Annotated in this window: 45 protein-coding genes, 1 tRNA gene and 3 pseudogenes; 20 read left to right on the top strand and 29 right to left on the bottom strand. The window is 59.5% G+C overall.

Features of this window, described 5'->3' with window-relative positions:
• Positions 1-106: 106 nt before the first annotated feature.
• A complete protein-coding gene (gene ftsH / locus NW851_RS05060; RefSeq protein ID WP_414334951.1) occupies positions 107-2,023 on the bottom strand; it encodes an ATP-dependent zinc metalloprotease FtsH in 1,917 nt (638 codons plus the stop codon).
• Positions 2,024-2,286: 263 nt separating this feature from the next.
• On the opposite strand from ftsH, the gene NW851_RS05055 reads away from it, so the two are divergent.
• Positions 2,287-2,760, top strand: a complete 474-nt coding sequence (locus NW851_RS05055) for a phycobilisome protein (protein ID WP_414334952.1) — start codon at positions 2,287-2,289, stop codon at positions 2,758-2,760.
• Here the strand turns inward: NW851_RS05055 and NW851_RS05050 are convergent.
• Positions 2,757-3,017: a ferredoxin-thioredoxin reductase variable chain gene (locus NW851_RS05050; RefSeq protein ID WP_414334953.1), complete on the bottom strand. Its 261-nt coding sequence runs from the start codon at positions 3,015-3,017 to the stop codon at positions 2,757-2,759. The two genes, NW851_RS05055 and NW851_RS05050, sit on opposite strands and share 4 nt — an antisense overlap.
• A gap of 792 nt (positions 3,018-3,809) precedes the next feature.
• Here NW851_RS05050 and NW851_RS05045 point away from each other — a divergent pair.
• Positions 3,810-6,863 (top strand): PAS domain S-box protein, encoded by a 3,054-nt coding sequence (locus tag NW851_RS05045; RefSeq protein ID WP_414337202.1) that lies wholly within the window; start codon positions 3,810-3,812, stop codon positions 6,861-6,863.
• 159 nt (positions 6,864-7,022) lie between these two features.
• Here the strand turns inward: NW851_RS05045 and NW851_RS05040 are convergent, their stop codons facing one another.
• From NW851_RS05040 to NW851_RS05030, 3 genes are all read right to left on the bottom strand, one after another.
• The gene (locus NW851_RS05040; RefSeq protein ID WP_414337201.1) at positions 7,023-8,441 is read right to left on the bottom strand and encodes a cytochrome c biogenesis protein; all 1,419 of its coding nucleotides are present in this window, start codon (positions 8,439-8,441) and stop codon (positions 7,023-7,025) included.
• 80 nt (positions 8,442-8,521) lie between these two features.
• Positions 8,522-9,271 (bottom strand): cytochrome c biogenesis protein CcdA, encoded by a 750-nt coding sequence (locus NW851_RS05035; RefSeq protein WP_414337200.1) that lies wholly within the window; start codon positions 9,269-9,271, stop codon positions 8,522-8,524.
• Between the two features lie 68 nt (positions 9,272-9,339).
• On the bottom strand, positions 9,340-10,230 hold the full coding sequence (locus NW851_RS05030; RefSeq protein ID WP_414334234.1) for a prephenate/arogenate dehydrogenase: 891 nt from the start codon (positions 10,228-10,230) through the stop codon (positions 9,340-9,342).
• Positions 10,231-10,643: 413 nt separating this feature from the next.
• Here NW851_RS05030 and NW851_RS05025 point away from each other — a divergent pair.
• Positions 10,644-10,937, top strand: a pseudogene (locus tag NW851_RS05025) (DUF6679 family protein); the annotation flags it as partial.
• 186 nt (positions 10,938-11,123) lie between these two features.
• Here the strand turns inward: NW851_RS05025 and NW851_RS05020 are convergent.
• On the bottom strand, positions 11,124-11,885 hold the full coding sequence (locus NW851_RS05020) for a segregation/condensation protein A (RefSeq protein WP_414334232.1): 762 nt from the start codon (positions 11,883-11,885) through the stop codon (positions 11,124-11,126).
• Between the two features lie 294 nt (positions 11,886-12,179).
• On the opposite strand from NW851_RS05020, the gene NW851_RS05015 reads away from it, so the two are divergent.
• From NW851_RS05015 to NW851_RS05005, 3 genes are all read left to right on the top strand, one after another.
• Positions 12,180-12,251: transfer RNA gene (locus NW851_RS05015), tRNA-Val, on the top strand.
• A gap of 122 nt (positions 12,252-12,373) precedes the next feature.
• Complete coding sequence (locus tag NW851_RS05010; RefSeq protein ID WP_414337199.1) at positions 12,374-12,886, top strand: hypothetical protein; 513 nt, start codon at positions 12,374-12,376, stop codon at positions 12,884-12,886.
• On the top strand, positions 12,874-13,770 hold the full coding sequence (locus NW851_RS05005) for a sulfatase-like hydrolase/transferase (RefSeq protein ID WP_414337198.1): 897 nt from the start codon (positions 12,874-12,876) through the stop codon (positions 13,768-13,770). The genes NW851_RS05010 and NW851_RS05005 overlap by 13 nt, the downstream gene beginning before the upstream one ends.
• 150 nt (positions 13,771-13,920) lie before the next feature.
• Here the strand turns inward: NW851_RS05005 and NW851_RS05000 are convergent, their stop codons facing one another.
• From NW851_RS05000 to NW851_RS04985, 4 genes are all read right to left on the bottom strand, one after another.
• Positions 13,921-15,036, bottom strand: coding sequence for an AI-2E family transporter (locus NW851_RS05000; RefSeq protein ID WP_414334225.1), 1,116 nt, complete (start codon positions 15,034-15,036; stop codon positions 13,921-13,923).
• A 21-nt stretch (positions 15,037-15,057) separates the two neighbouring features.
• Positions 15,058-15,834: an enoyl-ACP reductase FabI gene (gene fabI, locus NW851_RS04995; RefSeq protein ID WP_414334223.1), complete on the bottom strand. Its 777-nt coding sequence runs from the start codon at positions 15,832-15,834 to the stop codon at positions 15,058-15,060.
• Between the two features lie 60 nt (positions 15,835-15,894).
• Positions 15,895-17,700, bottom strand: coding sequence for an aspartate--tRNA ligase (aspS, locus tag NW851_RS04990; RefSeq protein ID WP_414337197.1), 1,806 nt, complete (start codon positions 17,698-17,700; stop codon positions 15,895-15,897).
• A gap of 72 nt (positions 17,701-17,772) precedes the next feature.
• Positions 17,773-18,702, bottom strand: a complete 930-nt coding sequence (locus NW851_RS04985; protein ID WP_414337196.1) for a metal ABC transporter solute-binding protein, Zn/Mn family — start codon at positions 18,700-18,702, stop codon at positions 17,773-17,775.
• A 62-nt stretch (positions 18,703-18,764) separates the two neighbouring features.
• Between NW851_RS04985 and NW851_RS04980 the strand changes: the two genes are divergently transcribed.
• On the top strand, positions 18,765-19,520 hold the full coding sequence (locus tag NW851_RS04980; RefSeq protein WP_414337195.1) for a metal ABC transporter ATP-binding protein: 756 nt from the start codon (positions 18,765-18,767) through the stop codon (positions 19,518-19,520).
• Positions 19,521-19,535: 15 nt separating this feature from the next.
• Positions 19,536-20,369: a metal ABC transporter permease gene (locus tag NW851_RS04975; protein ID WP_414337194.1), complete on the top strand. Its 834-nt coding sequence runs from the start codon at positions 19,536-19,538 to the stop codon at positions 20,367-20,369.
• A gap of 46 nt (positions 20,370-20,415) precedes the next feature.
• Here NW851_RS04975 and NW851_RS04970 read toward each other — a convergent pair whose 3' ends face one another.
• The 3 genes from NW851_RS04970 to NW851_RS04960 all read right to left on the bottom strand — a co-directional run bounded on the left by NW851_RS04970 (position 20,416) and on the right by NW851_RS04960 (position 22,702).
• Positions 20,416-20,703, bottom strand: coding sequence for an RNA recognition motif domain-containing protein (locus NW851_RS04970; protein ID WP_414337193.1), 288 nt, complete (start codon positions 20,701-20,703; stop codon positions 20,416-20,418).
• A 194-nt stretch (positions 20,704-20,897) separates the two neighbouring features.
• A complete protein-coding gene (gene rsmG, locus NW851_RS04965; protein ID WP_414337192.1) occupies positions 20,898-21,680 on the bottom strand; it encodes a 16S rRNA (guanine(527)-N(7))-methyltransferase RsmG in 783 nt (260 codons plus the stop codon).
• Positions 21,677-22,702, bottom strand: a complete 1,026-nt coding sequence (locus NW851_RS04960; RefSeq protein WP_414334209.1) for a hypothetical protein — start codon at positions 22,700-22,702, stop codon at positions 21,677-21,679. Before NW851_RS04960 ends, rsmG begins: the two co-directional genes overlap by 4 nt.
• A 394-nt stretch (positions 22,703-23,096) precedes the next feature.
• Here NW851_RS04960 and guaA point away from each other — a divergent pair, with 394 nt between their 5' ends.
• Positions 23,097-24,647, top strand: a complete 1,551-nt coding sequence (guaA, locus tag NW851_RS04955; protein ID WP_414337226.1) for a glutamine-hydrolyzing GMP synthase — start codon at positions 23,097-23,099, stop codon at positions 24,645-24,647.
• Between the two features lie 52 nt (positions 24,648-24,699).
• Here the strand turns inward: guaA and NW851_RS04950 are convergent, their stop codons facing one another.
• The 5 genes from NW851_RS04950 to NW851_RS04930 all read right to left on the bottom strand — a co-directional run bounded on the left by NW851_RS04950 (position 24,700) and on the right by NW851_RS04930 (position 28,089).
• Positions 24,700-24,921, bottom strand: a complete 222-nt coding sequence (locus NW851_RS04950) for a hypothetical protein (protein ID WP_414334207.1) — start codon at positions 24,919-24,921, stop codon at positions 24,700-24,702.
• A 2-nt stretch (positions 24,922-24,923) separates the two neighbouring features.
• On the bottom strand, positions 24,924-25,250 hold the full coding sequence (locus NW851_RS04945; RefSeq protein WP_414334206.1) for a hypothetical protein: 327 nt from the start codon (positions 25,248-25,250) through the stop codon (positions 24,924-24,926).
• Between the two features lie 80 nt (positions 25,251-25,330).
• Positions 25,331-26,365, bottom strand: a complete 1,035-nt coding sequence (locus tag NW851_RS04940; RefSeq protein ID WP_414337191.1) for a CobW family GTP-binding protein — start codon at positions 26,363-26,365, stop codon at positions 25,331-25,333.
• 101 nt (positions 26,366-26,466) lie between these two features.
• Positions 26,467-27,396, bottom strand: coding sequence for a DUF4335 domain-containing protein (locus NW851_RS04935; protein ID WP_414337190.1), 930 nt, complete (start codon positions 27,394-27,396; stop codon positions 26,467-26,469).
• Positions 27,397-27,444: 48 nt separating this feature from the next.
• Positions 27,445-28,089 carry a DUF3038 domain-containing protein gene (locus NW851_RS04930; protein WP_414337189.1) on the bottom strand — a complete coding sequence of 215 codons (645 nt, stop codon included), beginning with the start codon at positions 28,087-28,089 and terminating at the stop codon, positions 27,445-27,447.
• A gap of 437 nt (positions 28,090-28,526) precedes the next feature.
• Here NW851_RS04930 and NW851_RS04925 point away from each other — a divergent pair, with 437 nt between their 5' ends.
• Both NW851_RS04925 and NW851_RS04920 read left to right on the top strand, forming a co-directional pair.
• Complete coding sequence (locus NW851_RS04925; protein WP_414334197.1) at positions 28,527-29,018, top strand: FHA domain-containing protein; 492 nt, start codon at positions 28,527-28,529, stop codon at positions 29,016-29,018.
• A gap of 48 nt (positions 29,019-29,066) precedes the next feature.
• Positions 29,067-29,810 carry a class I SAM-dependent methyltransferase gene (locus tag NW851_RS04920; RefSeq protein ID WP_414337188.1) on the top strand — a complete coding sequence of 248 codons (744 nt, stop codon included), beginning with the start codon at positions 29,067-29,069 and terminating at the stop codon, positions 29,808-29,810.
• 270 nt (positions 29,811-30,080) lie between these two features.
• On the opposite strand, the gene NW851_RS04915 is transcribed toward NW851_RS04920, so the two are convergent.
• The 5 genes from NW851_RS04915 to NW851_RS04895 all read right to left on the bottom strand — a co-directional run bounded on the left by NW851_RS04915 (position 30,081) and on the right by NW851_RS04895 (position 37,034).
• Positions 30,081-30,923, bottom strand: a complete 843-nt coding sequence (locus NW851_RS04915) for an ABC transporter ATP-binding protein (RefSeq protein WP_414335841.1) — start codon at positions 30,921-30,923, stop codon at positions 30,081-30,083.
• 36 nt (positions 30,924-30,959) lie between these two features.
• A complete protein-coding gene (locus tag NW851_RS04910; protein WP_414335839.1) occupies positions 30,960-32,951 on the bottom strand; it encodes a nitrate ABC transporter ATP-binding protein in 1,992 nt (663 codons plus the stop codon).
• An 81-nt stretch (positions 32,952-33,032) separates the two neighbouring features.
• A complete protein-coding gene (gene ntrB, locus NW851_RS04905) occupies positions 33,033-33,968 on the bottom strand; it encodes a nitrate ABC transporter permease (RefSeq protein WP_414337187.1) in 936 nt (311 codons plus the stop codon).
• A 147-nt stretch (positions 33,969-34,115) separates the two neighbouring features.
• Positions 34,116-35,420 carry a CmpA/NrtA family ABC transporter substrate-binding protein gene (locus tag NW851_RS04900; RefSeq protein WP_414335836.1) on the bottom strand — a complete coding sequence of 435 codons (1,305 nt, stop codon included), beginning with the start codon at positions 35,418-35,420 and terminating at the stop codon, positions 34,116-34,118.
• 60 nt (positions 35,421-35,480) lie between these two features.
• The gene (locus tag NW851_RS04895; RefSeq protein ID WP_414335834.1) at positions 35,481-37,034 is read right to left on the bottom strand and encodes a ferredoxin--nitrite reductase; all 1,554 of its coding nucleotides are present in this window, start codon (positions 37,032-37,034) and stop codon (positions 35,481-35,483) included.
• A gap of 407 nt (positions 37,035-37,441) precedes the next feature.
• Here NW851_RS04895 and NW851_RS04890 point away from each other — a divergent pair, with 407 nt between their 5' ends.
• Positions 37,442-38,845, top strand: a complete 1,404-nt coding sequence (locus tag NW851_RS04890) for a phosphoglucomutase/phosphomannomutase family protein (RefSeq protein WP_414337186.1) — start codon at positions 37,442-37,444, stop codon at positions 38,843-38,845.
• Between the two features lie 521 nt (positions 38,846-39,366).
• On the opposite strand, the pseudogene NW851_RS04885 reads toward NW851_RS04890, so the two are convergent.
• The 3 genes and pseudogenes from NW851_RS04885 to NW851_RS04875 form a co-directional block, all read right to left on the bottom strand.
• Positions 39,367-39,714: pseudogene (locus NW851_RS04885) on the bottom strand (hypothetical protein); the annotation flags it as partial.
• Positions 39,715-39,738: 24 nt separating this feature from the next.
• Positions 39,739-40,116 (bottom strand): hypothetical protein, encoded by a 378-nt coding sequence (locus tag NW851_RS04880; protein WP_414337185.1) that lies wholly within the window; start codon positions 40,114-40,116, stop codon positions 39,739-39,741.
• 364 nt (positions 40,117-40,480) lie between these two features.
• On the bottom strand, positions 40,481-41,119 hold the full coding sequence (locus NW851_RS04875; RefSeq protein ID WP_414337184.1) for a hypothetical protein: 639 nt from the start codon (positions 41,117-41,119) through the stop codon (positions 40,481-40,483).
• Between the two features lie 334 nt (positions 41,120-41,453).
• Between NW851_RS04875 and NW851_RS04870 the strand changes: the two genes are divergently transcribed.
• The 3 genes from NW851_RS04870 to NW851_RS04860 all read left to right on the top strand — a co-directional run bounded on the left by NW851_RS04870 (position 41,454) and on the right by NW851_RS04860 (position 46,829).
• Positions 41,454-42,938 (top strand): hypothetical protein, encoded by a 1,485-nt coding sequence (locus tag NW851_RS04870; protein WP_414337183.1) that lies wholly within the window; start codon positions 41,454-41,456, stop codon positions 42,936-42,938.
• A gap of 254 nt (positions 42,939-43,192) precedes the next feature.
• On the top strand, positions 43,193-45,070 hold the full coding sequence (uvrC, locus tag NW851_RS04865; RefSeq protein WP_414337182.1) for an excinuclease ABC subunit UvrC: 1,878 nt from the start codon (positions 43,193-43,195) through the stop codon (positions 45,068-45,070).
• Positions 45,071-45,158: 88 nt separating this feature from the next.
• Entirely contained in the window at positions 45,159-46,829 is a 1,671-nt protein-coding gene (locus NW851_RS04860) for an NAD+ synthase (protein ID WP_414337225.1), read from the top strand.
• Positions 46,830-47,189: 360 nt separating this feature from the next.
• Here the strand turns inward: NW851_RS04860 and NW851_RS04855 are convergent, their stop codons facing one another.
• Together NW851_RS04855 and NW851_RS04850 are read right to left on the bottom strand one after the other, a co-directional pair.
• The gene (locus tag NW851_RS04855) at positions 47,190-47,342 is read right to left on the bottom strand and encodes a chlorophyll a/b-binding protein (RefSeq protein ID WP_011429120.1); all 153 of its coding nucleotides are present in this window, start codon (positions 47,340-47,342) and stop codon (positions 47,190-47,192) included.
• 116 nt (positions 47,343-47,458) lie between these two features.
• Positions 47,459-48,331 (bottom strand): penicillin-binding transpeptidase domain-containing protein, encoded by an 873-nt coding sequence (locus NW851_RS04850; protein ID WP_414336139.1) that lies wholly within the window; start codon positions 48,329-48,331, stop codon positions 47,459-47,461.
• A 114-nt stretch (positions 48,332-48,445) separates the two neighbouring features.
• Here NW851_RS04850 and NW851_RS04845 point away from each other — a divergent pair, with 114 nt between their 5' ends.
• The 5 genes from NW851_RS04845 to NW851_RS04825 all read left to right on the top strand — a co-directional run bounded on the left by NW851_RS04845 (position 48,446) and on the right by NW851_RS04825 (position 51,817).
• Positions 48,446-48,673 (top strand): photosystem I reaction center subunit IV, encoded by a 228-nt coding sequence (locus NW851_RS04845; RefSeq protein ID WP_414336138.1) that lies wholly within the window; start codon positions 48,446-48,448, stop codon positions 48,671-48,673.
• A 52-nt stretch (positions 48,674-48,725) separates the two neighbouring features.
• Positions 48,726-49,577, top strand: coding sequence for a DNA-formamidopyrimidine glycosylase (locus NW851_RS04840; RefSeq protein WP_414336141.1), 852 nt, complete (start codon positions 48,726-48,728; stop codon positions 49,575-49,577).
• A 156-nt stretch (positions 49,578-49,733) separates the two neighbouring features.
• Positions 49,734-50,324, top strand: a complete 591-nt coding sequence (locus tag NW851_RS04835) for a pentapeptide repeat-containing protein (protein ID WP_414337181.1) — start codon at positions 49,734-49,736, stop codon at positions 50,322-50,324.
• 165 nt (positions 50,325-50,489) lie between these two features.
• Positions 50,490-51,086 carry a response regulator transcription factor gene (locus NW851_RS04830; RefSeq protein ID WP_414337180.1) on the top strand — a complete coding sequence of 199 codons (597 nt, stop codon included), beginning with the start codon at positions 50,490-50,492 and terminating at the stop codon, positions 51,084-51,086.
• A 500-nt stretch (positions 51,087-51,586) separates the two neighbouring features.
• Entirely contained in the window at positions 51,587-51,817 is a 231-nt protein-coding gene (locus NW851_RS04825) for a DUF2555 domain-containing protein (protein ID WP_414336153.1), read from the top strand.
• Positions 51,818-51,851: 34 nt separating this feature from the next.
• On the opposite strand, the pseudogene NW851_RS04820 reads toward NW851_RS04825, so the two are convergent.
• Positions 51,852-52,277, bottom strand: a pseudogene (locus NW851_RS04820) (hypothetical protein); the annotation flags it as partial.

The following is a 52,277-nucleotide window of genomic DNA, read 5'->3' as shown; positions in this document are numbered from 1 at the left end:
TCTCCCAGAGGGAGAGGGGAGATGGCTATCATCAGGCAAAAATCGAGATCCCTGCCCTCCTCAAGGGAAAAGGCAGGGATCCCAGGTCTAGGCACAGGAGAGGGGCCTAGGCGTTGGCGTTGAGGGTTACCGGGAAGGTCAGCGGCTCCGGCTCCTCCTCAGGCGGCAGCATCACCACCTCAGAGCTGTCGATGATCGCCTGCAGCTCTTCCCCATCGATGGTCTCGGCTTCCACCAAGCGGCGGGCGATGCGCTCCAAGAGGGCACGGTTTTCCCGAATCAGGTAGGTGGCCCGCTGGTAGGCCTCATTCACCAGCCGCCGCACCTCCTCGTCGATGAGGGCTGCCGTCTCCTCAGAGAAGTCCCGTTCTGCGGCGATCTCCCGGCCCAGGAAGATGTTGGCATATTGGCGACCCAGGGCCACATTCCCCAGGCGATCGCTCATGCCAAAGCGGGTGACCATGTTGCGGGCAATGCGGGCCACCTGTTGCAGGTCGCTGGCCGCCCCTGTGGTGATCTCCGACTCCCCGTAGATCACCTCTTCGGCCACCCGTCCGCCCAGGGCAACGGTCATCATGTTTTTCAGGTGGGCACGGGTGGTTAGCCCCATGTCATCATCGCTGGGCAGGAACCAGGTGAGGCCACCCGCCTGGCCGCGGGGGATGATCGTCACTTTTTGGATCGGGTCGTAGTTGGGCAAAAGGGATCCCACCAAGGCGTGGCCCGCCTCGTGGTAGGCCACCAGCTCCTTGCGCCGCTCGCTCATGAGGCGATCCTTCTTCTCCGGGCCGGCCAACACCCGATCCACGGCGTCGTTGATCTCGTCCATCGAGATCTCGGTGAGGTTGCGGCGGGCCGCCAAAATGGCCGCTTCGTTGAGCAGGTTGGCCAAATCCGCACCGGTAAACCCAGGGGTGCGGCGGGCCAATTTCTCTAGATCCACATCGGCGGCCAGGGTTTTGCCGCGGGCATGCACCTTGAGGATCTCCAGACGGCCCTGAAAATCAGGGCGATCCACCGTCACTTGGCGGTCAAAGCGACCGGGCCGCAGCAGCGCCGCATCCAACACATCGGGACGGTTGGTGGCGGCAATAACGATGATGCCGGAGTTGCCCTCAAAGCCGTCCATTTCGGTCAGCAACTGGTTCAGGGTTTGCTCCCGCTCGTCGTTGCCACCCCCCAGGCCAGCTCCCCGCTGCCGACCCACGGCATCGATTTCATCGATGAAGACAATGCAGGGGGCATTTTGCTTGGCCTGCTCGAACAGATCCCGCACACGGGAGGCACCGACCCCGACAAACATCTCCACAAACTCAGAGCCAGAAATGGAGAAGAAGGGCACACCCGCCTCACCGGCCACAGCGCGGGCCAACAGGGTTTTACCCGTGCCGGGCGGGCCCACCAGCAACACCCCACGCGGGATCTTGGCTCCCAAAGCCGTAAAGCGCTCTGAATTTTTCAGGAAATCCACCACCTCTGCCAGCTCCAGCTTGGCCTGCTCGATACCGGCCACATCGTTGAAAGTAATTTGAGTTTTCGGCTCCATTTGCACCCGCGCCCTCGATTTGCCGAAGTTGAGGGCCTGGCTGCCAGGGCCATTTTGAGCGCGCCGCAGCAGGAAAAAAAGCCCCAGCAACAGCAAAACAGGCAGGAAGAAGGTGCTGAGAATGCGCCCGAGGAGCCCTTCCTCCTGAACCGGGCGCACCGCCAGCTCCACCCCGTTGGCAACCAGGGTGTTTTCAAACTCTGGAGTAAGGGGGGGCAGATTTACCTGCACTTGGGTGGCGCGGTTGTTGATTTCTGCCTCGGCAATGGCCACTTGGCGACCATCCGGGGCCGTCTCCACCAAAACCTTGCTGACCTCGCCCCGTTCTACGCGGCTGATCAAGTCGGAGTAGCTGATCTCCAGGCGCTCAGCCGGGCGGGTGCCGAAGAAGGTGGTGGCCAAGGAGATCAAGACGATGGCCAGCAGCGCATACAACCCCGCGCTTCTCCATTTTTTGTTTTTACCTTTCTGACTCACGGAAGTGTTTCCTCCCAAAGGGTGTTTTTGAATCGAACTCGCAGATGGCCACTCGTAGGTAACAATCTGGGGTCGAGTAGGTTCTTGCAACAACAGACTGTTAATTAATATTAACCTGACTGAGAGGGTTGCCGAGGATCCCGGCAATCCTGCTCTTCTGGCGAGGAGTTTAGGGATAGGATCAAAAGACCCAGGCTGTGCCGTCAGCCAAGGGGGGTGTTTTTTTCTCATTCTCACCCATTCCAGCTTGCCCAAGGAGCCCCATGCTGACTCAACTGCGCCAACTGAGCATCGCTGCCGATGGGCGCTATCTCAGGGATGAGGAGCTGCAATTCATGGAAACCTACCTGGCTTCCTTTGACCTACGCCTGAGCGCCTATCGCAAGATTCAAGCGGCAGAAGCCCAGATCATCCGGGATGTGGAGATGAAAATGCGCGCGCTGGATCCCTACTTGCTCATGCGGGGGGTGGAAGACTTTAGTAACAAGTGGAAAGCTGACACCGTTCGGGTGCTGCGCCTTTCCGCCTTGGCCATGCTCTTGGACGATGAGCAACGCTACAAAGAGCGGTTTCTCTACTGGTTTCAGACCTTGATGCGGGCCTTCCGCACCCAACGCAGTTGCGAGGCAACCTACCGCTTCCTGCAAGAGGTGATGGCCAATTACCTCACCCCCGCGGAAGCCGACTTGATCAGGCCGATTCTGGAAACCAACCGCACGCTGCTGAGCCTCAACTAGGCAGCCGTCCCGGCAGACTCTGCTGAGTTGGCCGGCTCAACCAACTCTAGCTCATCGGCCTGCAGATGAGCCCGGAACTTGTTGCCAAACTGCACCTGAAAGGGAAAATTGGCGCTGATCGGACGGCCATTCCAATCCTGAATCACGGCCTTCAGCTCCCCTTCCATGCCTTTGAGGTCAAAAGGTTGATTGCGATATTCCGGGTGGTGATAGACGATCACGCTGGTACGCACCCGCACTCGATCTCCAACTTTCATGTCTTTTCCTCCCCAAAAAGTGGCCCACCAGAGAAACTGACTGAGAACACTCTAGCTCAATCTCTAAGCAAGTCTTCAAGATATGAAGAAGTATGTGGAAACTACCACAGGAGTTTTTGTTTTCTTTGAGTGGAGCGAGCATCTTTCCGCAAGCTCCAGCCACGAGCCTAGCCGAAGGAAGCCCCACTTTAAGCGAAGGGATCCCTCCTTGTACTCCAGCCGATCCAAGAGCACGGTCATTGCCTGAACCGCTTCCCAACTCCCCTCTCAGAGGTCGGAGGGCTGGAAGGGATCGCCTCAGCGGCACGGATCGATCTCAGGCAATCTGGAGACCTCTCAAAACTTATCAAATCTGTCTTCAATCAAACCAATTAAAGCTTGAGCCGATGACGCAAAGATACTTGAAAAAACAGAGTAACAAGATGGTGATTGTCCCTTTTTAGACAAAGGCAAAATCTCGATAAGGTGTAAGAGTCACAACCTAGGGTTGAAAATTTAATAGCAAGCTAAGAGCTTAACTTGTTCCTGAAGTCTCAGTCCATAAACCAACATAAATTAGTTGGATGGTAAGTTTAAATAGTGAATAGATGTAAAGATTTATGTCAAGACCCAAAACTTCTTTACTCGACGTGGTACTCTTAATTGTGAGATTAAAGTTAGGTTAAAACCATCAGCTACCTAGAGTCAAAACTATCTCTAAGTATTTTGTCTGGTTCTGGCTAAAGGCTCCTGGCCGCGATACTATTTAAAACTTTTTTTGACTGTAACTTTAAGGTTCAGTTGTCCTCTGACATGGCGCAAGATTCGCCCTCTCCATTGGGATCCCTGGAACAGTTGTTTGGCCGGATGCCGCCCTTGGTCGGGCTTAACAGCTCCCTTGCCGAGCTTCTCTCCCTGCTGGCGCAAAAGAATGGCTCCTGGCCCTACGCCTTGGTGGTGGACGCAGGCCGAGTGGTGGGCATTTTGACGGCTGTGGACGTGTTGCGGTGGGTGGCCAGCGACCGCTCTTGGCAGGGATCCACCCTGGCTGAGGTGATGACCACCCCGGTCGTGACCTTGGCCGTCGGCAACTACCGCGATCCCCTGGCATTGTTGGAGCTGATGCGGGCCCACGGGATCCGCCACTTGCCGGTGGTGGACGAAGCGGGATCCCTGTTGGGGGTGGTGAACCAAGATGAGCTGTGCTGGCGGCTAACCTTAGGCCCGCCGCCTTCAGTAGCAGTCTGGAGGGAGCCGTCAACGGAGAAACTGGATCTACCAGATCTACAAACCACCCTGAATTTGCGCGTTGCCATCGAACGCGCCATTCCTCTGGGCATTGCCGCCGTCGATCCACAAGGCAGACAGATCTACGTCAACGAGACCTTTGCCACGATGGTGGGCTGGCCCAAGGAGGAGCTCATCGGGAAGGATCCCCCTTTTGTCTATTGGCCCCCGGAAGAGATGGGCAAGATTACCGCCGCCTTTGCCCAGGGGCGGCCACCGCAGGGATGGGAGCTGACCTTCAGGCGCCGCAGCGGGGAACGGTTTCCAGTGCGGATTTTGGAGGCTCCCTGGCTAGATGCCCAGGGAAAGGTAATCGGCATGATCGTCAGCGTACAGGATTTGACCCCGGAAAAAGAGTTGCAAAACCAACAGCAACAACTTCAGCACTCTCTGGAATATCAGCAAGATCTGTTTCAAAGTCTCTTCGAGCAAGCCCCGGTGGGCATGGCGGTCACGGATGCGGCGGGGCACTTGCTAAAGGTGAACCAGAGCTTTTGCCAGCTCACCGGCTACACCGAGGCCGAGCTCTTGAGCATGAATTACGCCGACATAACGCATCCTGAGGATCTGCGGCAGGAGGCAATCTATGTCGAAGAAATACGAGCGGGCCGCCGCCGCGGCTACCGGATGGAAAAACGCTACATCCACAAAAGTGGCGAGATCCGGTGGGTGGATCTCTCGTCTTTTGCGGCGGAGACTCCCGAGAAACAGATTTACGGTGTCGCCTCAATTGTCGATATCAGCGAGCGCAAGCAGGCCCAGGAGCAGGTTCAATTGCAGCTCCACCAAGCCCGGCTGCTCAGCCACATCGTCCAAGGGATCCGGCAATCGTTGCAGGTGGAGTCCATCCTCAGTTTTGCTGTAGAGGAAGTTCGCCGTTTGTTGGATGTGGAGCGGGTGGTGATCTACCGCTTTTTCCCCGATTGGGTGGGCGAGATCGCCATGCAATCGGTTAGCCGGCCAGAGTTGAGCCTGCTGGGCCTGGTTATCGAAGATCATTGTTTCGTAACCCAGTGGCACCAAGCCTATCAGCAGGGCCGCATTTCCGCCATTGAAGATATCGACACTGCCCCCATCCAGCCCTGCCACCGGGAGCTGCTGGCCAGCTTAGGGGTGCGGGCCAACTTGGTGGTGCCCATCTTGCAGTCGGCTGGCCCTGAAGGCACAGACGGCGGGCTGGCCCGCCTCTGGGGGCTGTTGATTGCCCACCAGTGCAGCGCCCCCAAAAAATGGGATCCCTGGATGCCGGATTTTTTGCGACAAATTGCCGATCAACTGGGGCTGGCGCTGCAACAGGCGGAGCTGTTTGAGCAACTGCAAGCTGCCAATGCCGAGCTGCGCTACCAGGTGGAGGTGCGCAATGCCGAGCTGGCCCAGCGGGTAAGGTACGAGCAAATGCTGCGGCTCATTGGCGACAAGGTGCGCTCCAGCCTGGACGAACAGGAGATCTTGGCCACCGTGGTGCGGGAGCTGACCCAGGCTTTCCAACTGGGCGCCTGCGGTGTGGCCCTCATCCATCCGGAAACCCAGACCTACACGCTGGTCTACGAAGCGGCGGGATCCCTGCCCCCTATAGGCCAGGTTACCCTGCCCTTGGATCCCGTTCTTTTGCGCCAGCTTCGCCAAGGCCAGACCCTCTACTTCAGCACGGATCACCCGCTGCGGGGGCGCTGCACCTTACTCGCCTGCCCCCTGTTTGTGGAAACGGTCTCGTTGCTGGGCTTTCTCAAGTTAGTCCGCTTGCCCCAGGAAGGGTTTATTGAAGCCGAGATCCACTTTGCCGAGCAGGTGGCCACCCAGTGCAGCATCGCCATTCGCCAGGCCCGCCTCTACCAAGAAATCCAGGCCCAGCTCCGGCAACTGCAGCGGCTCAACGAGCTCAAAGAAGAGTTTCTCAGCATGGTCTCCCACGAGCTGCGCACGCCTCTGACCAACATGAAAATGGCTTTGAAAATGTTGGAGGTGCGCGGTCTTTCCGAGGCGCAGATCCCCTATTTCCACATCCTCAAACAGGAGTGGCAAAAAGAGCTGGACTTGGTCAACGACCTGCTGGATCTGCAGCGGCTAGAGGCCGGCAGCCGCAGTCTGGAGATTGCCCGCTTCGAGGTGCGAGAGTGGCTGGAAAAGCTGGTGCCGCCCTTTGCTCTGCGCTTTCAGGAGCGCCGGCTCACTTTTGTCTCCCGCATTCCCTCTGAACCCATCCTGTTCAGCACCGATGTGGGGCTGCTCACCCGCATCCTCAGCGAGTTGCTGGCCAATGCTGCCAAATACACCCCTGCTGGCCAGCAGGTTTACCTGGAAGTGGCGGGCGATTCTTCGGGTCTCCATTTGCAGGTAATCAACACCGGCGTCGAGATCCCAGCGGAGCACCTGCCCCGCATTTTCGAGAAGTTCCACCGCATCCCGCAACTGGACTACGCCCGCCAGGGGGGCACCGGCTTGGGCCTGCCGCTGGTGAAAAAGGCGGTGGAGCTGCTGCAAGGGATCCTGCGGGTGGAAAGCGGCGAGAACCGCACCCTGTTTGCAGTCAGCCTGCCAGATTTGGGCAGTTCTGCTCTCACCCCCAGCCCCTCTCCCTGAGGGACTCCCTCACCCCCAGCCCTTCTCCCTGAGGGACTCCCTCACCCCCAGCCCCTCTCCCTGAGGAACACCCTCACCCCCAGCCCCTCTCCCTGAGGGAGAGGGGAGCTAGATAACCCTGGGCAGTGTTGTTGGTCAAACAGACGCCACTTGGGTAGGCTAGCCGTTGGCTAAGGACTCCGTCCCGCTGACGCGAGCGGCGGGATTGAGTTCTTTTGCCGGAGAAGGGGGAGAGGAGAGCAGTTGCTGCTCCACCAGGTGGGCAAACTCCCGCTCGAAGGTCACCAGGGCGCGGTTGGTTTTGCCCCCCAGGTAAAGCCCTGCTTCCGTCTCCAGAGCCCAAACTTGGCTGTAGCTGAAATAGCTCATCACCACCCCCAGCATCAGCAGCCCAAAGCCAAGATAGACAAGAGGGATCCCTGGATCCGATTTCATTTGCAGGCCGGTGGCGCCGATAACCTCATCTAGGTGCAGGGTAAGGGGGTTGGGAAAGCGCTGCGGAGCCACTTCGTCGAGGGCCAGGCTCATGCCCTGGCGCAGGGATCCTACCCACTGGCCCTGGGTGTCGTAGAGCAGGGCCGTCCCCTGCAAATCTGGCAACAACAGCGTCAAGCCCTCGCTTAGATCCGGTCGGGTGGGCACAAAAGCGCCCCAGAGCTTGCTGCCCGCCTGGGTGGGCACCGGCACCACTGGAATTTGGAAGGGGGGGCTGTTGTTGAGGCGGATGCGGATGCTGTCGATGCCCCAGTCGGCTTGGTAGAGGGTCACGCCGCGGTAGGAGAGGGGATGGTTGACAGAGATGGTCTGGCGCTTGACCTCCTGTCCCCCATCCAGAATCGAGAGATCTGAGTAAAACTGCTTTACCCGTCCGTCGGGGGCATAGTCGATCCAGAAGCGGTTAACCCGAATTTGCCAGGTGGGCAGATGAGCCAGATCCCCTGCCCCGGTTACATGTTCAATGGCGGCAACCCCACCGCTGGGGATCAGCTCCTGGGCCTTAAAGCCCCCGATGCTGCCCCAGATGGCCCCCAACAGGATTAGCAGCAGGCTGACGTGCACCAAGATGGGGCCGAACCGCCCGATTAGCCCCTTGCGGGCGTAGAGCCGGGATCCCTCCTCAAACACCGCATAACCCCGTTGGCGCAACCGCTGCGGCAACCCCTCTAGGGAGCGTTGGGGCAGATAGGCCCAAAAGGGCAGCCGCTGGAAGGAGGAAGGACGGGTGAGGTAGCTCCAGCGGCGGGCCACCTTGAGCATCGGCCACTGGCGCGTGAAAGAACAGGCGGCCAGGCTGCTGCCAAACAGGATCAACAGGGCCAGAAACCAAGGGGTGCGATAGACGTGATCCAACCCCAGCTGGAGGATCAGCCGCCAGGTGAGAAAGCCAAACAGGGCCGGATGCTCAGGATAGTGAGCCTGGTAGAAGGCCACCGTCTCCTCTTGCTCGATCACCGTGCCGACAGCACTCAAAAGGGCAATCGCCAAGAGAAGGCCGATGGCTAGGCGCAGATCCGCCAGCAGCGGCAGCAGCTCATGGCGACAATACCGCCGCAACAGCGGAAGAGGGTGGATAACCATGGGAAGTTGTTAGCTCAAGACTTGGATGCCGCTCCCAACTGGAGTGCAGCCCCATCTTAGCCTGTAGCGGCAGGGATCCCTCAGGCCCAAGCGGAGAGGATCGTCACGGTACCAAAGCCCACCAACACCACGCCACTGGCATAGGTGAACCAGCCCGACCAGCGCCGCAGGGCCAGCAGTTGCTTGAGCGAGCCGGCAAACACCCCTGCCAACAGCAGCGGCAAGACCAGCCCCAGCGCATAGGCCAGCAGCAACCCGCCCCCCACCCAGGGCTGCCCCGTGGTGGAAACCCAAGCCAGCAAAGCCACCAAAACCGGCGTGCTGCAGGGAGAGGCCACCAGGCCAAAGGTGGATCCCAGCAACACTGCCCGGCCTAACCTGGGCCATTCGCCGGGGATCTCCAACCGGTTGAACCAAGCGGGAAAGCGCAGGGGAATCACCTCCAGCAGGTTGAGCCCCATCAAAATAGCAACTCCCCCCACCACAGTAGGCCAAAAGGATCCCGTCTGTCCGTAAACGCGGCCCAGCAAAGCTGCCCCTAAACCCAGCAGGGTCAGGGTAAAAGCCACCCCAGCCGCAAAACCCAAAGATTGGGCCCAGATGTGCCGACGCACTTTTCCGGCCCCTTCATCAGGGTTGGGGGTGTAGCCGCCGATATAGCCGATGGTTACCGGCAGCATCGATAGCGTGCAGGGGGAAAGACTGGTAAGCAAGCCGGCCAGGCCCACCGCCAGCAGGCTGACGGGAGAGAGGTGCTGCAGTTGACTCTGGACAAGCTGGGTTGCCCATTGTTCCAGGTGGTAGAGCCAAAGCTGGGCCATACTCGACATAAGCTCAATCCGTCCAACACAAGCCCAAGGTAGCACGAACGTCCCCAACCCCACCGGAGCTGCGCCCGCTACCCTTCCTCATTGCCCAGGTCTTGAGGAACTCTGCGGGGCTGGTTAACCGGGAACTGCTGCCATTCCTGCTGAGTTCGTTGCAGCACCAGCAGCAATTCGTCCCACCTTTCACCCTCGATCAACCGTTCTATCTGTCCCAACTGCGCTCGGTAGCTGCACAGGGTAGTCAGCAGCGCCTGCCGATTGTGGCGGGCCATCTCCAAACCCAATTGCGGGATCCCTCCGCCAACACGGCTGGTATCGCGGAATCCGCTGCTGGCTAGGGTGCGAGCCAAATGCAGAATGGCGGGATCCGCCTCTTGGCTGACGGCTGCGATCAAACCGGCGCTGACCATCACCGGCAAGTGGCTGATCCAGGCCACCGCTTGGTCATGTCGCGCGGGATCGGTGCAAACGGCTTCTGCATCAACAGCAGCCACCAGTTTTTTCATGGCAGCAAGAGCTTGCGGTTGGGTCTTGGCGATGGGAGTGAGCACGTAAGGCCGCCCCCGAAACAAGCCGGCTTCTGCCGCTTGGATCCCTTGTAGGCTTTTGCCGGCCATGGGGTGCCCTCCCACGAACAAAGGCCACAGTTCGGTTGCCGGAGCAACAATGGGCTGCTTAACCGAGCCGACATCGCTCACCACGGTCTCTGCCGATAGATAAGGCACCAAGGCGGCTAGGGTGGCCAACACCTGATCCAAAGGGGTGCAGATCAGCACCACTTGAGGGTCAAAGCGGGCCAACTGGGCCAACTCGGTTCCACAGCCTTGAACAGCGCCCCGTTGCAGAGCCTGTTGGCAGGTGGCCGGGGTGCGGCTCATCCCCCACACGGGATATCCCTTTTCGGTTAGCTTGAGGGCCAGGGATCCGCCGATCAACCCCAACCCGACAATGGCAATGCGCATGGTATGGCCACTTCAAACCAGATCAAGACACTCCCCAAGTGTTCCTCACTCCCACCCTCACCCCCAACCCCTCTCCCTCCGGGACATCCCTCACCCCCAGCCCCTCTCCCAGAGGGAGAGGGGAGTTAGGGCGGCACCTTCGCGACAGCGTTGCGTCGCAATAACGACGTAACAAACCGTTGCATTGCTATTTGAAATAACCATATCTCGATAGGCTGGCGATCCCCAGTCACGCTAAGTCAACAGGTGCTTTGGTGGCGCCCTTCCTCCTCCTGAAGAACCAACACCTCAGAAGCAAAGGCTCTGGCTGCCCTGTGGAAAAGCATACAGCCTCGGTATGCAGCCGCTAAGATGGAGGGATGAGCTGGGTAGCCCCCACAACTCACCCGGATCTTTCACTTCAGGAGGGGACCGTGCTTCATCGTAGGATCTATCAACTCAGCCGCGAAGGCAAGGATGTGTGGATCTACCTGCGCGATCAGGGACGCTGGCTGGAACGAGCCAAGATCCTCGATATCGAAGGGGATACCATCCTGGTTCGCTACGAAACGGAAGACGAGGAGGAGATCTGCTCTTGGGAGGAGATGATTCGTCTGGAAAGCATTGGGGCTGTTGCCCAGCGCCTTTCCACCATTCCCAAGGGAATGCTTAGCACGTCGGATTTGCTCATCTCGGAAGATTGTCCCCCTGCTGAATTGCTGCATTCGCCACTGTTGCCCGCGGAAGGGGAAGATCATCCCAGCGGCGAGCGCCTCGTCGAGGACTACTACCTGGATCGGGAGACTCCTGCCGAGCTGCCGGTGCGCTCAACTGGGGAAGATCTCAAACGGGTGGATCGTGCCCGGCAGGATGTCGAGGGGCAGCGGGAGAGCAACCACGACTAGAGTGGTTCTCTAGAGTTCAGCTTGTAGAGCTGTGGGGAGGAGGGATCCCATTGGGCAGGGGCGGATGGTCAATGGGCCGTAGAACTCCTCTTGGCACAGCTCTACCTGGGAGCGGGCAGCCATCAGCAGCAATGACCAGAAGACTTGGATGGGGTGAATGGCACCGCTGCTGCCGTTTTGGCAAAAGTGCTGCTGGAGAGCCGCAAAGCTGACCTGGGTCAGGCCCTGCTGCCAAAGTTGAGCCAGCAGCGACTCCAGCTCGGCGGTGGTTTCCAAAAGATTCTCCGGGTGGGCTAGCTGGGTGATGGCTGACAGCGCTTGCTGGCGAGAAACCCGTTGGGATAGGGGCTTTGGGGCAGCTTCGGGCCGGTGCTCCAGCAGGGTTTCCAGCTCTTGCAGGTGGACGATGAGTTCTTTGAGGGTGACAGGCCGGCTACGTTGAAGACGCGGCACCGCCCTGGGTTGCAACACGCCATCCAAGTCCGCCAAAGACCAGCTTGGCAAGGGATCCGCTTCCACATCCGCCGGACTGGGCTCACCCTCGTCTACTTCCGGTTCTGCCAAAGCCATCGCCTTGAGATAGACCAACATGGCAGCATGGAGCAGGGCTTGTCCCGACTCAGACAGGTCATGGCTGCTGCTGGTGGAGGCTATGCGGCTCAGAAAGCGGTCGATAACCTCGATAACCTGGACATCCCAGGGGTCGATCTCGCCGCGTTCTGCCAGATCGATGAGCAGGGCAATTGCCTCTTCGGTCGGTGAGTAGGCCATAGCACCCTACAGCTCCCTGCTCCTTACTGTAGCCCTCAGGCCGGATCCCGGCTATCTCTGACATCTCCGCATCTCTATGGCCGTCCGGCTTTTCGGCTCAACGGCTGACCCTTGGCTCTGGGGTACAAGCCCCGTCCGCCGCAGGCCTTGGTAAGGGGCGGGGCACTCGATCATCCCAGAATCCTCCTGCCTATCGCTATGCGGAAGCAAGCCAGCAGGTCGGGGAGTTGTCAAGCGATCATCGCATAATATAGAATCCTGCTCTAGTCGGATAGCTGCTAAAGTAGTACCTACGGGCGGTTAGCACAGTGGTAGCGCACTTCCTTCACACGGAAGGGGTCACAAGTTCGAATCTTGTACCGCCCATCTCTTCAGTTGCTCTGAAAAGCCAGGGGGTTCATCCCTCTGGATTGGGGCGCGGCCAAGCTCTCCGCTGCCGGACCGGTGGAGAAGAGGAAGCAGGATAGCGTAATGAAAGGGTTGAGGCCATGCAAGGACTCCGTTCCGCCGACGCGAGCAGAAGCATCCGCTCCATGCTCCTGGGCTTGTGGATACTGATCCTGCTCGTCTTCCTCGTCCAAAACTGGGGATCCACAGCAGCGGTCGTTGTGGCCGGTCAAGCCGGCGCTGCGATTCCTTTGTCGCTGACGCTGTTGACTGCCTATGGGGTAGGAGTGGGCTTGGGGTTTCTGTATGTGGGCGCTTGGCGGCTGCATGACCGGGTGTTCCAGCGACAGGCAATCCGCAAGTTAAACCAGCTCATCGAGCGAGTGCGCTTCTTGGAAGCGCAGATCATCCCCCCTGACCACTATTTGCCTCAGGATCTGCCGGAGGAGGAGCCGGATCCCCAGGCAGGCCGCTATTCCTATTCCAATATCCCGCCGGAACGCATTCGCGAACCCGGTGAACCTGAGGAGGAAGGCGACGCGGCCACAGCCCCCAACTGGCGGATCGTCCGACGGCCCTATCCTGTCGAGGAGGAAGAGGAATGGGACTCCTAAACTGGTGGCGATCTTCTGCGGCTCCCTTGTCTGAGTCCGACCCTCGACCGGAACCCCAGGGACAGAATAACTATCTGCTGATCGTTCTCGACAGTTGCCGCTTCGACAGCCTGCTGGCTGCCAACCCCAAGCATCTGCTCAAGTTGGGATCCCTGGAAAAGCGCTGGAGCTACGCTTCCTGGACGGCTCCCGCCCATTACAATCTGCTCATGGGCCTGCTGCCCCACACCAGCCCCACCCAGGTCTTTGCTTCCGAACACTACAAGCAGGATTACTTGCGCTACAACGAGCGCCTCGGCACCCGCCAACCGATTGAGTTCAAGCATCTGCTGCCCCACCTCTATTTGCCGACGCTACTGAAGCACCAACTGGGCTATACCACCCACGCCATGGTCTCCCTGCCGGTGCTCAACCCCAGCACCCTGCTCAATCGCGACTTCGATTCCTACCGCCTCATGCCCCAGCACAACGATATGGCGGCCATGGTGGAGCAGTTGCGCTTCGAGCCGGATCGCCCCAGCTTTTACTTGTTAAATGTGGGCGAAACCCACTATCCCTACGCGTTGCCGGATGAGGATCCCGGCCTGTGGCCCCGCATCTCTGGGGTCAATGGCGTGTTAAAGCGCCTGGATGAAGGGGAAGAGACCGGGATCCCCTTTTTCAGCGCTGCCCAGTTGGAGGAGCTGCGCCAACGGCAGATCGAGGCGGTGCGCTACCTGGACGGGGTCTTTGAGCAACTGTTTGACCTAGTTCCCAAAAACACTTACATCACGGTTACCGCCGACCACGGCGAATTGTTCGGGGAAGGGGGCTATTTCGGCCATGGCCCCATCCACCACGAAAAGGTGCTAGAGGTGCCTTTTATTGAGGGAAAAATTCGCTAGGACAACACCCAGCCCCTCTCCCAGAGGCCCAAGCGCTCCGCGCCGCTCACGCGACCACCCCCGGCCCCTCTCCCAGAGGGAGAGGGGAGATGGGGATCGGGGCTAGGTTGCTGCCTGGAAGAGTCGTCTGCGAGAAAGGGGCTAGACCTGCTAGGTCTCTGGCTTGGGCAAGGCGGGATCCCGGCGAGTTTCCCTAAGGCTTTCGCCAAGAGAGGTCAGCTTGCCACCCTCTTCGGCGGCCAAGTCAGCAGAACGGGCGATCTCGTAGAGGCTTTTGACCACGCTAGAGAGGGGAATGGCGATGATCACGCCCAGGATACCCCCCAGTTGCGCCCCCACCAACAGGGCGATCAAGATCCACACCGGGTTGAGGCCAATCAGCTCCCCCATCAGGCGAGGGGCGATGACCCGATCCTTAACCTGCTGCACAATTAGGGAGACCAGCACCACCTTGAGGCTGAGCCAGATATCCTGAAAGGCCAGCAGCACCGCTGCCGCGCCGATGCCGATAAAGCCTCCCACCAGCGGGATCACCTCCAGCAGGCCGATCAACAGGCCAAACAAAAGCCCGAAGGGCACGCGCAAAAAACCAAAAATTGGCACCAGCATCAGGGCCATGATGAACCCCAACACCAACTGGCTGATGAGAAAGTTCTGGAAACTCAGAGCCAGGGCTTCGCCGATGCGCGGCCCCCAGGGCTTGGGAAAGAGGCTGAGCAACCCCTGCCAAAACTGGCCGCCGTAGAGCAGCATGTAGAGGGCCAACACCAGTACCAACACCAAATCGATCACCTGGTTAAAGGTGCCCAGGAGGATGTCCAGGGATTGGCCGGCAATTTTTTCGGCGCTGGCCTGCAGGCGGTTGAGGAGGGTGTTCACCAGCTCTGTCTGGCCGAGGTTGATGTTGCGCTCTGCCGCCCACAGGCTGATTTGATCCAGCCAGCTTTGTAAGGTATCCACCCACTCCGGGATCCGCGCCCCCAACTGCACCACCTGCTTGGCCAGGATGGGCACGATGGCGATCCCTACCAAGGCCAGCAGCACCACCGACAGGGCAAAAACCAGGGTGACCGCCAAACCCCGACTGACCCGATAGCGCCGCAGCACCTGTACCGGATAGTTGAGCAAAAAGGCCAGCACCGCCGCCGTCAGGATGGTGGTGAGCAGATGGCCAAACAGCCGGCCCACCTGTAGGGCCAGCCAGCCGCTAATGACGATCAAAATCCAGGTGAGCAGCAGCCGCTGCAAGGGCGAGAAGCGATTCATGCCAGGGGGATCCCCAAGAGCCTAAAAACCCAGGATGCTATATCCACTATCCACGTAGATCACCTGGCCGGTAATGCCGCTGGCCAGGTCGCTGGCCAAAAAAGCAGCCACATTGCCCACCTCGAGCTGGGTGATATTGCGCCGCAGCGGAGCTTTCTCCTCCACCGCGTGCAGCATGGCATGAAAATCCGAAATCGCCGAAGAAGCCAGGGTGCGAATGGGCCCGGCAGAGATAGCATTCACCCGGATCCCGGCAGGGCCCAGCTCGGCCGCCAGGTAGCGAACACAGGTTTCCAGGCCCGCTTTGGTCACCGCCGCCATGTTGTAGTTGGGCACCACCCGCACGCCCCCCAGATAGGTGAGGGTGAGGATGCTGCTGCCGGCTCTCAAGAGGGGCTTGGCGGCCCGGCAGAGGGCAATCAGGGAGTAGGTGCTCACATCCATGGCCAGGGCAAACCCTTCTCGGGAAATATCGCTAAAGTTGCCGCTCAGCTCTTCTTTTTTAACGAAAGCCAGGCAGTGAACCAAGATATCGACCTGACCCCATTTTTGGGCCACCCCTTGAAACAGATCGTTGATCTGCTGGTCGCTTTGCACATCGCAGGGAAGGAGAAAGTCGGGCTGTAGGGGCTCGGTTAGTTGCTGAACTTTGGTCTTGAAACGATCCCGCTCGTCGGGTAGATAGGTAACCCCCAGGCTGGCCCCCGCTTTGTGCAGTTGCTGGGCAATGCCCCAGGCGATAGAACGCTCGTTGGCAATGCCGGTTACCAAGGCTTTTTTTCCGGTCAGGTCTAGCATAGGGAGAACAAGGAGTAGGGGTGCATTGTTTATCTATCCTCCCACAGAAGAAGGGATCCCTTAGCTGGGCTGATAGGTGGAAGCCACGTGCAGTTCTTTGAGCTGCTTGGGCTCGACGCCGGCAGGGGCGCCGGTGAGCAAACACCTGGCCTGCTGGGTTTTGGGAAAGGCGATGACATCGCGGATGGAATCTTCCCCCGCCAGCAGCATCACCAGCCGGTCTAGGCCGTAGGCGATGCCCCCGTGGGGCGGCGTGCCGTACTCAAAGGCTTCTAGCAAAAAGCCAAACTTGTCCCGCGCCTGCTCAGGGGTGAGGCCGATGGCCTGGAAAACCTGCTCCTGGATCTCCCGCTGGTAGATGCGCAGGGATCCCCCGCCCACTTCCACGCCGTTCCAGACCAGGTCGTAGGCCTGGGCCCGCGCCGTTTTTAGGTCGGCCAAGTCGTCGGGGTGGGGAGCGGTAAAGGGGTGGTGCAGGGCTTCTAGGCGGTTTTCCTCGGCGTTGAACTCAAACATGGGGAAATCGGTGATCCAGAGAAGATTCAAGGCGTTCTCCGGGATCAAGCCCAGCTCCTGCCCCAGGTGCAGCCGCAGGCGGCCCAGCGACTCGTTGACCACGGCAGCCGGCCCTGCCCCAAACAGCAGCAGATCCCCTGGCTTGGCGTTGGTCATCTGCAGCAACTGCTTCTCCTGCTCAGGGCTAAGGCTTTCCTTGAGGGCACCAATGGTATCGAGGCTGCCGGCGCGCACCCGAATGAAGGCCAGGCCGCCCGCCCCGTACTGGGTAACCAGCTTGAACAGATCGCCGCCGGGCTTGATGCGGGTGTTGGAGATCCTCTCGTCGCCGCCGGGCACCGGCAGAGCCTTGATCACTCCCCCCTGCTGCAGGGCTTTGGCGAAGACTTGAAAGCGGGATCCCTGAAACACCCCCGAAACATCCACCAACTCCAGCCCAAAGCGGGTGTCGGGTTTGTCGGAGCCGTAGCGGGCCATAGCCTCGGCGTAGGTCAGCCGCGGGAAGGGACGGGGCAGGTCGATCCCTTTGACAGTTTTGAAGATGTGGCCGATGAGCCGCTCGTTGAGCTCCAGGATTGCCTCCTGATCCAGGAAGCTCATCTCCATGTCCAACTGGGTAAACTCCGGCTGGCGATCCGCCCGCAGATCTTCATCCCGAAAACAGCGGGCAATTTGGTAGTAGCGATCCACGCCAGCCACCATCAGCAACTGCTTAAAAAGCTGGGGCGACTGCGGCAGGGCAAACCACTCGCCGGGGTTGACGCGGCTGGGCACCAAGTAATCTCTGGCACCTTCGGGGGTGGAGCGGGTGAGGATGGGGGTCTCCACCTCGATAAAGCCTTCTTCGTCCTCCAGAAAACGGCGAATGGCCTTGATCACCTGGTGGCGCAGTTGCAGGTTGCGGGACAAGCGCTCCCGCCTCAAGTCCAAGTAGCGGTAGCGCAGGCGGATCTCCTCCCGCACCTCTTCCCCTTCTTCCCCCGAGACACTGAAGGGAAGCTGCTTGCCCACGCGGCTGAGAATTTCCAGCTCTTCTGCGTAGACCTCCACTTCGCCGGTGGCCAGGCGGGGGTTAAAGGAGTCTTCAGGCCGCCGCTGAACCGTTCCCGTTGCCCGTACCACATATTCGTTGCGCACCTGCCCCGCCAGCTCGTAGGAGAGGGGGGTCTTCTGGGGATCCGCCACCAGTTGCACAATGCCGGAGCGATCCCGCAGATCGAGAAAGATCACCCCCCCGTGGTCGCGGCGGCGGTCGATCCAGCCGTAGAGGGTGACACTCTGGCCGATGTGAGCTGGGCGCACTTGGCCACAATAGAGGGAACGGGGTGGGCGACGGATAGCAGCAGGCATGGACGCGGTAAGAAAACAAGGGTCTGAGCCCCTATCATACAAAACTCAGCCCCCCTGCCTCGATTCTGCCCCTCAAGGACAATCAGGGGATCCGCCCAAGGCCCCCACAATCGTGCAGGTGTTGTGGCGCATCATAGCGATGTAGGTTTCGGCACCGCTGCCTGGCTCCCCTAGGGAGTCCGAGTACAGTTCCTGTTCGGCCACCTGGACTCCCGCTTCGGCGGCCACCGTCTGGATGAGAGCGGGGTTAAGGGTGGTCTCGGCAAAAACCGCCGGCACCCCCAGGGTGCGGATCTCCTCCACCAACCGAGCCACTGTCTGGGCGCTGGGCTGTTCCTCGGTGCTCATCCCCAAGAGAGATCCCCCCATCTTCAGGCCGTAGGCTTGGGTGTAGTAGGCAAAGGCAGCGTGGGTGGTCACCAAAACCCGGTTGGCAGGGGGAATGGTCTGAATCTGCTCCGCGATCCAGGCGTGGAGCTCTTCCAGCTCCGCCCGATAGGCGGCGGCATTGGCCTGAAAAAAAGCCGCTTCGCCGGGCACCTGTTCCGCCAGCTCCTGGGCAATGGGCTCCACCATGAGGATGACGTTTTCCACATTGCCCCATACATGGGGATCCGGCGTCGGGATCCCGTCCTCATCGGTGACGATGGGGTCGAGGATCTCGGCCAGGGCAACCCGCCGCGCCCGTTGAGCAGCAGCGTTGACGAGACGAATCAACCCCGCCTCCAAGTTGTAGCCGTTGTAAAACACCAGATCCGCCTGCTCGAGAGCTGCGGCATCTGCCGGTGTCGGCTCATAGACGTGGGGATCCTGTCCCGGCTGCAGCAGGCTGCTGAGCTCAACGCGATCTTGCCCCACCTGCCCTACCCAATCGGCGATCAAGGTGGTGGTAACCACAACGCGGGGACGTGCCACAGCCAAGCCGGCCAGGGACAGCCAACCGCCCATCAGCAGGCCAAGCCCTACCACCAAGCGGCGCAAAGAAAAGATCTTGGTTTTCATAATTGTTTCACTATTTGAGTTTCCCCTTAGGGTACACTGGTCTTGGCGAAAATGAAAGGAAAATGAAAAAGCCAGCGATTGCTCTCCCTCTTCGTCCGGCCTCTCTGGTGGTGCGGGATCTGACGGTGCGCTATGGCAAGTTGCTGGCGTTGGAGCGGATCAGCGCCGAGATCCGGCCGGGGCGCATCACGGGCATCCTGGGGCCCAACGGGGCCGGCAAAAGTACGCTGCTCAAGGCGCTGTTGGGGTTGGTGCCAAAAGAGGGGGGCGAGGTGCGCTACGGCGGCCAGGCGCTGCGGGGGGAGCAGGTGGCCTATGTGCCGCAGCGGTCGGCCATCGACTGGAGCTTTCCGGCCACGGTGTGGGATGTGGTGCTGATGGGACAGGTGAGAGCTGCCGGCTGGTTGCGCCGCATCGGTCCGCAAGGTCGGGAGCGGGCAGCGCAAGCTCTGGAGCGGGTGGGGATGGGGGCCTATCGGGATCGGCCCATCGGTCGGCTATCAGGGGGACAGCAGCAGCGGGTGTTTTTGGCGCGGGCTCTAGCGCAGGCAGCCGAGATCTACGCCCTGGACGAGCCGCTGGCCGGGATCGACCAGCCCAGCGAAGCCATTGTGTTTCAGGTTTTGCGGGAGCTGGCCGACGCCGGCCATATCGTGATGGTGGTGCACCACGACCTGGGGCAGGCGCTGGCCCACTTTGATGAGGTGCTTCTCCTCAACCGCGTCCTGATTGCCCAGGGATCCCCGCAGCAGGTGCTGCAGCCGCAGGTGTTGCAGCGGGCCTATGGCCGCATCCTGCCCTTGGACTCAGCTGCCTAGGGGGTGAGGGGTGGTATGGAAGGGCTCTGGCACACCCTGGCGGATCCCTTGCGGTTTGCCTTTATGCAGCGGGCTCTGCTGGTGGCGGTGGCCATCGGCGTTCTCTGCGCGGTGGTGGGCAGCTATTTGCTGGTGCAAAGCTTGGCCCTCCTGGGGGATGCCCTCAGCCATTCGCTGCTGCCGGGCCTGGCCATTGCCTACCTGCTGGATCTCAACCTCTTTGTCGGTGCCTTCGTGGCGGGGTTACTGAGCGCCCTGCTCATCCAGTGGATCCGCTCCGCCACCCCCCTCAAGCCCGATGCGGCCATGGGGATCGTCTTTTCTGCTTTTTTTGCCCTAGGGATCCTCTTAATCACGTTAATCCAACGGCGGGCCCGCATCGATCTCAACCACTTCCTCTTCGGCAACCTCCTGGGGGTGAGCGCCGCTGATGTGTTGACAGTGGTGGGCATCACCGTCCTGGTGCTGGGATTGGTGGCCCTCTTTTTTAAGGAGCTGACCTTCTACAGTTTCGATCCCCTGGGGGCCAAGGCAGCCGGCCTGCCTACTGCAGGGTTGGGATGGGGGCTGATGGCGCTCACCTCCCTCACTCTGGTGGCCAGCATGAAGGCGGTGGGGGTGCTGCTGGTGCTGGCCATGCTCATCACGCCAGCAGCAACAGCTTACCTGCTGGCGCCTCGCCTGCACCAGGTAATGCTGCTGGGATCCCTCTTTGGCGTCAGCGCTAGCCTGCTGGGGATGTACGCTAGCTACTACCTCAACGTCGCCTCCGGCCCGGCCATTGTCTTGGTGGCCTCCGTTTGGTTTGGCTTAGCCTTTCTGGCCAGAGTCATCTTCGGCCAAAGCTAAAGGCCGGGGAGAGAAGAGAGGGATCCCCGGCCCAGAGCCTATCCGATTAGAAGCGGGAAGAGCGACCATCTCGACTGCCGCCTGCGCTGGCCTGACGTGGCATTGCCTTGTTGACCCTCAGATCCCGGCCCATCCAGGTGGCGCCATCCAGCTCGTCGATGGCTTTTTGCTCATCGGCCTCGTTTTCCAGCTCCACAAAAGCAAAGCCGCGCTTGCGGCCCGTTTCCCGATCTACCGGCAGCTTAATTTGCTTGACGGTGCCGTACTCGGCAAACACAAGCCGCAGATCTTCTTCACTGGCCTTGAAGGACAGATTGCCCACAAAAATGGTCATAACGTAGCGAACTCCGAACCTTAACCTTTAGCGCTCAGTTCGGAAGCTCACCTGGTTAGACCATTGGCTCAATCCGAACCTGATGCCAACCACATCTTAGTCTCCCCAACGGCATTTGCAAACTACCTGTTCAAGATCTTTCTCCAAGAATTTGCAGAAGCTTTTTTGAGCTAGGAAATTAAGGATCCCAACTGTTAGCAGCGCTTGCCTTGGCCCAGCGGCTGGCGTTTGGGAATGCCGGGAGAGCGGGGATAGCAAGCTGGTGTGGGGGCAACTTTCTCCACCAGCAGGCAATGCCGTATCCCGTGGCTGCGGGGGGTAGTGAAGGCTTCGACGTGGATCAGCTTCCCCCCCAGGAGAGAAAGGGCTCGCTCCAGAGTTTGGGCTTCTGCCTCGATCCAATGGCCACGGTAGAGGATGGCGCGTCCCCCCACCTTGAGCAGGGGCAGACAATACTCGGCGCAAACCTCTGCCGCTGCCAGGGCTCTGGCCAGGGCCAGATCGTAGCTGCCGCGTTCCTGCGGGTCTTGCCCCCAGATTTCGGCTCGCTGGGCCACCGCCCGCGCCTGGGTCAGGGAGAGCTGCTGCAGGGCCTCTTGCACAAAGGCAATCTTGCGTTGGCTGCTGTCCAATAGGGTGAAGCTGGCCTGGGGCAGGGCAATTTGGGCCGGGATCCCTGGAAACCCTGCCCCGGTGCCGATGTCGATGCCCCGCCAGGGCCGAGCTTGAATCGCCGCCCAGGATCCCAGCAAGCGCAGGCCCCGCAGCGAGTCCCACAGGTGTTTCTCCCAAAAATCGATGGGAGCGGTGATGCGGGTCAGGTTCTGGGTGCGGTTTCCGGCCATCACCAGGGGATAGAGCTGTTGCAGTTGCTGCCGCTGCGGCTCAGAAGGCTGCCAGCCCAGCTCCGCCAGCCAGCTCTCCCAGAGGGCCTCCAGTTCGGGGGGCTCAGAGGTAGGCGGGGCAGCCTTCTTCATCCCAGGGATCCCAGCCATCGCGATCCCAGTTGCAATCCGGCAGGAATGGCTCGGTCGGCCCAGCCTTTCAGCTCTTGGGTCAAGCCCTGCAAAGATCGGTCGGCGCCCAGCAGCTCCTGGTTCAAGCACACCAGCTCCTGCAAATCCAGCTCCTGGCAGTTGGCCCAATCTTCTGCCAGCAAGTTGATCGGTTGGGGCTGAGCTTGCAACGGCTGCTGGGCAGCCAACTCCAGCTCTATATCCAAAAGCACCTGCTCCAGCCGTTCTACCCGCTCTTGCATCTGGGCCAATAAGGCCGCCAACTGCTGGCAGCAATGGTGAACCCGCTGAGCATAAACCTTGAGCGGCAGCGTCAGCGGCAGCAGCGACTCAGACAACAGTTGAATCAGGTGCTGGGCCTCCAGTTCTTCCAGTTGCAGATCTTGCCAAATGGCATGGTAAAAATGGAGCGAGCGACGACAGGTTTCCAGGCGCTGGTAGCAGGGCTGCAATACAGAGCCGCGCAACTCCTGCAGATAATCGGCCCACAGTTGTCCGGCCTCTACCACCCAACCCGTTTGCAGAAAACTCCACCCCTGGGCCAGCAGCCAACTGATCACCAGGCCTGCCAACAACTGCGGCTTTTGCTGGGCCAGAAAAGGCAGAAGATGCTCTCCCCAAATCGCCAACCCCAGCCAGAGCAGAGCGGCCAAAGCCAAGTGGGGCAAGCTGATCATCTGGGCCAGAAGCTGAGCAGAACCTGCGGATCCCTGGGGAAGTCGGCGCTGCCGCAGCATCCAGATGAGCCCTGCACCCAAGCTGTACAGCCCTCCCCCCAACAGCGGGATCACCACCAACCACAGGGGTTGCCCCCTCCACAGGTGCGGCAATAGCCCAGCCTGGCCCGGCGCATCCCAACTGAGCAAATACAAAGCCAACAAAGCCAAAACCACACCCCACCCCTGCTGCCGTTGGAGGCGGCGGGCCAGCAGGCGGCGGCGACGACGAAGATAGGTTTGAAAGGATTCAGCCACAATGGACATAAAACGATGGATCGCAGATCCCTGCCAATATCCCCACCGGTCTGGATCGCCTCCTTACGATCATAAGTCTTGACTCGGCCCTGGCGTCTCTGGGTTCACTATTGCGATTATTACTGGGAGTCATCGCTTGGCTGGCGGGGCAGGGCTCATCAGACAGTTTTTCAGAGAAGTTCTGTTCTCAAAGCGGGCCTGGGAGAAGCTGTCCAGGACAGGCGGCTACAAGAAAATCCCCCATCCCTGCTACGATGGAAAGGTCCTTAACGTTTCTTATCCACAGCCAAGTTGGTTTCTTGGTTCGGGTTTTCTCTTCTGCACTGTGCGAGGTTTTGTGAGCGCTTCTGCATCTCTCCTTAGCTCTGACCTATCTCTCTCCCCCCTCAAGGTGCAGCGCCAGATGATCGTTATTCTCGACTTTGGATCCCAGTACTCGGAGCTCATTGCCCGTCGTATTCGCGAAACCCACGTCTATTCGGAAATCCTTTCCTACCGCACCACCGCTGAACACCTGCGGCAAATGCGGCCCCAGGGCATCATCCTCTCCGGCGGCCCCAACTCGGTCTATGAGCCGGGCGCTCCTGCTTGTGACCCGGAGATCTGGAACTTGGGGATCCCCATCCTGGGCGTATGCTATGGCATGCAGCTCATGGTGCAGCAGTTGGGGGGCAAGGTGGAGCCAGCCCAGAAGGGGGAATACGGCCGTGCCGCCCTGCACATTTTGGATCCCACCGACCTGCTCACCAACTTGCCGGAAAACAGCATCATGTGGATGAGCCATGGGGATGCGGTGACCGAGTTGCCGCCAGGTTTTCACGCCCTGGCTGCCACGGACAACACCCCCTGTGCCGCCATTGCCGATCCCACTCGCCGTCTTTACGGGGTGCAATTTCACCCAGAGGTGGCCCACTCGGAGGCCGGTGCCTTTCTCATTCGCAATTTTGTCTATCACATCTGCGGCTGCGAGCCCACCTGGACAACGGAAGCTTTTCTGGAGGAGGCGATTCGGGAAGTCCGGGCCCGCGTGGGCGACAAGAAGGTGTTGTTGGCCCTTTCGGGGGGGGTGGACAGCTCTACTTTGGCTTTTTTGCTGCACAAGGCCATCGGCGACCAGCTCACCTGCGTCTTCATCGATCAGGGGTTTATGCGCAAGGATGAGCCGCAGCGGCTGCTGCGCCTTTTCCAGGAACAATTTCACATCCCTGTCCACTACGTAGATGGCCAGGAGCGCTTCCTCCAACAGTTGAAGGGAGTTACCGACCCGGAAGAAAAACGCAAGCGCATTGGGGCAGAGTTTATTCGCGTGTTTGAGGAGGAGTCGCAGCGGCTGGGCCCCTTCGAGTACTTAGCCCAGGGTACTCTTTACCCCGATGTGATCGAGTCGGCCAATACCAATGTGGATCCGGTGACCGGAGAGCGCATTGCCGTCAAGATCAAAAGCCACCACAATGTCGGCGGGCTGCCGGAAAATCTGCGCTTTAAGCTGGTAGAACCTCTGCGCAAGCTCTTCAAAGATGAGGTGCGGCAACTGGCCCGCTCGTTGGGTTTGCCGGAAGAAATTGTTGGCCGCCATCCTTTCCCGGGGCCGGGACTGGCCATCCGCATTGTGGGCGAAGTCACCAAAGAGCGGCTGGAAACCCTGCGCGAGGCGGACATGATTGTCCGCCAGGAGATCAACCGCTCCGGCTACTACCCCAAGTTGTGGCAAGCCTTTGCCGTGCTGCTGCCGGAAGTGCGCTCGGTGGGGGTGATGGGGGATAAGCGCACCTATGCCTGCCCAGTGGTGGTACGACTGGTTACCAGCGAAGATGGTATGACGGCGGATTGGGCCAGGGTGCCCTACGACCTCTTGGCCACCATCTCCAACCGCATCGTCAACGAGGTGCCGGGCATTAACCGCGTCGTTTATGACATCACTTCCAAGCCACCCGGCACCATCGAGTGGGAGTGATGCGGGTCAGGCGGGATCCCTTGCCTCTGGCCTCAAGGCCGGCCTGGATCAATCACCTATGGCCTGCTTCCGGCAGGGAATAGGAAGGGCTTGAGCTGAAGGGCTGAGCGGCTTGGACTTCCATGCGAGCCAGGGTTGTGGCCGCGTCGGCCAGTTGTAGGGCCAGGTTGGCACGGCTAATCGGATCCCGGGCATTCCAGAGATCGTGTCCCAAACAAAACACCCGATAGCGAAAGGCTTTGATCGAGTGCGATGGGATGACTTTGACCGTCATAGCTACAACCTCTTCTCCACAGAGACATGAATCGTCAGCAGAACCCGCTCGGGCTCAAGGTAAACAAATGTTACCAAAACAACCTCATCCTCAGAGGCGATACTTACTGGGCAGGTAGCTTTGGGGGGCTCCACCCGTTCATGCCTTACCCCCACAGTGTATTCTCCAACCGGCAGGTCATCAAATCCAGCATCCGCATAAATCAGCTCGATGGTTTCTTCTGCGATCAACTGCCCCTCTCGCTCCAAGAAACTGAGAAAAGGGATCCCGTCGATGGAAGTGAGGGCGTTGTTGGCCTGGTTGCGGATCATCACAAAAATGTCGGACATAGCTGGGATGCCCTCTCTCAAGGCTCCCCTCGCGAGGCTGCGGGAACGGGGCCCGACGCTTCTAAGCTGCCACCCAGTTCTTAGCCCTGGACGGGCGCAGGGACAAGACAGGCTTGCAACTTTTGCCGCAGCTTGGCCGTATCGAGGTGCTGGCCGATGAGCACCAACTGGTTTTTGGGCTGGCGAGGCCATGCATCGCTGCTGAGGGTGTAGCGCCGACCGCTGAGGTGGAAGATATGTCGCTCTGGGCTTTCTTCAAACCACAGGATCCCTTTGGCCCGAAAGACTGCCTCGGGCAACTCATTGAGAAAGTTCTGGAAGGCGTCTAGAGAAAAAGGCTGATCGCTCTCAAAAGCTAGGGAGTTAAAACCATCAACCTCGATGTGGCTGCGGTGCGAGTGGCCATGCTCGTGGCTGTGTTCGTGGTCGTGCTCATGGTCATGCTCGTGCCCATGCTCAGTGTCGTGAGCCTCCTCCTGGGGCAGAGAGCTGGACTGAAACAGATCTGTATCCAGGATCAGCTCCAGGGGTACTGCGCTGTTGACCGTGCGCAAAATGCGGGCATCTTCCTTGATCTCGCGGATGCGTTTTTCCAGGCGCTCGATTTCCGTCGGCTCGACCAAGTCCGTTTTGTTGAGGAGAATCACATCCCCATAGGCAATTTGGCTGTAGGCCACGTCGCTGTTGAACAGGTCGGGGGCGAAGTTGGTGGCGTCTACCAAGGTGATGATCGAGTCCAGCCGCGTCAGATCCCGCAACTCTGGCCCCAAAAAGGTGAGGGCAACCGGCAAGGGATCCGCCAATCCTGTGGTCTCCACCACCAGGTAGTCGATTTTGGCGGAGCGTTCCATCAGGCGCAGCACGCTCTCGGCGATGTCATCCCGGATGGTGCAGCAGATGCAGCCGTTGTTCAGCTCCACCAGGTCTTCTTCGCTGGAGACGATCAGCTCGCCGTCGATGCCGATCTCGCCGAATTCGTTGACCAGCACCGCCGTGCGCATCCCTTTTTGGTTGCTGAGAATGTGGTTGAGCAGGGTGGTTTTCCCACTGCCCAAAAAACCCGTGATGATGGTGACAGGTAAGCCTCGCTTGGGCACTTCGATGGTTGCGGTCATAGAGGGGCAGCGATCTAGATAAAGGGAACTCTTCCACTCTATCCTCATTGCCCTCGTCCCGTGAGACCGGGTGACCCCCTCAGCTTGGCTTGTCGAGATGGCTATCTGTCCTGGGCGATTTCCACTCGGTTGCCCGGCCCCAGGCTGACGCGGAACTGTCGCGCGCCTGTCGGCAAGGGATCCGGCGGCAACTCCGGCAGGTCGGCAAAAGGAGTTGCGGCGCGGCGCTGCCGGGCCAGCTCATTCTCCGGCTCGGCAGCCAACAGGGATCCCGTCCCATCCACGGTTATCCAATAGACCAGGCTCTCCTGCAAATCAGGGGGAGACTGCCATTGCTCTGCCAGAGTGTCTCGCAGACGGAGAAGGGGAGCCGGCCCTGTTGAGTCAAGTTCTGGGGCAGTTGTGGCCAAAGGCTGCGGTTGACCCGACACCGCAGGGGTGGTGAGCTGCTCCTGCACCGAGTTGGCAGCCGTAGGATCCCTGGGTGGGCGGCTGGCCCAGATCCCGACACCGGCCACGAGAGCGATCCCTCCCACCAGCAGGGCGGCGATCCCGGTGGGCTGTCGATACCAAGCCCGCCTCACCGGAGTTCTCAGACTGGCCAGTTGGGGAATGTCATCGGCCACTTGGGAAAGGTTCTCCAGCAGGTCGTACAACTGGGTCATCGACAGATCCACCTGAGCGATGCGATCCTCCCCTTGGCGCACCGTGAGGCGATGAAAAATAAAATCCAGCGGACGGATGGCCACAGTACCGCTGAAGGTTCCCTTGGGTTCTCCGCTCAGATGGGATCCGACGTAGCGGTCGATCACCGTGATCAAATCGTTGAGCCAAACACTGTCCCCCTGCAGAGTTTTGCTGGTCTCCCCCTGGCGAATTTCCAACTGACACTCGAAGTTCTGCTGGATGGCTCGCAGGAGCGGCGTTGAGGAACCCCCCGCAGCTTCGGGCAGGCTGGGCGCTTCTCCCCGCACCGTGAGGGTCGAGGTGGGCTGTTGATAGGTATGGCTGAGAAGGGTGAGACTGGGCATGGCAACCGAAACAACACAGACTAAGGATCCCAGGAGAAGGAGTCTATTTCAGGAAGAGGGCAAAGCATCCGATCCGGAGCTATGGGCTACCTCCCCTTCTTCTAGGTCACTGCCGGCGGGCAACTCCATCTCAGGACGGCTGAGCAAGGCTTTCCACAGGCGCTGTGCCCCTCTGGGGCTGCTGTAGAACATCAGCTCGATCAAGATGCGCAGGGCCAGCTCGGCAAGGCTGTTCTCGTCGCGCACATCCCCATCCACCATGCGGCTGCGATAGTGAGAGAGAAATTCATCTAGGTAGTCTCCCACCAGCGGCTGACGGAAAGGGCTGAGCTCCTGCTCGACAGCAGCTTCCAGTTGTTCCAAGGTGCTGCGGATACGGGCCTGTTGCTGAGCAGCCAGATGGGCAATCACCATCACCAGGGCGCGGGCCTCTTCGATATCGACTCTCTTGCGCCCACCGCTGCTGCGGCGCAGAGGGTTAGCGTTGCGCAGGCGCCAGAGGGCTACCCGATCGCCAATCTGATCTTCCAAGTCTAGAGCTTTGGCTGCAGCCAGAACCGCCTCAGAACTTTCTCCGCTCAGGGATTCCAGCCCCAGTAGCAACAAATCCAACTGGGCTTTGATGGTACCGGTAGCTGTGGTAAGGCCGGCGGGCTGAGGGTCTAGCTGAGTCTGTTTAGATTCCACCGTCACGCTGTCAAGGGGAGCTTTTGGTTTCAACGAAACTCTATGATCTCCTGTTCGAGCCAAACCTGCAACCGGATCCCTCCTGTGCTTGAGGGAGCAAGACCTTCTGACCCTTGCTCTGGCCGAAGGCTTGGATAAGGACATCTGGCAGGCGCTGGCCATTGTCCTGCTCATTCTCGCTTCTGAAGAGTTCCCCAACCAGGTTAGAAGTCAGACCGAGTTGTTCTGGGTCAGTTGTTATTTTTGCAACGAACCCATCTTTCCAGCCTGTTGGCCCTCAAGAAAAGGAGAGTGGCAAGACGGCGCTGTTGGCCCAGAATGGTGGTGTATGATTGGAGTCTGTAGCGGCTGGGAAGAGAGAGGGATCCGCATTTTGCGGCTTGATTGCCTGGCTGTCTCTGGGCTGCCCTTTCTGACCGCCTCAGCGCCGGGCGTACCCACAGATGAGCATGAGCGCTCCTGCTGCCCAACCCAACCCTGTCCACTGGGTCTTGATCTTCACCGATCAGATGGGTCGGCGCGGCGTTGTCTTGGACAAGATTTACTACTCGGTGGGCCGGGCAGCCAGCAACCACATCCGCCTCTGCGACCCTTGTGTTTCGCGAGAGCATGCCCTGATTATCCGCATTCCGGAAGAGAACCGGGCCGGATACGGCTACATGATCTTCGACGGCAGCTCGGCATCCCGCCGCAGCACCAATGGTTTGTTTGTCAATGGGAAACGGGTTTTGTCCCATCGCCTTGAGCTTTTGGATAAGATAGGCTTCGGCCCGAATGTGACGGCAATTGTGGAGAGCACCGACCGCCTCAGCCCGGAGACGCTAGCGGCTCTCTTGAGGCCGCCGACCCTCGGCGACAATGTAGCCCTGGCCGGATCCCAGAGAGCAACCTCGAAAGAGACGCCCAGAGAGAACGACGACTTCACCGCCGCTTGATGGGGTGAATGATTCTCAACCCAGCCCCCTGCCGAGTTTTGGGTTCCTGTGCCTCCCATGCCCCCTGCCCTGAGCGGCTACTGGCAAAATGGCTTCGACCTGGCAGCCCATCTGGGATCCTTCCTGGGCCTTGAGGCTGGTGAGCTGCGGGAGAAGCTGCGGCTGGGGCAGCAACAGTTGGCAGAGCTGGGCCGGCGCGACTTCGGCTGGGATCAGGCAGACGCCTTTTACCGGGATCGGGTGGGATCCGCCTATTTGCTGGACTTGGCCGCTTGGCACCTGAGCAGCACCGACTACATCGGCAATACCCTGCGCCTGGTGGCCGACCATGCCCGCGGTCTGGTGCTGGATTTTGGCGGTGGCATTGGCACCCACACCATTGGGGCGGCTCTCTGCCCGGCGGTGGAGCAGGTGATTTTCTGGGATATCAACCCCATCCATCGGCAGTTTGTGCAACTGCGGGCGGAAAAGCTGGGCCTAGGCGAACGGATCCACTGCCCGGAAACCTTCCCGCAAGGGATCCCCTTTGACACCGTCATCTGCTTCGATGTACTAGAGCATTTGCCGGATCCGGCAGCGCAGTTGCGTCAGTTTTACGCCTGGCTTAAGCCGGAAGGCAAATTGTTGATCAACTGGTACTTTTTCAAGGGGTTTAATGGTGAATTTCCTTTTCACCTGGACGATCCGCAAAAAGTCGAGCAATTCTTTCAGGTGTTGCAAAGCCATTTCTTAGAAGTGTTTCATCCCTATCTCATCACCGCCCGCTGCTACCGTAAGTGGAACAAAAGCTGAGGGGAGCGGCAACTGGGATCGCAAATCCAATCGCCCAAGCAGGACGAAGTCTCTGCAGTATGGTCATTCCAAATAGCAATGAAATGCTTCGTTACTGTCGTGATTGCTACGAACGCTGCCGCGAACGCGCCCCTCTAACTCCCCTCTCCCTCAGGGAGAGGGGCTGGGGGTGAGGGCCTCAGGGAGAGGGGCTGGGGGTGGTCGCGTGAGCGGCGCGGAGCGCTTGGGCACCTCAGGGAGAGGGGCTGGGGGTGAGGGTTAACTCCCTGATTAGTTCTCCTCATGGGCAAAGCGACGGTAGAGAAAGTCGAGGGCAGAGTTGCGCAACTCGTAAAATTCCGGCATTTCCATGATGCGCGCGCGGCTGCGCGGTCGCCCAAAGGGGATCGTCAAAATCTCGCCAATATGGGCAGCAGGGCCATTGGTCATCATCACCACCCGGTCTGCCAGATAAAGAGCCTCGTCGATGTCGTGGGTAATCATCAAAACCGTGCAGCGGTGATCTCGCCAAATGGCCAGCAGCTCATCCTGCAGCTCTTGCTTGGTAATGGGATCCAAGGCCCCGAAGGGCTCATCCAGCAACAGCACTTCTGGGCGCACCGCCAGCGCGCGGGCAATGGCCACTCGCTGCTTCATACCCCCGGAGAGCTGCTTGGGCCGCTTGTGGGCTGCTTCGGCCAAACCCACGAGTTCTAGGTGTTCTTGAACGATTTCCCTTTTCTCTCTAGGGGATTTATCGGGATAGACCTGGTCCACCACCAAATAAACATTTTCAAAAGCCGTCAGCCAGGGCAGAAGGGAATAGTTTTGGAACACCATCATCCGATCCGGCCCTGGGGCGGTGATGGGCTGGCCCTTGAGGGTGATGGATCCCGAAGTAGGAGCAGAAAACCCGGCCACCATGTTGATCAAGGTGGACTTGCCGCAGCCGGAGTGGCCGATGATGCAGACAAATTCGCCGGCGGCCACTTCCAAGTTGACATTTTCTAGCGCCACAAAGGCTCCTGCCGCCGTAAAGTAGGTCTTGCCCACATTCTGAAGGGAAAGAAGGGGCAGACCTGAGAGGGAAGAGGCTGAAGAAAAGGACAAAGAAGTTAAGCGAGAGTGGGTCATCATAAAGCCTTCCAGTTGAGTTCAGTAGAGCAAAAACTAGACCTTGCTGAGGGGGTATTCCTGCAGCTTCAGCTCCTGGCGAATGGCCACCGACTCCAGGTAGTTCAAGGGATCCTCGCCATCAAAGCGGGATCCGTCGGCAAAGAGCAAAGCCCCGCGATCGTGGGCCCGATCCGGCAGCCCCAGTTCTCTGGCAGCTAGGGCGTAGGTTTTGTCATCCAGCACTTGGTCGAGGACAGCAACCCAATTGCGAGGGAAGGGGCAGATGCCCCAGCGAGCCATCTGCGTCAGGATCCAGAGATGCTCCAAGCGTTCGGGGCAGGTGTTGCGCCCGTTGGCAAACTGGTGGAAACCGACAATCACCTGCGATTCATCGGCAATGCCCCGCTGCAGGATGCCCCTCCACCCCGGCTCCAGATCGGCTGTGACCACGCCCACATACTGGGGCTGGGCCAGCCACTCCAGGATCTGGGGACGGTGCTGCGGCTGATCGCAGTAGTGACAGGCCTCCAGCAGCGCCTTGACCAGAGCCACGTGGGTGCGGGGGTAGCTTTGGGCCCAGTCTTGGCGCACCGCCAGGACTTTCTCGATGTGGCTGGGCAAGAGTTCGGGAGTGGTGGCAACGATAACCCCCACCTGTTCCCGCACAGCGCGGGAGTTCCAGGGTTCGCCCACGCAGTAGCCGTCGATGTTGCCGGCCTTGAGGTGGGCCACCATCTGCGGCGGCGGGATCACCGTCAACGTCACATCTCGATCCGGATCCACGCCGCCGCTGGCCAGCCAATAGCGCAATAGGAAGTTGTGCATCGAGGCCGGGTGCACCACCCCCAGCGTATGAACCGTATCGGGAGTTTGGCGGAGGTACTGGCGAAGATCCCAGGGGCTCTGGAAGGCCTGCAGCAGGAGTCGGCGCCCAAAGGTGATGGCGTTGCCGCCGCGGGAAACAGTAAGCGCAGTTACCAAAGGCACCGGTACCCCGCCCACCCCCAGGGTAGAGGCCAAAGGGATCCCGGCCACCACCAGGGCTGCATCCAGCCGACCGGAGCGGCTCCCTTCCCAGATGGTTTTCCAGCCCGGCTCCCTGACCAGCGTGACCTGTTCCAGGCCGTACTTCTGAAACAGGCCCTTTTCTTGGGCCACCACCAGAGGGGCGCAGTCGTTGAGGGGCACAAAGCCAATTGCCAAGTTGACTTTTTCCAGCCCCCCCTTGGCGATGGCCACACGGGTAGGAGTTTTCTGGCGGGCCCGCTTTTGCTGGTTGAGAAAGTAGATCATCTCCCCCCGCAGGCTGTAGTACTCGGGGTGATTCACCACTTCCAACCGGTGGCGCGGCCGCGGAAACGGGATCCGCAAGATCTGGCCGATGCGGGCCTCCGGGCCATTGGTCAGCAGCACCACCCGATCCGAAAGCAGAAGCGCCTCATCCACATCGTGGGTAACCAAAATACAGGTGAGCTGCTCCGCCTGGGCAATCTCCATCAGTTGCTCCTGCAGGCTGCCGCGGGTGAGGGCGTCCAACGCCCCAAACGGCTCATCCAGCAGCAGCACCCGCGGGCGAATGGCCAAAGCCCGGGCAATGGCCACCCGCTGTTTCATCCCCCCCGACAGATGGGCGGGCCGCTTGTCGGCTGCCCCCTGCAAACCCACGCGGCGGATGTGCTCTTCCACGATGCGGGCTCGCTCTGCTTGGGGAAGGGATCCCAGCACCTCGTCCACGGCTAGGGCGATGTTTTCCCGCACCGTCAGCCAGGGCAGCAGGGAATAGTTCTGGAACACCACCATGCGCTCCGGGCCGGGCTCCGTCATCTGCCGGCCTTCCAGCAGCACGCCGCCGCGGGAGGGTTTTTCCAGGCCGGCGATGATGTTGAGGAGGGTGGACTTGCCGCAGCCGGAGTGGCCAATTAGCGAGACAAATTCCCCTTTTTGGATCTCCAGATGGATGTCTCTTAGAGCGGGATAAACCTCCCCATTGTCCAGGAAAAAGTCTTTGTCTACATGGTCAACTTCGATGTAGGGCTGAGTCTTCATGATGCTACCTAAGGGATCCCTTGAGATTCATTTTTGAAAAGTGAGCAAACTGTCAGCAGCCAACTCCGGGCTCAGTCCAACCTAGTGATCCTCGGCAACCACCAGCGAGCCAATCCAAGCCGTAACCCGATCCAACAAAAGGCCAACCAGGCCGACATAGATCAAAGCCACAATAATTTCGCTGATGCGGGAGCTATTCCAGGCATCCCAAATGAAGAAGCCGATGCCCACCCCGCCAACCAACATTTCTGCAGCCACAATCGCCAGCCAAGAGAGGCCCACCCCGATGCGCAGGCCGGTAAAGATGTAGGGCACCGTGGCCGGAAAGACAATCTTAAAGAAATACTTCCAGCCGGACATGCGTACAATTCTGGCCACATTGCGGTAGTCCTGTGGGATCCGCTGTACACCGGCAATGGTGTTGATCAAAATGGGCCAGAGGGCCGTGATGAAGATAACAAAAATGGCGGAGGGGTTGGCATCGCGAAAGGCGGCCAAAGAAATCGGCAGCCAAGCCAGAGGTGGCACCGTGCGCAACACCTGAACAATGGGATCCAAAGCCTCATGCAGCCAGCGGTTGACCCCGATCACCATGCCGCCCAAAACCCCCACCAGACTGGCCAAGAAAAACCCAATGAACACCCGCTGCAGGCTGGCCCAGATTTGCCAGAACAGTCCTTTGGCGTTGCCGCCGTAGTCAAAAAAGGGATCTTTAATGAGGGGATCCCAGGTGTCCTGCCAAACTTGGAGCGGGGTGGGCAGGTTGGCGCCGGGCCGGCTGTAGAGGATTTGCCAGAGCAGGAGCACGATGAAAATTGCCGTAGCGGGCAAGAGAATGCGGCGCAGCGCTTGATGGATCCGGACTCGTTGCCTCCAAGCGGATCCAGAGCTCGTGGCAGAAGGGATCCCGGCCTGGGCCTGAAGAGAGGCACCTTGGCTCAGCAGCCAACGGCCTAAGCGGATGAGCAAAGGGAAGAGGTGGCAGCCCACCTTCAAGGCAAAGTGGAGAAGATGCATAGTTTGCTGAGAGTAGGGCTATGGTCAAAGTCAGCGTAGGGAAAGTGCAAGAGAGAAGAGGTTTAATTTGAACCTGTCTGGGGGCTCTTAGGGAAATCTCTCGGACAGGGGGCTTGCAGGTGTTCTGCAAGCCCTGGAAGGAGCAGGCTAGGCCAGCTTCTTGATGGCCAATTTCTCCAGATAGGCAGCCGGATTTTCGGGGTCGAACTTGACCCCATCGAAGAAGGTTTCCACGCCGCGAGAGGTGCTGGGGGGAATGGCGGCCTCTTGGCCAATGGCTTTGGCGGCCTCGCGCCAGAGATCTTCTCGGTTGACCTTGTCCACCAGGGCTTTGGTATCCGTGTCGGCGGGCAGATAGCCCCAGCGGATGTCTTCGGTCAGGAACCAAAGGTCGTGGCTCTTGAAGGGGTAGGAAGCATTGTCTTGCCAGAACTTCATCAGGTGGGGGCTGTTTTGCACCACTTTGCCGGTGCCGTAGTCAAAGGTGCCTTTGGCGCGACCCAAGATATCGGCCACAGGAACCCCCAGCCAGCGGCGGTCGCCGATGATCCGGCACATTTCCTCTTTGTTCTCCATTTGGTCGCACCAGATCTGGGCTTCTTGCACCGCCTTCAACAGCGCCAAGGTGGCTTTCGGGTGGGCATCCACCCAGTCAGCCCGCAGAGCAAAGGCTTTCTCAGGATGGCGATTCCACAGCTCGCCGGTGGTGAGGGCGGTATAGCCCTCTTTTTGGTTCACCAGTTGAGCATTCCAAGGCTCGCCCACACAGAAGGCTTCCATCGTTTTGGATTTCATGTTGGCCACCATCTGGGGGGGCGGCACCACAATGACAGAGACATCGCCATTGGGATCGATCCCGCCGGCGGCCAGCCAGTAGCGCATCCACAGGTCGTGGGTGCCGCCGGGGAAGGTTACCGCGCATTTGGGATCCCTGCCGGCAGCTCGCGCTTCCGCAAACTTGGCTTTGAGGGGGGAACTATCCAGGCCAATTTGCAAATCCCGGTACTCGTTGGCAATGCTGATGCACTGACCGTCCAAGTTCAGGCGGGCCAGAATGTACATCGGTACCGGCTTGCCATCGGTAACTTTGCCGGTGGTGATGAGATAGGGCATGGGGGTGAGAATGTGCGCCCCATCGATGCCGCCAGCAGCGGATCCCAGCACCAAGTTGTCGCGGGTGGTGCCCCAAGAGGCCTGCTTGACCACCTCCACGTCCTTCATGCCGTACTTGTCAAAAAACCCCTTCTCTTTGGCGATGATCAGGGGGGCGGCGTCGGTGAGAGCAATGAACCCCAGCTTGGCCCGCGGGGTCTCGGGAGTATCGGCCTGGGCCACCCAGTAGCCCTGACCCAAAGATTGCGATTGGGCGCGTGGGATCCCAGCCGCGGCTGCTCCTGCTGCCAGGGCGGCTGCCCCGGCCAAAAATTGGCGACGGGAGAACAGTTTAGACATCGGAACCTCCAAGATTTTGAACGACGCAGAGAGAAAACCTTCCCCAGACTTGGCCCCTACTTAGCAAGCCATCACGGGGGAAGAAGCAGTTTGAGCAGCCGATGGACGCTGGCGCGGCCTGGCCCCGAAGTGCTCAATCAGCAGCTCCACCAAGACGGGCTTGAGGTCTTCGCAAGGGATCCCTCGACGCACACATTCGCCCAGCTTGGCGTCTTTGCCCACTTCTCCCCCCATGTAGATGTCCACCGCTTCCACCGGCTTGCCGTCCTTGCGGGCGGTGGTGCCCATTAGGCCGATATCGGCCACCTGGGGCTGGCCGCAGGAGTTGGGGCAGCCCGTCCAGTGGATGCGCACCGTCTGCGGGATCTCCAGCTCGGCTTCCAGCTCTTCCATTAGAGCCACAGCGCGGTTTTTGGTCTCGATGAGGGCAAAGTTGCAGAACTGGTTGCCCGTGCAGGACACCAGCCCCCGCTGCAAGGGCCCTGGGTTGGGGGAGAACTTTTTCAAGAGCGGCTCTTTAAGCAGCGGCGCCACCCGCGAATCGGGCACATTGGGGATGAGCACGTTCTGCTCCACCGTCAGCCGCAGCTCCCCGGAGCCGTATACCTCCGCTAGGCGGGCCAGCTCCATCATCTCCAGGGCATTCAGCCGTCCCACCGGCACGTGCAGGCCAACGAAGTTCAAGCCCGGCTGCTTCTGGGCATGCACCCCCAGGAGATCCCGCTTCTGCCAGACCACCTCATCTTTTTCCGCCGCTCTGGACAGCGGATGGCCGATCTGCCGCTCCACAGCCGCCCGAAACTTCTCCAGGCCCCACTCGTCAATGAGCCACATCAGCCGCGCCTTCTGCCGGTTGGCCCGCAGGCCGTGATCCCGGTAGACCAGCAGCACCGCCTCGCACAGAGGAACCACATCGCGCGGATCCACCCAGACATCCAGCCCGATGGCCTCGGCACAGCGGCGGGCCGAAAAAAAGCCCCCCACCAAGACGTTGAAGCCCAGCTTGCCCGCTTTGAAGGCCGGCACAAAGGCCAGGTCGTTGATCTCCGCATGAACGGAGTTGTCGCGACAACCGCAGATGGCGATGTTAAACTTACGCGGCAGATTGGTGAAGGAAGGGTTGCCCTCGCCGTTGTTGGTTACCATGTCCTGCACCTTGCGGGTGAGGCCGCGCACGTCAATCAGCTCATCTGGGTCAATGCCCGCAAGGGGGGATCCCGTAATGTTGCGCACATTGTCCATGCCCGACTGGATGCTGGTTAGGCCCACCTCCTTCAAGTAGCCCAAGATCTGGGGCATCTCCTCGATGGGGATGCCGCGCAGTTGCAAGTTCTGCCGGGTGGTGATGTCGGCTACGCCATCTTTTCCATAGGGATGGATGATCGCCGCCAACATCCGCATCTGGCCGCTGGTCAGGATCCCATTGGGCAGGCGCAGCCGCAGCATAAACTGGCCGGGCGTGCGCTTGCGAAAGAAGATCCCCAGCCACTTGAGGCGGTGATCCCGGTCGTCTTCAGGGATGTTCTCCCAGCCCATGCGGGCAAACGCTTCCAGCTCGGCTTTGACCGCCAGCCCGTCCTTTTCGCTTTTGAGGCGCTCAAATTGGTTCGCCATCGTCGCTGCCGTAGGGTAACACCGGCTACCTTAGCGATGGCCAACCGTTAACTTTGGTATTTGCCATTACATTTTGTAACAAGTTATGCCGTTTTGTCATTTTCCAATTGCGGTTTGTGCATAAAAGTAGGCTTGCAAAGGTGAGGCACAGTCATTTCAAGCAGCAATGAAACGTTTCTCTGCATCCTCATGGCTATGCAACGCTGTCGTGAACGCGCTGCTCTAACCCCCCTCTCCCTCAGGGAGAGGGGCTGGGGGTGAGGGCCTCAGGGAGAGGGGCTGGGGGTGGTCGCGTGAGCGGCGCGGAGCGCTTGGGCACCTCAGGGAGAGGGGCCGGGGGTGAGGGCTGGGCGGTCTGGATCTGGCTCTGCCGTGCTATGTGTAGTCGAGGTCGATTTTGGTGAACTATGGCCGGCAACTCTATTCGCTTTGGTACCGACGGCTGGCGAGCCGTGATCGCCGACGGCTTTACCTTTCAGAACTTGGCTATTGCCGCCCAGGCCAGCGCCCAGGTGTTGGCCCGCACCTATCCCGGCGCAGGGATCCTGATCGGCTACGACAACCGCTTTCTCTCTGAACGCTTTGCTGCCCACGCTGCCGAGGTGGTGGCGCGGTTGGGGATCCCGGTTTATCTCTCTGCCTGTCCTGCCCCGACGCCGGCCTTCAGTTGGGCAGCCAAAGAGCGCGGCTGCCATGGAGCCTTGGTGATCACCGCCAGCCACAACCCGCCCCACTATTCCGGCCTCAAAGTCAAAGGCGGCTTTGGCGGCTCTGTGCCCCCGGAGGTCACCGCTGCCATCGAGCAGGAGCTGCACCACCTGCAACCGCTGGGATCCAACTCCGCCCCCATCCACACCTGGGATCCCTGGCCCGGCTATCTGGCTCAGCTCAGCCGCTTTGTGGATCTGGAAAAGCTCAAGGGATCCCCGGCCAAGATCTGGGTGGATGTCATGTTTGGCTCTGGCGCCGGGGGCCTCAGCCGCCTGTTGGGGGAGAAGGTGATCGAGTTGCAGGCGCATCGGGATCCCCTATTTGGCGGCGTCTCACCGGAGCCGCTGCCGCAAAACCTGCAGACCTCTGCCCAGATCATCGCGGCGGATCCCGCCCCGTTAAAAGTGGGTCTGGTCTTCGATGGCGACGCCGACCGCATTGCCGCCCTCGACGGACAAGGCCGCTTTCTCAGCCCGCAGATCCTCATTCCCATCCTGATCGACCACTTGGCGGGGCGACGCGGCCTGCGGGGCGAAATCGTCAAAACCATCAGTGGCTCGGAGCTATTCGTCAAGGTGGCGGAGCGCTATGGCCTGCCGGTTACGGAAATGCCCGTGGGCTTCAAATACATCGCCGAGCGCATGCTGACCACCCAGGTGTTGCTGGGGGGAGAAGAATCCGGCGGCATCGGCTACCTGGGCCACATCCCCGAACGGGATGCCCTGCTTTCTGCTCTGTACTTGATTGAGGCCGTCACCGAAACCGGGCAAGATCTGAGCGCCCTTTACCGAGCTTTGCAGGAACGGGAAGGATTTAGCTCGGTTTACCAGCGCCGCGACCTGCACCTGGCGGATCAAAACCAACAAGTCAGGCTATTTCAACACTTGCAGGCGGATCCCCCGTCTGAGATTTTGGGGCAGAAGGTGATTAAGCATTTCGACAAAGACGGCCACAAGTTTACCCTTGCCGACGGCAGTTGGGTGATGATCCGCGGCAGCGGCACCGAGCCCCTGCTGCGGCTGTACTCCGAAGCCAAAACCCCAGAAGCAGTCAATCATCTGCTGGATTGGGCAGCCGGCTTGGTCAACACAAAGGGATAGCTTGGTAGCTCCGCACTTTAGTGCGGGGAAGAAAAGCCCGTAAGCAACTTTAGATGCTTGCCAACGGTGCTCACAGGCAGTATGTCTGTCGATGAGGTGCACCGTTTCCAGGCGAGCACCTACCACGGTGAAAAACCCGACCGGTGACAAACGCCCAGGAGATAGCAACATCTCAGCCAACCTGCAAGGACTCCGTCCCGCTGACGCGAACAGAAAAGTAAGCAGAACTTTGGCGCCTTGCTTTAAGGAACTGTGTAGCGGCGTCTTGACAGCACCTTTGCGACTCCGTTTCTGGGCTACGTAAGAATTCCTCGCCTCTAGGCGGGGAGAGTGTCAAAACAGCTTCCCACCCCAAATCATCTTTTAAACAAGAGCCGGGGGCGATCGCAGCAGCACCACGGAGCGCCATCCCTAGCTCCCCTCTCCCTGGGGGAGAGGGGGCGGGGGTGAGGGTTGACCCTCAGGGAGAGGGGTTGAGGGTGAGAAAATTACTAGTGCAGGAGTCGAGATGACGCCAGGCTCTAGAAGAAAGTTACACTGACAGGTGGAGCTACTACTGGGGCTGCCTCATTGCTGGTGAGCGTGGTAGCAGGGTTGATGTAAGTGCCCGCTGTACTAGAGGTAACACTCACTAAAATTGTGCAGCTAGTGTTAGCAGGCAGAGTTCCATTCGAGAAAATGATAGACGTTCCACCAACCGCTACATTAAGTACGCCACCGCAATTATTTGTAAACGCGAGAGGAGGGCCAGCAATAACCAGTCCAGTAGGCAAGCTATCTGTGAAGGCAAGACCTGTTAGAGGGGTAGCTGTGTTATTGGTGATGGTAAACGTCAAAAATACAGGAGTGCTAGCTAGGGAAGGTACAGTTGGAAATGTTTTGGCGAAAACTAGCTAAGGCGCACCCACCACAAGAGTTACAGGTGCGCTTTGAACAGGAGGAGCTTGGTTACTGGTGAGAGTTACAGGAGGATTAATGTAAGTGCCTATACTTGCAGAAACCTGAACAGTAACTGCACAAGTGGAATTGGCGGCCAGTGTTCCATTGTTCAGAGCGATTGAGGATCCACCTGCAACAGCGCTGCCGCCACAGGTATTGGTGATGTTGGGAGGAGTGGCAACAAATAGACCTGCAGGCAAGCTATCCGCGAAATTGAGGCCGGTCAGTTGAACTCCAGAGCTATTAACAATCGTGAAGCTAACCGTCACGGTTACAGGAGCAACCACCGATGAGGCAGGGTTAAAGCTCTTGGTAAAGGTTGGAGCAGCCAAGGGGGCCGGAGGCAACCCAACAATGCTGGGAGAAGGGTTGGGGCTGGGCAAGGGCGGGATCGTCGGCGCCGAGACGGGAGGGGGCACGAGAGGGCTGGGCTGGGTTGGGGGAGCAGCTCCAACGGGAGGAGTAGCCGGCACTCCCACGCCAGTTCCGCCGGGTTCTACACTTGGGTTTTGCACAGGAAAGATCGGCCCAGGTATAAAGCTGGTTGCATTCTTATCCTTTGCCTGTTGGCAAGCCGTCAGCAAACCAACACAGAGGCAAGCCAAAACCCCAGCCAGCTTTCCGGTTTTCATTCCCTCATCCTCCTGACCTTAAATCTCTCGCAGCAATTAAACACTGCCCTTAGCCAGCTTCACGCTAGGTAGCCTGAGCGCGTGCCTCTAATCTTAGGGCTTGGCCAAACGAATCGCGAATGACCAGGATCACCAAAACCCTTTCTCCGGCAACAACGTTGGCATTGTAGGCCGCCAGATCAGCCGAGAAGGTAAAGCCATTGGTGAGGGTGATCCCGTTGGTTCGGTCGGCGTAGCTGTTGCCTCGGCCTATGAGCGTATTCCTAAACTGCTCGATGGCTGTCGGCAAGAAAATGCCGGTAATATCTGTGCCGCGGCTGATGTTGAAAAACTGCAGCTCTACGCTGGCAATGACCCCTGGCACCAACAAGCCGCTCAAGGTAACTGTTACAAAAGCGGATCCCACTACAGCGTTGAATCCCCCAGTTGGCTGCAAGCTGGGTGGATCTGGCAGGTCAGGCTGAATGGGTGGCGGCGTGATAGGAGCAAAGTCTGGCCCAGGGCGGAAGGTGATGGGTGTGAGGTTGGGCGAGATGGTGGGGGCCACGGCCACGGGGGGAGGGGTGGATCCATCGGCGGTCAAGAGGGGTGGCAGGCCGCCCGTAGTCTCGCTGCTGCAGGCAGTGGCTAGCGCCAGCGAAGCCCAAGTTGCCAGAAGAGAAAGGCCGCCACGGCCAGGGCCTGAGCCAGAACGTCGTTTCATCGGGGAATTCTCCACTCACTCACACCACAGCAAATCTTTCCAACAACGCCCAGCCGGGATCCACTGAATTTGCCTCTGTGCATGGGCAAGATTATGAGGGATCCCGTTTCAAAGGCGGATGCCTGCTGTTAGTTCTACTGCATCTTGGGGCGTTGTCAAGCAAGCGGAAAAGCAAATCCAAGAAATTTTTTTGGAAATGGCCCATCCCCTAGATATGGGGTATCATAGCCTCGAACAGGGGCGGCCAGCTTACCTGTAGTGTTGGGGGTTGGGTGCCTTCTCCTCCATTTTGTGTGTGGATTTCCCCAGATTAGGGTGTGTGAGGCAGTGCCGTATGAACTTCAAAGGTCGCTCATTGGCAGTTTTGTGTGGAGTCTTGCTCCTAGGCGGCTGCGGTCAAATTGACGAATCCCCCGCCTTGCCGGGGCCTGTCCAGGTGGATCCCACGGCGTTTGTCTCGGCGCAGGAGTACCGCTTTACCCCCGGCTCAGTGCTGGAGACCACTAGCTTGAGGCTAGACTATGTCAACCCAAAATTTGACAACGGGATCCCTGTGCGGAACAGCGGCTTTCAAGGCAGTGGAGAAGCCCGCATTACCAACGTAGAGGCCCGCATTCTGCCGGTCAATGAGATCCCAGCCAATGAACTGACAATTGACTCAACCCTTCGCTCCAGCACACTGGCCATCCAGATTGCCCGATCCACGCCGCTGGTGAATCTCATCGCCTTCGGCCCCAACGACGGCAGGCTATCTACGCAATTCAGCATTGCCGGGCTGGTTGCCCTTTCGACAAACCCCAACGACCAGCGCATTCGAGTCAACACAACCTTTAGAGCTGCCGATCCGGATACGGAAACTGTTTTAACTTTAACCGTGCGCCGCATCTTGGTTAGCCGCAATGGCAACCAAGTCGTCTTAGAGGGAGATTCTTCTCTCATTGTCCCTACCGTGGGAGTACTCTATGAAGATCCCGGCCCTAATGGCAACCCACCGGCAGGATCCTTTGTCAATCCTCCCCCACCTCAAGGGCCTGTCACTGCCATCCTGCAAACCGGCAGCTTCTCCGCCAGCTTCGTGGTGCGGCAGCGGGGCGTGGCCGGCGATGGCACTCCTGAAGATGCCCTGGCTCTCTTTGCCCGCCTGAACTTCCGCCCCAACCAGGCGGAAATCGTCTATCGTCCCACCCAGGTGGGTACGCAGTCGGTGCTATTTGCTCCGGATCCCACTCGTCCGAACATCTTGCCCAACCAGTTGGTGCGCATCCGGCGTCTGCTGAACGGCCGGGTACAAGCGGAGTTTGACCCGGCCAATGTCAGCACAGTCCTCAACTTTGTCCAGGTCAGCCCGCCGCCACGACCTTTCCCCACCCCGATCCCGCAGTTGCCCGTCCCTGAGCGTCCGGGTGCTCCTACGGCCTTCGATTACTTCTTCTCCTTGCGCACCGAGCGCTCTACGGGTACCTTACCTGGCTCACCTGTGGAGGGAACTAATCTCAGTCCCGTTATCATCCAGGGCATTGTCCCCACCACAGGAGATTTTGTCTTCCGCACCTTAGCTGGGGCGCAACTGGCCGGGCCGTTCAACAGAGCAGATATTGGCGGTTCCCTGCTGCGGGGCAACTTGAATTTGGTTTTCGACCCGACCACCTCTGGCTCGAATATCTCTGGGCAATTCTTTATTGAGCAAGAGTTCCCCACTGATAATCAGGTTATAGGCCCGAATCCACCAACTGGCGACGGAAATACGGGTACTCCTGATCAAGGGGGAGTTATTCTCATTATTCGTGGATTCTTTAACGGGGCTCAGGTTAACCTTTAAGCCGAGGGATCCCATCTCATTTACTTTGCAAGCTAAGGCCAGCGTGGCTGACTTCTTCGGGAGTAATGACCGGTAGGGATCCATAAGCACCTGGGATAACCCCGACCTTGGGGTAGAGGAGCCTGAAGTTCCCTTCTCAGCGCATACCTACCTGTACCTCTGCATCGGTTGAAGTCGGCGTTGCCGGAAAAAGTCGTATCATTGCTAGATTGAAGCCATGGGATCCCCGACTCTGCCTGGTAGAACCGAACTCTATGACTGTTCCCCTGATTCAAAATCGTGACGCTTTGGAAAGCCGTCTTAGGGAGATTCCCACCGAGCCTGGCGTATATCTAATGCGAGATGCCACAGATCAAATTCTCTATGTAGGCAAATCTAAGAAATTGCGCTCTCGCGTGCGTTCTTATTTCCGTTTTGCTGATGATCTGTCTCCTCGCATTCAGCGCATGGTAGCTCAGGTTTGTGAAATTGAGTTTATCGTTACCGATAATGAAAGTGAAGCTTTGGCTCTAGAAGACAATCTAATTAAGACTCACCAACCCCCCTATAACGTCCTCCTTAAGGATGATAAAAAGTATCCTTACTTGTGTATCACCTGGTCAGAGCTTTATCCACAGCTTTATATCACTCGTCACCGTCGTCTCAATCAGAATCAAGACAAATACTACGGCCCTTATACTGATGTCGGTTTGTTGCGCTACACCCTTGGATTGGTCAAGCGAATTTTCCCCTTGCGTCAACGAACTAAGCCTCTGTACAAAGATCGCACCTGTTTGAACTATGACATTGGACGTTGTCCCGGAGTATGTCAAGGCTTGATCAGCCCAGAAGACTACCGCAAAACGCTAGCTCAAGTAGCCATGATCTTCCAAGGCCAGACGGATGAGCTGATCAGACAACTGCAGGAGAAAATGATCCAGGCTGCCGAACAAGAAAATTACGAGGCAGCTGCGCGATATCGGGATCAAATCCGCGGCCTAGAGCAACTGGGCGAATCCCAGAAGGTCTCTTTGCCCAACTCTAGCGCCAGCCGTGATGCTCTGGCCCTGGCCATGAACGATTCGCGAGCCTGCATTCAATTGTTTCAGGTGCGGGCCGGCAAGTTGGTGGGACGGCTGGGGTTTGTTGCCGAAAATCGGGGCGATGATCCGGCGTTGATTTTGCAGCGAGTTTTACAAGAACATTACCAATACTGTGATCCGGTGGAAATTCCTTCGGAAATCTTGACCCAGTATGAATTGCCCGATCGCGATTTTCTGGAGTCTTGGCTGAGCCAGAAAAAGGGCCGCAAGGTAAGCCTTATCACCCCTCAACGGCAGAGCAAAGCAGAGCTGATCGAGTTGGTGGAGCGAAACGCCGAGCTGGAGCTAGCCCGCAGCCAGCGCCTGGCCGATCAGAACACTGCTGCCTTGGAGCGCTTGGCGGAAGTCTTGGATCTGCCGGAGCCGCCCCGCCGTCTGGAAGCTTACGATATTTCCCACATTCAGGGATCCGATGCTGTGGGCAGTCAGGTGGTGTTTATCGATGGCCTGCCGGCCAAGCAACACTACCGCCGCTACAAGATTCGCAACCCTGAGGTACGCCCCGGCCATTCCGATGATTTTGCCAGCCATACCGAGGTGGCACGGCGTCGCTTCAGCAAGATGACTCCCGAGGATCAGCCGGATTTGGTGCTCATCGACGGGGGCAAGGGGCAACTGTCGGCAGTCATGGCCGTCTTGGCGGATTTGGGTTTGGATCACCTGCCGGTGATTGCCCTGGCCAAGCGAGAAGAAGAGATCTTCCTGCCGGGGGATCCCGTGCCGCTGCGGTTGGCTGCGCAAGATCCGGCTCGCCTGCTGTTGCAACGCCTGCGAGATGAGGCCCACCGCTTTGCCCTTGCCTACCATCGCCAGCAACGGAAGCTGCGCCAACAGGCCTCTACGCTTGACGAGATCCCCGGCCTGGGCAAGTACCGGCAAAAGCTGCTGATGGAAGAGTTTCGGTCGATTGCTCGCATCCAGGTGGCCTCAGAAGACCAGTTGGCCCGGGTGCCCGGCATTGGCCCCAAGCTGGCGCGCCAGATCTACCGCTACTTCCACCCGGAGGCCGATTTGCCGGCAACTGCGTTGGCGGAGCCGGAGAGACGCTGACGGGGAGCCAAATCTCCCCTTGGAGCTGGCCTATTATCGTGAAATCCACCACTTGCTAGGACAGCCGTTCTCGGCCAAGGGGGCCAGGGTGAAGATAGCGCTGCTGCAACTGAACTACACCGTTGGCGATCTCAGCGGCAATGCCGAGCGCATCCGTCTGGCGGTGGAAGCAGCGTCAGCGGCAGGAGCGGAGCTGGCCATCGCCTCTGAGCTGGCCCTGTTGGGGTACCCGCCTCGCGACCTGTTGCTCTACCCGGCCCTGGTCGAGAGGGCAGGCCAAGTTTTGCAGCAGTTGGCCGCCCGGCTGCGGGATAGCATTCCGGTGGTGGTGGGATCCGTGCAGCCCAACCCTCTGCCGGAGGGGCGGCCCCTCTACAACGCCGCGGCCTGGCTGGAAGGGGGTCAGATCCGCCACTGGTTTCAAAAGTCGCTCCTGCCCACCTACGATGTCTTCGACGAGGATCGCTACTTCGAGCCGGGATCCCCGCCCCGGCCCATCGAGTACCGTGGTCGCCGGCTGGGCTTCACCATCTGCGAAGATATCTGGAACGACCGCGACTTTTGGCGCCACCGCCGCTACCACCGCGATCCGGTGGAAGAGATGGCCCGCTGTGGCGCCGATTTACTCATCAATCTGTCGGCTTCTCCTTTTAGCCTGGGCAAGCAAAAATTGCGGGTGGAGATGCTGGGATCCCTGGCCCGCAAGCATGCCCTGCCCATCCTCTACGTCAACCAGGTGGGGGGCAATGACGACCTCATTTTCGACGGGGCCAGTTGCGCCCTAGATGGCCGGGGCCGGCTGGTGGCCCAAGCTGCTGCCTTCGCGCCGGATCGGCTGATTGTGGATGTGGAGGCGCTGACCCATCCCCCCGGCGAGGAACAGAGCCCGCCGGGATCCCGCTGGCCAACGGAGCCGGAAGCAGAGCTCTACGAGGCGCTGGTTCTGGGCGCCCGCGACTACGTCAGCAAATGTGGCTTTCGCGAAGTCTTGCTGGGCCTCTCGGGGGGGATCGACTCGGCTGTTACTGCTGTCATTGCCGCCGATGCCCTGGGCCCGGAGCGAGTGCTGGGGGTGCTCATGCCCTCTCCCTATTCCAGCCCGGGCAGCCTGACCGATGCCTACCAACTGGCGCAAAACCTGGGGATCCCTACCCTGAAGCTGCCCATTCACTCGATTATGGAGAGCTACCAGCACCTGCTGGCAGAAGCTTTCGCCGGCCTGCCCCCCGACACGACGGAAGAAAACCTGCAATCGCGCATTCGCGGCACCCTGCTCATGGCCCTTTCCAATAAGTTTGGCCGGCTGCTCTTGACCACAGGCAACAAGTCGGAGCTGGCGGTGGGCTACTGCACCCTTTACGGGGATATGTCCGGCGGCCTGGCGGTGATCTCCGATGTGCCCAAAACTTGGGTCTACCGCCTGGCCCGCTGGATCAACCGCCAGGGGGAGCGGATCCCACTCCCCATCCTTACCAAGCCTCCCTCGGCGGAGCTGCGGCCCGGCCAACAAGATAGCGACAGCCTGCCCCCCTATGACCTGCTGGACACCATCCTGCAGCGGCACATCGAACAGCACCAGTCGGCTGCCGAGCTGGTGGCCCAAGGGTTTGATCCCGACACCGTACAACAGGTGCTGCGCCTGGTTCAAAAGGCCGAGTTCAAGCGCCGCCAGGCTCCCCCCGGCCTGCGGGTTACCGATCGCGCCTTTGGCACCGGCTGGCGCATGCCCATCGCCAAATGCCAGGAAGGGATCAGTTGAGATTTTGCCCTCTCCCAGGGGGAGTCAGCCCAAGCGCTCCGCGCCGCTCACGCGACCACCCCCAGCCCCTCTCCCGGAGATGCCCTCACCCCCAGCCCCTCTCCCAGAGGGAGAGGGGGGTTGGAAGAGCACAACCGGTTTCGCTTTTCCTACAAGGATTCGGGTAGGGGCGCGGACGTTTTTTCTGTCAATAAGGGCCTGCCAGCCGGCAGACCCCAGAGCAAAACTTTTCTTCGACTCAACAAAGAGTAAGGCAAGCAGGGCCTTTAAGCTTGCCTCTCCACTCACCAGGATCCAAGAGTCTCCCGTTTGTCGCTTCAAGACTAACTCTAGGGCCCGCAGCGCAGCAAGCCGAGTTTTCTAGATCAGGCCCAGCCAGGAGGCGACGCCTTGGCCCGTCACCGCTTCAATGACAATGGCTAATACAAAGCCGATCATGGCCGCGCGACCGTTGAGACGCTCGGCATATTCGTTAAATCCAAACTTGGGCTCAGACAGGTTGGGGTTGGACATAAGAACCTCCAATGGAATTGGAACGAGGGTGAGCAGGGATCCGCAAAGAACGATTACAGGAACAGCAGCTAACCTTCAGTATAGTTTGCATTTCTTCATGATTGCAAGGAAGGTGATCATCTGGTTCCGATGGCGGCGATGATCTGCCGCGCCAGGGGAATGGCCGCCTCGTAGGCTTTGCCCTGATGCAGGTGCAGCACCAGCGCCCAGCGGGGATCCGGCAGAGGCCAAAAAGCCAGCAACCAAGCTTGGAAATCTTCGGCCCAGAGAACGGGTTGTCCGCGTCGGTGAGGATTAAGGATGGTCCCAGACTTAGCGGCCACCGGGATCCCGTCTGGGGCGATGCCGCGGCAGGTGCCCGCCGTTGCTGCCAAACGCATGCCGGCATGGAGAGCATCCCAGATGCGATCCGGCAAAGAGAGAGCAGGCAGGGATATCTCCCCAGAAAGGGGAACGCCGCGGCGGGCGATCACCCCCGCATACACCAACAGCTCCCAGGGATCCGCCGAGCCGGCCAGACCGGTCGCCAACAGCGGTGCCGGGGCCGTGTTTTCTGTCTGGGTCAAACCAAAGCGGCGCAGCCACTCCACCAGGGTCTTGGCCCCCAGCTCCCAGCCCAACTGGTAAAAATGCACGTTGCAAGACCGAGCCAAAGCTTGGCGCAAGTTGAGCTCCCCATGTCCGCGCGGATCCCAGCAAGTGAGCCGGCCCAACCCCAATTGCGGTGGCGGATCCCACCAGCCGGGGCAGTGGATGGCCCGCTCGCCGGAGCTGATCCCGGTCTGCAAGGCAGCGGCGGCCACGGCGCACTTGACCGTTGAGCCAGGGCTGGCCCTGATCTGCGCAGCCTGCTCCGGCTGCCAAACCCTCGTCAGACGACCGGTGTTCAGGTTGAGGACAATGGCAAAATCGCGCGGATGGGGCAGCCCTTGCAAACCCCAGGCCACAGCAGAACCCAAGAGCCAGGCCCCACAGGTGCGGCGTTTCATCGGCTCCCCCTCCCCAGCCAAGAACGACAGGGATCCCTGTTACAAAAATTCGGAAATCGCAGCCTTCTCACGGACTAGGGTAATCTGAAGTGCAGGTCAATGGAGAGAACCCTCATGGCGATTCAGCGTGGTGCCAAAGTCCGTGTGTTGCGGAAAGAATCCTACTGGTATCGGGATGTGGGAACGGTTGCGGCGGTGGATACCAGCGGCATTCTTTATCCGGTGATCGTCCGCTTCGACAAGATCAACTACTACAACATCAACACCAACAACTTCCGCGAAGATGAGCTGGAGGTGCTGGAAGCTCCCAAAGCCAAGGCCAAAGCCACCCCGGCTAGCTAAACCAGGGGGAGTTCTCATCGCCGGGAGCTGTGTTGCTTGAGTGAGGCGTTCTGTGCCGGAACTGCCAGAAGTTGAGACGGTTCGGCAAGATTTGCAGCGCCTCACCCTGGGGCCGCGGATACTGGCAGTGGAGGTGCTCCTGACGCGCACCATTGCCTATCCGGCAAAGGAGATTTTTGGGCAAAGCTTAATCGGCGCCTGTTTTACCCAGTGGCAGCGGCGAGGCAAATATCTTTTGGGATCCCTAGATTCCGGAGCGGTTCTGGGTGTGCATTTGCGCATGACCGGGCAATTGCTCTGGGTTCAGGGATCCGAGCCTTTGCCGGCCCATACCCGCGTCCGGCTGCGCCTGGAGCGGGGGTGGGAGCTGCGCTTTGTAGATCTGCGTACCTTTGGCCAGATGTGGCTGGTGCCCGCCGGGGTGGAGCCGGAGACGGTGATCGCCGCTCTGCAGAGCTTGGGGCCGGAGCCGCTGTCGCCGGCCTTTTCAGAAGCCTATTTCCAGGCGTCCTTGCGGAAGAGCCGGCGCCCCATCAAAACCGCCCTGCTGGATCAGTCGCTGGTGGCGGGGGTGGGCAACATCTACGCCGACGAGGCCCTGTTTCTGAGCGGCATTCACCCCTTGACGCCCGCCTTGCAGCTCTCCGACTCTGCCAAGGCACGCCTGCGGGAAGCTTTGATCCAGGTGTTGCGGGTCGGGCTGGAGCAGCGGGGCACCACCTTGCGGGATTACCGGGATCTGCGTGGGCTTAACGGCAACTACCAAGGGCAGGCATGGGTGTACGGTCGAGAAGGGGATCCCTGTCGCCTCTGTGGCACCCCCATTCAGCGGATCAAGCTGGCGGGCCGCTCAGCCCACTTTTGCCCCCACTGCCAGCCACTTCCAGGCCAGGTTGAGACTTGATGGCGTATCCCCCGTAAGCAGCTATAGTTCTAGGTTGATCCCCAGCTCCCCTCTCCCAGAGGGAGAGGGGCTGGGGGTGGTCGCGTGAGCGGCGCGGAGCGCTTGAGCACCTCTGGGAGAGGGGCTGGGGGTGAGGGAGGGATCCCAGTGAAAAAAATGGCATGGCCCCAGTTCTGGGTCGGTCTCCTCGGCGGGGTGGTCGGGATGCCGGCGGTTCCTGTTTTTGCCCAACTGGAGTTGGACGCCCAACTGGGCCGCTCTCAAGTCGTTTTTCCCGGCAAAGATTGCCCCGCCTGCGACCTGACAGGAGCCGAGCTGCCGGGAGTTGATTTGCAGGGGGCCAACCTGAAAGAAGCCATCCTCAGGCAGGCCAACCTACAAGCTGCCGACCTCTCCCAGGCAATCCTCAACTTGGCCGATTTGCGCGGCGCCAACCTGAGCGGTGCGGAGCAGGGCGGAGCTTTTTTGTGGGAAGCCGATCTCAGCCAGGCCAACCTGCAGCAGGCCAATTTCACAGGAGCCAATCTTCAGGTGGCCAACCTCAGCGGCGCTGATTTGCGAGGGGCCATTCTCGCCGGCGCCGACCTGACAGGAGCCACCTTGCGCCAGGCCGATCTGCGTGGGGCCGACCTACGCGGCGCTTTTTTGGAAGAAGCCGATCTGACGGGCGCTCTGTACAATGCCCAAACCCGGCTGGATCCCGCCTTCAACCCCAGTGCCTGGGGCATGGTCTTTGTGAAAAACTAACTCCCCTCTCCCAAAGGGAGAGGGGTTGGGGGTGGTCGCGTGAGCGGCGCGGAGCGCTTGGGTTGACTCCCTTTGGGAGAGGGGTTGGGGGTGAGGGCACGTTATCCGGGATCCCTCTTGTGGGCAGAATGAACTCAGCCCTCTCATAGGCTGGGATCCCCTGCCATGAGTTCTCCTGTCCGCGTCCTCATCGCCGATGACCATCCTCTGTTTCGGCTGGGGCTGAAGTTTGCCCTGCAAGCGCAAGGATTCGAGGTGGTGGCGGAAGCCGAGACGGGATCCCAGGCCGTTGAGTACTGTCGCCGTTACCCCGTCGAGGTGGCCATTTTGGATGTGCGTATGCCCAATGGGGACGGGATCGCCGCCTGCCAACAGATTGCCGAGCTGGGCCTGCCGGTGGTGGTGGTGATGATGACTACTTTTCAGGAGCCGGCCTTGATCGAGTCAGCGCGGCGGGCTGGGGCCAAAGGCTACCTCTCCAAAGAAACCGATCCGGCGGAGCTGGCCCGCGTTATTCGGCAGATCTTGGCCAACCCCGACCGAGACTGGTTGCCTGCCCGGCAGGAGTTGCCCAAGCTCACCCCCCGCGAGTTGTGCGTGCTGCAACTGATGAGCCAAGGCTTGGCCAACAAGCAGATCGCCCGCCGCCTCGGCATCAGTGTCGAGACCGTGAAAGAGTACGCCAGCGCCGCCTACCGCAAGCTAGACGCCACCGACCGCGTCACCGCCCTCCTCAAGGCACAACAACTGGGGATTTTTTGACATACTCCCCATAGCTAAAGCTAGGGGATTCTCCCAAGGTCGCCCTTTGGGATTACTGGTTCAACGACCCCACTTACTGTTTTGGGTTCCCCCTCCACAGCAGAGGTGTTGGTCTCCCCAGTCGTTCCCTCTTGCGGGGCAGTTCCACTCCATCCCCAACAGCTCCAGTGCCCCCCGCAGAATGTTAAGCGCTGCATTTTGGTCTCGACACAACACCAACCCACACCTTTCTTAAAAAAGCAAACAACTATCTGGTATCTGGAAACTGTTCACGCAGCGTTGCCAAGCAATACCAGTCATTCAGAATCCTCCCCTTTGGAACGGGGAGTAAGGGATAGCGCTCCGCGCCGCCGGCGCGTTCGCGACAGCGTTGCGTAGCCATAACGATGTCACAAACCGTTTTATTGCTATTTGAAATGGCTATATGTTAAGTCTTTGGTCAAGGTTCGCCGCGCGAAAAGAAGAGGTTAAGATCGGCTTGTAGCGTGTTCAAACTGCCTATGTCTGCCCGATCTAAGTCCAAAGTAGAAGCCCCCGCCAAGGGAATGGATCCCGGCCAGTTTACCGAAGCTGATGTGGCCGCAATTGCAGAGCGGTTGGAGCGCAATGACTACCCAACTGTCTTTGGCTGCTTGGAAGACTGGCATGCCCTTCGAGCCATTGCCTTTTATGCTCCCAGCTTGGTGGCTCCCTATGCACACCTATTGGAGTGGGAAGTGGATGAAGATTAGGGCTGCCCTCGCAGTTCTGAAGGGATCCTGGTGTTCAGGCTGAGGGGGGAGGAGGACTTCCGTCAGAAATCTGCTTGCGAATTAGGTAGCGTACTTCCTCAAGGAGGATGTTGAACCTTTGATCCGTTTCCGCTTGACGTTGGTTGATGGCCTGCATAGCCCGTTCGTGCTCTTGTTGTAGAGCGGTGAGAGTAATCAGAGCTTGAGTCACTTCTTCTGCCCATTCGGCAAGATGGGCCAGGTCAGAGCGGGTCTCGCTGACAACCTGCTGTAGCTCTCGCAAGCTTTGAGCCTGGGCAGCAGCTTGTTCGGCAGACTCAGCGCGGCTGGCCTGGATGGACTGATGCAGCTCCTGGATTTCCTGCAGGCGGGCGGCATTCTGCTCGGCAGACTCAGCGCGGCTGGCCTGGATGGACTGATGCAGCTCCTGGATTTCCTGCAGGCGGGCGGCATTCTGCTC

It is taken from the genome of Synechococcus sp. H55.7 (assembly GCF_047462395.1).
In the GTDB taxonomy this organism is placed as follows: domain Bacteria; phylum Cyanobacteriota; class Cyanobacteriia; order Thermostichales; family Thermostichaceae; genus Thermostichus.
The sequence above is the reverse complement of the archived record's forward strand: the minus strand, read 5'-3'. Positions and strand labels throughout refer to the sequence as shown.

What these genes read in the sequence shown, in the direction of transcription:
- NW851_RS04875 (WP_414337184.1), bottom strand. Translation starts at nt 41,119, where the DNA reads ATGAAACGACGTTCTGGCTCAGGCCCTGGCCGTGGCGGCCTTTCTCTT.
- NW851_RS04830 (WP_414337180.1), top strand. Translation starts at nt 50,490, where the DNA reads ATGAGTTCTCCTGTCCGCGTCCTCATCGCCGATGACCATCCTCTGTTT.
- NW851_RS04845 (WP_414336138.1), top strand. Translation starts at nt 48,446, where the DNA reads ATGGCGATTCAGCGTGGTGCCAAAGTCCGTGTGTTGCGGAAAGAATCC.
- uvrC (WP_414337182.1), top strand. Translation starts at nt 43,193, where the DNA reads ATGACTGTTCCCCTGATTCAAAATCGTGACGCTTTGGAAAGCCGTCTT.
- rsmG (WP_414337192.1), bottom strand. Translation starts at nt 21,680, where the DNA reads ATGAAGAAGGCTGCCCCGCCTACCTCTGAGCCCCCCGAACTGGAGGCC.
- NW851_RS04945 (WP_414334206.1), bottom strand. Translation starts at nt 25,250, where the DNA reads ATGTCCGACATTTTTGTGATGATCCGCAACCAGGCCAACAACGCCCTC.
- aspS (WP_414337197.1), bottom strand. Translation starts at nt 17,700, where the DNA reads ATGCCTGCTGCTATCCGTCGCCCACCCCGTTCCCTCTATTGTGGCCAA.
- NW851_RS05055 (WP_414334952.1), top strand. Translation starts at nt 2,287, where the DNA reads ATGCTGACTCAACTGCGCCAACTGAGCATCGCTGCCGATGGGCGCTAT.
- NW851_RS05050 (WP_414334953.1), bottom strand. Translation starts at nt 3,017, where the DNA reads ATGAAAGTTGGAGATCGAGTGCGGGTGCGTACCAGCGTGATCGTCTAT.
- NW851_RS04900 (WP_414335836.1), bottom strand. Translation starts at nt 35,420, where the DNA reads ATGTCTAAACTGTTCTCCCGTCGCCAATTTTTGGCCGGGGCAGCCGCC.
- NW851_RS05005 (WP_414337198.1), top strand. Translation starts at nt 12,874, where the DNA reads ATGGGACTCCTAAACTGGTGGCGATCTTCTGCGGCTCCCTTGTCTGAG.
- NW851_RS04940 (WP_414337191.1), bottom strand. Translation starts at nt 26,365, where the DNA reads ATGACCGCAACCATCGAAGTGCCCAAGCGAGGCTTACCTGTCACCATC.
- NW851_RS04870 (WP_414337183.1), top strand. Translation starts at nt 41,454, where the DNA reads ATGAACTTCAAAGGTCGCTCATTGGCAGTTTTGTGTGGAGTCTTGCTC.
- NW851_RS04850 (WP_414336139.1), bottom strand. Translation starts at nt 48,331, where the DNA reads ATGAAACGCCGCACCTGTGGGGCCTGGCTCTTGGGTTCTGCTGTGGCC.
- NW851_RS04825 (WP_414336153.1), top strand. Translation starts at nt 51,587, where the DNA reads ATGTCTGCCCGATCTAAGTCCAAAGTAGAAGCCCCCGCCAAGGGAATG.
- guaA (WP_414337226.1), top strand. Translation starts at nt 23,097, where the DNA reads ATGATCGTTATTCTCGACTTTGGATCCCAGTACTCGGAGCTCATTGCC.
- NW851_RS04950 (WP_414334207.1), bottom strand. Translation starts at nt 24,921, where the DNA reads ATGACGGTCAAAGTCATCCCATCGCACTCGATCAAAGCCTTTCGCTAT.
- NW851_RS04960 (WP_414334209.1), bottom strand. Translation starts at nt 22,702, where the DNA reads ATGTCCATTGTGGCTGAATCCTTTCAAACCTATCTTCGTCGTCGCCGC.
- NW851_RS04975 (WP_414337194.1), top strand. Translation starts at nt 19,536, where the DNA reads ATGGAAGGGCTCTGGCACACCCTGGCGGATCCCTTGCGGTTTGCCTTT.
- NW851_RS04970 (WP_414337193.1), bottom strand. Translation starts at nt 20,703, where the DNA reads ATGACCATTTTTGTGGGCAATCTGTCCTTCAAGGCCAGTGAAGAAGAT.
- NW851_RS04895 (WP_414335834.1), bottom strand. Translation starts at nt 37,034, where the DNA reads ATGGCGAACCAATTTGAGCGCCTCAAAAGCGAAAAGGACGGGCTGGCG.
- NW851_RS04985 (WP_414337196.1), bottom strand. Translation starts at nt 18,702, where the DNA reads ATGAAAACCAAGATCTTTTCTTTGCGCCGCTTGGTGGTAGGGCTTGGC.
- NW851_RS04835 (WP_414337181.1), top strand. Translation starts at nt 49,734, where the DNA reads ATGGCATGGCCCCAGTTCTGGGTCGGTCTCCTCGGCGGGGTGGTCGGG.
- NW851_RS05020 (WP_414334232.1), bottom strand. Translation starts at nt 11,885, where the DNA reads ATGGCCTACTCACCGACCGAAGAGGCAATTGCCCTGCTCATCGATCTG.
- NW851_RS05035 (WP_414337200.1), bottom strand. Translation starts at nt 9,271, where the DNA reads ATGTCGAGTATGGCCCAGCTTTGGCTCTACCACCTGGAACAATGGGCA.
- NW851_RS05030 (WP_414334234.1), bottom strand. Translation starts at nt 10,230, where the DNA reads ATGCGCATTGCCATTGTCGGGTTGGGGTTGATCGGCGGATCCCTGGCC.
- NW851_RS04910 (WP_414335839.1), bottom strand. Translation starts at nt 32,951, where the DNA reads ATGAAGACTCAGCCCTACATCGAAGTTGACCATGTAGACAAAGACTTT.
- NW851_RS04935 (WP_414337190.1), bottom strand. Translation starts at nt 27,396, where the DNA reads ATGCCCAGTCTCACCCTTCTCAGCCATACCTATCAACAGCCCACCTCG.
- ntrB (WP_414337187.1), bottom strand. Translation starts at nt 33,968, where the DNA reads ATGCATCTTCTCCACTTTGCCTTGAAGGTGGGCTGCCACCTCTTCCCT.
- NW851_RS05045 (WP_414337202.1), top strand. Translation starts at nt 3,810, where the DNA reads ATGGCGCAAGATTCGCCCTCTCCATTGGGATCCCTGGAACAGTTGTTT.
- NW851_RS05040 (WP_414337201.1), bottom strand. Translation starts at nt 8,441, where the DNA reads ATGGTTATCCACCCTCTTCCGCTGTTGCGGCGGTATTGTCGCCATGAG.
- NW851_RS04855 (WP_011429120.1), bottom strand. Translation starts at nt 47,342, where the DNA reads ATGTCCAACCCCAACCTGTCTGAGCCCAAGTTTGGATTTAACGAATAT.
- NW851_RS05000 (WP_414334225.1), bottom strand. Translation starts at nt 15,036, where the DNA reads ATGAATCGCTTCTCGCCCTTGCAGCGGCTGCTGCTCACCTGGATTTTG.
- NW851_RS04915 (WP_414335841.1), bottom strand. Translation starts at nt 30,923, where the DNA reads ATGACCCACTCTCGCTTAACTTCTTTGTCCTTTTCTTCAGCCTCTTCC.
- NW851_RS04890 (WP_414337186.1), top strand. Translation starts at nt 37,442, where the DNA reads ATGGCCGGCAACTCTATTCGCTTTGGTACCGACGGCTGGCGAGCCGTG.
- NW851_RS04980 (WP_414337195.1), top strand. Translation starts at nt 18,765, where the DNA reads ATGAAAAAGCCAGCGATTGCTCTCCCTCTTCGTCCGGCCTCTCTGGTG.
- NW851_RS05010 (WP_414337199.1), top strand. Translation starts at nt 12,374, where the DNA reads ATGCAAGGACTCCGTTCCGCCGACGCGAGCAGAAGCATCCGCTCCATG.
- NW851_RS04925 (WP_414334197.1), top strand. Translation starts at nt 28,527, where the DNA reads ATGAGCATGAGCGCTCCTGCTGCCCAACCCAACCCTGTCCACTGGGTC.
- fabI (WP_414334223.1), bottom strand. Translation starts at nt 15,834, where the DNA reads ATGCTAGACCTGACCGGAAAAAAAGCCTTGGTAACCGGCATTGCCAAC.